Below are 56,448 nucleotides of genomic sequence, written 5' to 3'. Positions count from 1 at the left end.
CGATGAGGGGAATGGCCGGCGTGGCGGCAAGCGTGCGCAGCACCGTGCGGCGGGTCAATGACGTCATTGTATCCTCCCTGGATCGCCTTGCGACCTGATTGATTGTCGTCTTCTTGCCAAAACGATAGGAATTGCCGATGAGGTCCGTCAAACTCATTCTCTGATGGTTTTTGATTGGATTTGAATGCCCCTCTCTCAGAATGACAACGCTATGGACGAGGCTGCGGAGAGCCTGCCGCGCCGCCGACTCATGGCGCGGATGGACGATGTGGCGCGGCTCGCCGGCGTCTCGAGCGCGACCGTCGACAGGGTTTTGAATCAGCGCCCCGGCGTGCGCGCGGTCACGGTGCAGCGCGTCCTGAAGGCGGCCGGCGAGCTCGGCTACGTCATGGATGGCGCCCTGCCGGCCAGCGCGCTCAAGCCCTTGCGTCTCGCCTTCCTGATCCCCGCCGGCACGAACCGCTTCCTCGGCATGCTCGGGCGCTTGATCGGCAGCTCTCAGGACCAGCTCGCCTCGTTCAACATGCGGGCGCGCGTCGATTATATCGAGAGCTTCAAGCCCGAATTACTGGCCCAGCATCTGCGCCGCATCGGACGCGATGTCGACGGCATCGCCTTCATGGCGTTGGAGCACCCGACGGTGCGCGAAGCGGTCGACTGGCTGGCCGAGCGCGGCGTGCCGACGGTGACGCTGATCTCCGACATCGCCAAGACGCGGCGCGTCGCCTATGTCGGGCTCGACAACCGCTCGGCTGGCCGCTCGGCCGGCTACCTGATCGCCCGCTTCATCGGGGCCAAACCCGCCAAGGTCGCGATGATCGCCGGCAGCCTGAGCTACCGCGCCCATGAAGAGCGCGAGATGGGCTTCCTGCATCTGTTCGAGGAGCTCTTCCCGGCGATCGAGGTCGTCGGCCTGCGCGAGGGCCATGACGACGAGGCCAGAAATTATCGCCAGACCAAGACCCTCCTGGCGCAGCACCCCGATCTCGCGGGCATCTACAATATCGGCGGCGGCCCCGAAGGCATCGCCAGGGCGCTGAAGGAGGCCGGCCGGCAGCACGAGGTCGTCTTCGTCGGCCATGGCCTGACGGCGGAGACGCGGGCCCTGCTCATCGAGGGCGCGATGGATGCGGTCATCACCCAGAATCCGCAGACGGCGCTGATGGATTGCGTCGCGATCTTCGCCAATCTGCGCGCCGGGCGGCCGGCCCTGCACGGCACGGCAAGCCCACGCACCGAGATCATCCTGCGCGAGAACCTGCCGTGAGAGGCCGTGGCCTCAAGCCTTGAAGTGCATGCTGACCAGCACGGTGATCTCCGCCCCCGCGGGCAAGGACGCCGCGACACGCAAAAAATTGCCGAAATGGGCGACGCGCTGGAAGGTCACGGCGTTCTCCGCCTCCGGCAGGTCGAATTCCGAGCCCTCAGGAGCCCAATGCATGCCGTCGGCCGAGATCTCGATGCGCGCCTTGGGGAGTTTGCCCTTGGGTGGCTTCAGCGCTCGGACGAAGACGATCGCCTCCTTCGCCCAGCCGGCCTCATAGGGTTCGGTCGCGCTCTCGCCTGTCCAGATCTCGTTGCGGGCGACGATGGCGGTGAGGTTCTCGGGCAGCATCAGAAGTCTCCCGACAGGCAGACGGAATCGAGATAGGCGAAGGCGCGCTTGTCGGTGTCGGTCTCGGCGAAGAAGCCGATATTCAGCATGCACCAGAGATTCTTCATCGCCGGGATGCGGATGCAGTCATAGGTCGACATGTCGAAGACGCGGTCATTCACCTGGAAGCGCGTCGCCTGCATCGTCGCGAGGTCGAAGTCGAAGCGCAGATAGTGCCAGTTCACCTTGGTCGGGATCTCGTTGTAGCAAAGCCGCTGCTCGCCGCCGGGCAGGTCCTCCCAGTCGGTCGGCGCGAGATGGTAATGCGTCATCGTCTTGCCGGCCGTGCCGATCGGCTTGATCGGCGTCGTCTCGCGTTTGAACTGCCATTTCTGCAGGTGCACGCCGTTCTCGGCGTTGAGGAAGCGCAGATGCGGCATCACGCGGTTGCCGCCCGTACCATGCTGGTCGCCGACCTGGAGATCGTAGAGGAAGCCGAAGGAGCGGATGTCGGTCTCCGAGAGCTGGAGCTCGGTCGCCTCCGGCTTGAAGGTGAAATAGGTCTCAAGCCGGATCGGGCCGGCCTTGCGGAAGGTCAGGCGCTTGATCGCGACGTTCTGCGCACCTGTCTTCGGCCGCGTCGCGATCTTCAGCGCATAGGAGCCGTCGACCCCGCCATGCGAGCCGAAATCCCAGTTCGGCAAGGTCGAGAGCATGGCGTGGCTGTGCTGGGCATAGCCCGGCAGCATCGCGTCGAGCGAGTGCTCGTAATTGCCGACGAGCTGGGTCCAGCCACACATGCCGCGGTCGAAATCATCGAGGCAGATGATGCGCGGCAACGGATCGAAGCGGCTTAATTGCGGATCGGCCTCGCGGATGGCGCGGCGCATGTCGTCGAGCTGCGAATTGGGTGAGGTCATTGGTTTCTACCCCTTCACTGCGCCGGCCGTCAGGCCGGCGACGAGATGCTTCTGCATGAGGATGACGAAGGCGAGCACCGGCAGGAGCTGGACGGTCGAGGCGGCGAAGAGCACGCCCCATTCGACACCCTCGACCGCGCCGATCATCTCCGAGATCACCAAAGGCGCGGTCTTGGCCTTGGTGGTGGTGAAGATGAAGGCGAAGAGGAACTCGTTCCAGGCATAGACGATGACGAAGACCGCGACCGCGAGCATGCCCTGGGCCGCCATCGGCAGGATGACGCGCCAGACGATCTGCATCTGCGAAGCGCCGTCGATCATCGCCGCCTCGTCGAGCTCGCGCGGGATCTGGTCGATGAAGGTGCGCATCACGATGGTGCCGAGCGAGACGAAGAAGGTCGCGTAGAGCACGATCAGGATCAGATGCGTGTCGTTGAGCCCGAGCCAGTTCACCACCGGAAACAGCGGCAGCGTGATCACGATCGGCGGGATCAGGCGGATGAAGATCAGGAAGAAGGCGCTGGCCTGCAGGCCCTTCGAGGCATGGCGCGAATAGGCGAAGCCCGCGAGCAACGAGACCAGAACGGCGAGCACGGTTGCGCCGACCGTGACGATGAAGCTGTTCCAGAGCCCGAAGAAGAAGTCGCCCCAGCGGCTCCAGAGCAGTTCGTAATTCGCCAATGTCGGCGCGAAGCTGAAACGCGAGGTCAGCGAGAAGATATCGCGGTCCGATTTGAAGGAGGACATCGCGATCAGGGCGATCGGCAGGACCGACCAGGCGACGATGACGAGGACGCCCAGCAGCTTCAGGGCCGCGCGAAGGAGGGAGGGAGGTTTAGACATGCTTGCCGAACATCTCCCTGTAGAGCCGGCGCAGATAGAACAGCGCGAGCAGGAGCGAGGCGAGCACGAGCAGCCAGCCCGTGGCGGCAGCCGAGCCGAAGGCGTTGTAACGAAAGGCCTCGAGATAGAGATAGACCGCCAGCACCTCGGTGGTGCGCGCCGGCCCGCCACCGGTCATCAGCCAGACCTCGGAGAACAGCCGGAAGGCGAAGATGTAGCGGAACAAAGCCGCGATCAGCAGGGCCGGCATGAGGAGCGGCAAGGTGATGCGGCGAAACGCCGTCCAACTGCTGGCGCCGTCGATCGCGCCGGCCTCGTAGAGATCGCCGGGGATCGAGAGCCTGGCCGCGTAGATGATGATGAACGAGAAGGGCAGGTGCAGCCAGATCGAGAGCAGCGAGACCATGAACAAGCCGTGGCTCGGCTTCACCGCCCATTCGATCGGCGGCAAACCGAAGAACGAGAGCATCTGGCTCATCATCCCGACATCGGGCTCGAACAGATAGCGCCACATCACCACGGCCGAGACCTCGCTGACCGCATAGGGTGCGAGCACGATGGCGAGCAGGAAGGCGCGGCACGGCACGCCCGAGGCGAAGAACAGCGCCATCAGGAGGCCAAGCAGCAATTCGAGATGCACGACCACGGCGACGACGATCACCGTGTTGACGAGCGCGCGCCAGAAATAGGGGTCGCTCAGGACCTTCACGTAGTTGGCGAGGCCGACGAAGCTCGCCGCCTGGCCGAAGGAGGACTGGTTCAGGCTGAGCCAGAACACGTAGATCGCCGGCAGGAAGATGATGCCGCCGACCATCAGTTGGACGGGGCCGACCAGCGCGATGGCAGAAAGGGGCGTGCGTGCAGTCATCAGGCGATCCGGAAACGCTTGAGCGCGTCGCGATCGATCTCGATGCCGAGGCCCGGGCCCTGCGGCACGGCGAGCTTGCCATCGATAAGCTGAGAGCCCTCGCCGACCACGGGATGCGTGAAGGCATCGCGCAGCGGGTTCTCATAGACCATGCATTCGAAGGTGCGGAAGCTCTCGGCGGCCGCTGCGAGCTGGAGGCTGGCGGCGACGCAGATCGCGCCGGACCAGCCGACATGGGGGGCGTAAGCCGTGTTGAAGGCAGCGGCGAGTTCCGCGATGCGCCAGGTCTCGGTGATGCCGCCCGAGCGCGTCACATCGGGCTGGATCAGTCCCAGCGAACGGTCCTGCAGCATGATCAGCGCCTCGGAGGCGACATAGTCGCTTTCGCCCGCCGCGAGCCTGATCGGCAGATGCTGGGCGAGCCGACGATAGCCCTCGCGATCATGCGGCGCGATCGGTTCCTCGAAGAAACCATAGCCGAGATCGGCCAGCGCCCGGCCGACGACCAGCGCGTCATCGACGTCATAGGCCCAATTGGCGTCGACATAGAGGGCGATGTCGTCGCCCGCGAGCTTGCGGATGAACCGCGCCCTGGCGATCGCATCCTTCAGCGGGTGGCCAAGCTTGACCTTGATCTCACGGAAACCGGCTTTCAGCGCAGCAGCGACCTCCGCCTCGACCGTCGCGTCGTCGAGCCAGTTGATCGAAGAGGCATAGGCCGCGACCTGCATGCGCCCGATGCCACCGAGCAGCTTGTGGACCGGCAGGCCGGCCTGTTTGCCGGCGATGTCCCAGAGCGCGATGTCGATGCCCGCGATCGCCTCGACCAGTTGCCCGCCGGGGCGGCCGGAAAGCGCAGCACGCATCGCCTTCCAATGCGCGCGCCGATCGGCCGGGTCCTTGCCGATCAGGCGGGGGCCGAGCACCTCCTCGATCAATCGCGCATAGCCGGCCGCGCCGCGCCGCGCCAAGGCCTCGCCGAACCCCACCACGCCGTCGCTGGTCACGACCTCGACAACGACAAGCTCGATGGCGGGATAGTCGCCCTGCGAGGTGCGCTGCACCTTGGCAAGCGTGGCGCGCAAGGGATGCGCGATGATCTGCGTGATGCGGCTTGCCGTCATGGCGGCGCTGTCCTCCCCAGGACACTGAACTTATCTGAGGCATTAAACTTATCTGATAGGTTGATCAGTTGCAAAGATGAGCAGCATCTGTCAATCATCAATTCATGGAGACGATGATGAACGACGCCGCCCTTGCAGCCGCGATCGACAACGACCCGTTCGGCGGGTCCGATGTCGTACCGACGCGGCTCGGCGACGCGCTGATCGCGCGCATCACCCAGGCGATCCATGACGGGCGCTTGAAGCCGGGTGACGCGCTGCCCTCGGAATCGCGGATCGCGGCCTCCTTCGGCGTCAGCAAGCCGATCGCGCGCGAGGCCATCCGCCAGCTCGCAGCGATGGGCGTGGTTCATATCCAGCAGGGCAAGGTGACGCGCGTGCAGGCGCTGAATGCCGCCCCGCTCGACCGCTTCTTCCGTTTCGCCGTCAGCGGCAGCAAGACTGGGCTGATCGAAGCGGTCGAACTGCGCCGCATCCTCGAACCGCCGATGGCCGCCCATAGCGCCGAGCGCCGCAGCGACGCCGATCTCGGGCGCCTGCGAGAGATTCTGCAGCGCATGGAAGCCGCGCTCGGGAACGTGCCGCTCTGGATCGAGGCCGATCTCGATTTCCACGAGGCCATCGCCGCATCAGCGGGCAACCGCCTGCTCGATTTCCAGATCAGGGGCCTGCGCCCGGTGATCCGGCAGGTGATGGAGATCTTCAATTCGCGCGAGGCCCGCACCAAGGCCGATTGGCGCCAGACCTATGAGCGGCATGTCCGCGTCGTCGAGGCCATCGCCATCGGCGACAGCGCTGCGGCCCAGGCCGCCATGAACAAGCATTTCGAAGCGGCTGAAGCCGCCATCGCGGAAATCGCGGCATCCCGGGAGGAATATCATGACGGCAGGACAAGGGCTCGACCGTAGAGAACTGCTCGGTGGCATCGCGGGTCTGAGCTTCGCCGGGCTGCAGGCTGCGCCCGCCTTTGCGCAGGCAGGCCCGCTCAACGTCTTCGCCCACCGCGTCATGCAGACGGTCGCGACCGGCGCGCAGGGCGGCGACATCACCAGGGACTGGAGCCAGAAGACCGGCGCCGCGATCCAGTGGACGACCTTCGACACCGGTCCGCTGCAGGAGCGATTGTTCCGCGAGGCGAGCCTCGGCGAGACCTCCGTCGATGTCGGTTTCCTCTTGAACACCCAGGCGATCCCGCGCGCCGCCAATTTGTTCGAACCGCTCGACGACTATCTCAAGCGCGACCCGCTGGAGGATGCGGCCGACATCTTCCCGGGGCTGATGGAGGGGATGAAGGTCGGCGGAAAGCAGCTCGCCATCCCCTTCCGCCATGCCTCCTCAGGCCTGCACTACAATGAGGAGCTTCTGGCCGAGAAGGGCTTCAGCAAGCCGCCAGCGACGATCGAGGAGATGATCGAGATCGCGCGCGCCTGCACCTATCGCCGCAGCGACGGCACGGCCGTGACGGGCCTGTGCATGCCAGGCGTGACCTATCCCAATGTGATCGACATCGCGCGCGCCTGGGATGGCGATTTCATCACGGCCGACTTCAAATGCGTCGCCGACCAGCCGGCCATGCTGAACGCGATCAAGCTCCTCCGCGCACTCTTCGAAAGCGGGGCGTTTCCGCGCAATTTCGCGACGCTCTCGCCCGAGGACGTCAATGTCTGGATGCAGACCGGCCGCGCCGCGATGAGCCTGCAGAGCATGGGCCGCAACCGCATCTACAACGACCCGCAGAAGTCGAAATTCCCTGGCAAGATCAAGACGGTCGCGGTGCCGGCCTCGAAGACGCTCGCCGGGAAATACGAGGCCGCGCCGGCCAAGGTCGAGTTCTGGGGTCTCGTCATCCCCAGGAACGCCAGGCGCAAGGAGCTCTCCTGGAGCTTCATCAAGGCCATGGTCGCGAAGGAGGCGACGCTGAAGGCCGCGCTCAACGGCAACGGTCCGGTGCGGGCCTCGACCTATGCCGATGCGGGCTTTGCCGGCACCGTGCCCTATGCGGCCGAGGAACTGAAGGTGCTGAAGGTCGCGCGCGTGCCGATGCCCGCCTTCGACGAAGCCGCACGTGCCGGCGACCTGTTCAAGGAAGAAGCGGAAGCCGCCGTGCTTGGGCTGAAGACGCCGGAGGAGGCGATGGCCTCGCTGGTCAAGCGCGTGAAGCCGCTGCTGCCCAGCTGAGATCGAACACATCACAACGCGCGAGACAGCGCGAGCCAAACCCTTGGAGGAAAAGCCATGACCACATCCATCTCCCGCCGCGCATTCGGCCTGATCTCGGGCGGCGCCGCGGCGTCGCTCGCCTTGCCGGGCATCGCCCGCGCCCAGGCAAAAACCGTCACCGCACTCGGCCATCGCGTCCACCAGACATCCGCCACGACCGGGCCGGGCGGCGACGCAACCGAAGCCTGGCGCAAGCAATCGGGCGCAACCGTCAACTGGGTCACCTTCGGCGACGTCAACGCCATCCATGAGCGGCTGCTGCGCGAGGCGACACTGGGCGAGACCACGATCGACGTCGCCTATCTGCTCAACGGGCGGGCCGTGCCGCGCAATCTCAAGCTGTTCGAGCCGCTCGACGCCCTGCTGAAGGATTCAGCCATCGAGGCGCTGGACGATTTCGCGCCGGGCCTGATCGCGCCGATGAAGCTCGACGGCGCGCTGCATGGCATCCCCGTCCGCCACGCCACCAACGCGCTGATCTACAACGAGGCGATCCTGGAGGAGCGTGGCGTCAGCAAGCTGCCGACCAGTTTCGAGGAATTGGCCGAGCTTGCCCGCAAGCTGACCTTCAAGCGCGACGACGGCACGCAGGTGAACGGCCTCGCCTTCACCGCCGTCTTCGCTTCGAACTTCCTGACGCTCGCGCGCTGTCTCGGCGGCGACTACATGACCCCCGACGGCAAGCTCGTCGCCAATGAGCCCGGCATGGTCAAGGCGCTGACGCTGCTGGCCGAGTTCTACAAGGCCGGCGTGCTGCCGCGCAATTTCGCGACCGTGAACAATGAGGAGATCACGACCTGGATGCAGCAGGGCCGCGCCGCGATGACGATCAACCCCTTCGCCCGGCTGGTGACCTATAACGACCCGGCCAAGGGCAAATATGGCGGGCGCTTCAAATCACTGCTGCCGCCGATGGCCTCGGACCTCGCAGGCAAGGTCACTTACGCGCCGACGACCGAATTCTGGTCGCTGGTGATCCCGAAGAACGCCAAGCAGAAGCCGCTGGGCTGGGAGATGATCCGGGCGCTGTCGTCCAAGGCCGGGACCTTGGCCATGGCCCTGAACGGCAACGGCCCGACGCGGGTTTCGACCTATACCGACGAGAAGCTGAAAGCCGCCATGCCCTATGCCGCCGATGAGGCCGCCGCGCTCAAGGCCTCGCGCATCCATCTGCCCGCCTTCGACGAGCAGGCCCGCGCCCACGACATCTTCCTGGAGGAGACGCAGGCCGCCGTGCTCGGCATCAAGCCGCCGCAACAAGCGATGGATGATGCCGTGAAGCGCGTGAAGCCGCTGCTCGGCTGATGGGCGAGACCCTTTCAGGACGCGTCGCCCTCGTCACGGGCGGAGCGCGCGGGATCGGGCTGGCGATCGCGACAGCGCTGGCGGAAGCCGGCGCGCATGCGGTCCTGCATGATCGCGACTGGGAGGCGGCCCAGGCCGCGACAGCTGCGCTTCTTAGCAGCGGAGCCTCGGCTTCCAGCCTGATCGCCAATCTCGCCGAACCGCTGGCTCCCGCCGCGATGCTGGGGGAGCTCCAGGCGCAAGGATATGAGCCGGATATCCTCGTGCTCTGTGCCTCCGCGGAAATCCGCGAGGGCTGGGACGCTGTCAGCGATCAAGCCCTGCAGGCCCAGAGCGAGGTCAATCTGCACGCGACCGTGCGACTGATCCGCAGCTTCCTGCCCGGCATGGTCGCGCGCGGTTTCGGCAGGCTCATCGCGATCGGTTCGGTGCAGGAGGCGCGCGCCAATGCCGACTGCTTCTACTACGCCGCGACCAAGGCGGCGCAGACCAGCATGATCCTCACGCTGGCCCGCACGCTGCGCGCGCCGGACGTGACCTGCAACGTGATCCAGCCCGGCGCCATCCGGACGGAGCGCAATCGCGCGATCCTCACTGAGCCCGGTCGCGAGGCGCTCGCGCTGGAGCGCATCCCGCTCGGACGCATCGGTGCGCCGCAGGACTGCGCTGGCATCGCGCGGCTGCTGTGCTCGCCCGAGGGCGCCTATATCAACGGCGCCGAGATCGCCGTCGATGGCGGCATGCGATTATGACCCCGCTCAGGCCGGCAGCAATCGCCCTTCGGCAACGTCGCGAGCCTTGTCCCCGGCAGCACGTTCCGAGGGCGGACCGTAGCCGCCAGCGCCCGGCGTGATGATCTCGACGATCTGCCCCGCTTCCAGCGCGCCGTCACCCTTGACGAAGGGGCCAACGCCGTCGCTGAAGACAAAGGAGCCGCCCTGCCCGGACTCGCCGCCGGCGATGCCCCAGGGACGCGAGTTCAGGCGGGAATTGTCGATATTGAGGCGACAGGGAGCCTCGGCGCGGTAGACGCGACGCAGGCCCATGCCGCCGCGATGGCGGCCCTGGCCGCCAGAACCGTCGACCAGTTCGTAGCGCAGCAGGGTCAAGGGATACTCGACCTCCAGCGCCTCGACCGGGAGGTTCGAGGTGTTGGTCATGTGGACATGGACGCCGTCGAGGCCGTCCTTGGTCGCACGCGCGCCCGAGCCGCCGCCGATGGTCTCCAGATAGACCCAGAGCTGACCGGAGCCCGGCATCTCGCCTGCGAAGGTCGCCGACGCCGCCGTGCCGCAGCAGGCGGCGATCACACGCTCTGGCACAGCCTGCGCGAGCGCCCCATGGATCAGGTCGACGACGCGCTGGCAGGCCGCGATGCGCCCGTTCACCGCCGCTGGGTGGACGCAGTTCAGCACCGTGCCCTCCTTCGCCGTGACGGTTAGCGGCCGGGCGAGGCCGGCATTGGGCGGGATCGTCGGGTCGGCCACGGTTTTGACCGCGTAATAGACCGTCGAGAGCAGCGCGGTGTAGACCATGTTGAAGCCGGCGCGCGCCTGCGGCGGGGATTCGAAAGCGAGCTTCATCTCCTCACCCGCGACCGTAATCGCGACCGAGAACGTCATCGGCTCGTCGATTTCGGGATTGTCGAAATAATCCTCGAAAAGATAGACCCCGTCGGGGATCGACTTGATCCCGGCGCGCATCTTGCGCTCGGCATAATCCTGCAGCGCCTTGCCGGCAGAAAGCACGGTCGAGCGTCCGTATTTGTCGCAGAGCGCGCGCACGCGCTCGACGCCGAGGCGGTTCGCCGCCATCTGGGCGCGCAGATCCGAGAGGCGCTCGCGCGGCACCTGGCAGTTGAGCAGGATCAGTTCCTGCACGTCCTTCATCAAAACGCCGCCGTCATAAAGCCGGATCGGCGGAATGCGCAGGCCTTCCTGGTAGATATGGGCGTGGCCGCGATCGGCGAAATCGGCATGGTGGGCGGTATTGACGGCCCATGCGACCATCGTGCCGTCATGGAAGATCGGTTCCGCGAGGACGATATCGGGCAGATGAGTGCCGCCGCCCTCATAAGCGTCATTGCCGATGAAGACGTCGCCGGGCTTCATCTCGGCGACCGGATGGCGCTTCAGGATATGCGGGATGATGCCGATGAAGGAGCCGAGATGCATCGGGATGTGCTCGGCCTGGCAGAGCGTGTCGCCGGCAATGTCGAAGAGCGCGGTCGAGCAGTCGCGGCGCTCCTTGATGTTGGTGGAATAGCTCGCCTTGACGAGCGCCTCGCCCATCTCCTCGGTGATCGAGGCGAAGGAGGAGCCGATGACCTCGACGGTGATCGGATCGACGGTGACGGTGGCGTTGGCGTTCATCACGGCGTCTCCAGGATCAGGTTGAGGTAAGGCTCGACGGTCGCGATCATCCCCGGCAGCAGCACGGTGGTCGAATCCATCTGCTCGATGATCGCCGGCCCCGCGATGACATTGCCGGATTTCAGCTTGTCGCGATCATAGATCTTGCACGCCACGAAGCCGCCGGCCTCGGGGAACCAGACCTCGCGGCTGCCGATGATCGCATGGTCCGATTCCGGCCCCGCATCGACTTGCGGCCGGAACTGCGCCTTGGGCACGAAGCCGATCGCCTCGACGCGGTAGGTCACGAGCTGCACCGCCTCGCCTTCGGCGACGAAGCCGTAGAGCCGCTTATGCGCCTCGGCGAAACCATCGGCCAGGGCCGCGATGGTCGCGCTCGAGATCGGGCCTTCCGGCACGTCGATCGACAATTCGTAATTCTGGCCCTGATAGCGCAGATCCGCCGTGCGCCGGAGCTTGCGATCGTTGGGCGCAACCTTCTCCTCGGCAAACCAGTGCTCGCCCTGAGCGACCAGGCCGGCGAAGGCCTCCGTCATCGCACCGACCAGACCGTCGCCCAATCTGGCGAGGCGGGTGGTGGCGAAATTGGCGCGCAGATCGGTCAGCAGCAGGCCAAGCGCGCAGCCGATGCCGGGATTGCGCGGCACGACGATGCGCTTCATCTCCAATTCGCGCGCCAGCCGCGCCGCATGCAGCGGACCGGCGCCGCCAAAGGCGACGAGCGCGTAGTCGCGCGGATCATGCCCGCGCTGGACCGAGACGACGCGGATCGCCTTGGCCATGTTGGCGGTGACGACCGAGATGATGCCCTGGGCAGTCGCCATCACGTCGAGGCCAAGCTGGTCGGCGAGGCGGCCGATCGCCTGTTTCGAGAGATCCTGCCGGATCGGCATACGGCCGCCGAGCAGATGGGTCGGGTTCAGCGTCTGCAGCACGACATTGGCGTCGGTGACGGCGGGCTCGGTCGCACCGCGTCCATAGCAGACCGGGCCGGGATCGGCGCCGGCACTGCGCGGGCCGACCTTGAGCAGCCCGCCGGAATCGATCGCGGCGAGCGAGCCGCCGCCGGCCCCGACGGTGTGGATGTCGAGCATCGGCGCCTTGATCGGGTAGCCGTGGACGATCGCGTCGCTGGCGAACTTCGCCTCGCCGCCGCGCAGCAGCGCGACATCCGAGGAGGTGCCGCCCATGTCGAAGGTGATCAGGTTTTCGATGCCGGTCATCTGGCCGATCGCCTGCGCGGCGACGACGCCGGTGGACGGCCCCGACAGCACGGTGCGCACCGGCAGGCGGGCGGCCATGTCGAAGCCGATGACGCCGCCATTGGACTGCGTCAGATGCGGTGTCGTGGTGACGCCGAGCTCCATCAACCGGTCGGCAAGGCGGCGGATATAGCCCTGCATGACTGGGCCGAGATAGGCATTCACCACCGCCGTCGAGATGCGCTCATATTCGCGGAACTCGGGCGCGACCTCATGCGAGGCGCAGATGAAGGCCTCCGGAAATTCCTCGGCGACGATGCGCTTGGCGGCCTGCTCATGGGCGGGGTTGACGAAGCCGTAGAGGAAGCCGATCGCCACCGCCTTGACGCCGGCCGCTTTCAGCGCGCGGGCGGCCACCCGCACGCCCTCTTCATCGAGCGGAATCTCGACCGAACCGTCATGGCGTAGGCGTTCCGAAACACCGAAGCGCAGATCGCGGGTCACCAGAGGCGGCGCCTTGTCGACCTGGAGATCGTAGAGATCGGGGCGCTTCTGGCGGCCGATCTCGATCAGATCGCGGAAGCCCTCGGTGGTGATGAGACCGGTCTTGACGCCGCGATGCTGGATCAGGGCATTGGTGCCGACCGTGGTGCCATGGCCGAAATAGGCGACTTCGCTCGGCTTGGCGCCGACGCGTTCGGTGCCTTCCTGCGTGCCGCGCGCGATGGCGCGGGAGGGATCATCCGGCGTGGAGGGCACTTTCCAGACCGCCACCTCTCCGGTCGCGTCGTCGAAGAGACAGACGTCGGTAAAAGTTCCTCCGGAATCGATCCCGATCCGCCAAGCCATGCAAGCCACTCCCGCCTTCAGTTCGATGTCATCCGGCTCTGATCCAAAGAGTTAGAGCAAACCGGTTCCCACTTTTTCGCATCCTGCTCTGGTCGTGCCGGGCGGCATCGACCATGCCGCGCCGTGGCCGAAGCCGCCTTGATATCCGCAGACCATAGCGGCGTGATCGGCGCCGGCGGCAAGCGCCTCACCCAGACCCGCGCCATGCAGCAGGCGCAGGATGAAGGCGGCGATGAAGCCGTCTCCAGCGCCCAACGTATCGACGATGCGCGCCTCGCTGATACCGTGAGCGTGGAAGACGCCCTCCGACAAGGCCATCGAGCCGCGCGCGCCCCGGGTCACGGCCGCGATCCGCGCGCCCTGATCGATGCAGCGCTCAAGCAATGCGCGGCACTCCGCATCCGAGCCATTGGGAAAGGACAGGAAGGCGATGTCGAGCGCCGGCAGCGTCGCCGCCAGATTGGCGTCGGTCCAGCGCTCGGAGAAATCATAGGACAGCAGGCGGGCGGCGCTGCTTATCGTCTCAAGCTCGGTTTCCAGCTCGCTGTAAACGCTGGAATGGACGAGATCGAAGCCCTGGATATAGGCGAGGTCGGCAGCGCTGAAGCCGCCCCATTGCCCGCGCACGCCGCGCTCCGAGCGCAGGAAGCGGCGGTCATTGCCGTCATGGCCGATGAAGGCGCGTGCATTGCCGCCGGGCAGAATGCGGCACTGCGCGGTGTCGACGCCCTCCTGCCGCAAGGCGTCGATCAGCAGCATGCCGGCCTCGTCCGTGCCGATGCAGCCGAGATAGCCGGCCTGCGCGCCAAGCCTGCGGGCGAGCACGGCGACATTGACGGCGTTGCCGCCGGGAAACTGCAGGCTCCGATCGACATAGGTGTCGACCGTATTGTCGCCGAGGCCGAGCAGCCTGTGGGCCATCGCCGTGCTCCGCTCAGTAAGCCACTTTCCACATATAGCGGCGGGTCGTCAGCGGCTGGTTGTGCAGCACCGAGAGATGCACCGACAAGCGCTTCAGCGCCGATTGCAGGATATAGGGTGCCACGATCGGGCGGATTTCAGGCGCGATGCCTTTCATCGCGAAGTCGCGGGAATCATATTTCATCACGCGCTCGGCATAGGTATCGCAGAAGCTCGAGACGCGCTCCATCAGCGGGCGGCTCGGATCCTCGCCGGTGATCAGGATCAGCGGCGTCGAGCGGTCGACGATCTCGAAGGGGCCATGGAAGAACTCGGCCGCCTCGATCGGGTAGCTGTGCAGCCAGAGCATCTCCATCAGGATGCAGACGCCGAAGACATAGGCCGTGGTGAAGCCCGGCCCCGAGGCGACGTGATAGAAATTCCGGTCCTTGGCGTAGAGCGCCGCATCGGCCGCGGCGCGCGCCTCGTTCTGCTCGGCGGCGTCGGCAATCGCGCCCGGCAAGGCATCGAGCGAGGCGAGCAGCTTGTCGCCGAGCGGCCAGCCCTCCTTCTCCGTCATGATGCCGCCGACCAGAGCCTGCATCAGCATGAACATGGCGATGAAGGATTCGCTGGTGTCGCCGACGATGAAATGCTGCGGCACGGCCTGGGCCAGCGGCTTGTCGGCATATTGGCTGAAGGCCACGACCTGGCAGGGCTTGTCCTTCAGGAATTGGGCGGCGGCGACCGTCTCCGGCGTCGTGCCCGATTTCGAAGCGAGCAGCACCAAGGTGCGGCCATCGAGCCGGGGCGGGTCGATCGCCATGAACTCGGCCGGGAAATAGCGACGCACCTCGATGCCGGGCGAATAATGCTCGAGCCAGTATGTGATGCCGAGCATGGCGCGGTTGGCCGAGCCCGCAGCGACGAGATAAATCCGGTCGACGCCGGGGGCGAGCTTGCGGCCGAGCGCGAAAGCCTCGGGCACGGCAGCCTGCGTCTGAGCGAGGCCGTCCAGCACGCGGGGGCGGTCGTAAGAGATGGACATGAGAGCAAGCCACTTCCTGGCAGGCGAGAATTGGTATACACCAATCAGCTATACCAATCACTGTCAAGCATAGTCCAATCAATCAGGATATGTCGTCACCCGGGTTGGTCTGGCGCGTTTTTCGGCTTCCAGTGATGGGAACCGGGCGCTCAGCATCAGACCGAATATCGAATTCGGTCTGATGCTGTAGCTCTTTGATTTTGCATCGGCTTCTTCCGAAAACCGGATTCCACTTTTCGGGCCGATGCTCTATCCCAGTTCAACAGCGACGACGGGAATCCGAGAGACGCCAGCCATGCGCGAACCCGTGAAGCGGGCCAAGCCGATCTATGTCGAGGTGCAGGACTACCTGCTCGACCTCATCAACGGGCCCGATTACGGCCCGGGAGACCGGATTCCGTCCGAGCGCGTTCTGGCGGAGACGCTGCGCATCAACCGCATGACCGTGCGCAAGGCGATCGACAAGCTGGTCGAGCGCAATGTGCTGGAGCGCAACGGCACCAGCGGCACGCGCGTCCCCCTGGTCCAGGTCACGCGCCCGATCGAGGTCAGCTCCTCGCTCGGCATCACCCGGATCATCCGCAACTCCGGCGGCAGTCCCGGCAACAAGCTGCTGCATTTCGGCGAGGAGGCGGCGACCGAGAGCATCGCGCGCCGGCTCGATCTCGCTGTTGGCGCCGACCTCATCATGTTCCGCCGGCTGCGTACGGTGAATGACGAACCGTTCTGCATCGAGACAAGCTATCTGCCGGCACTGCGCTTCGCCGGGCTGGTCGCGGAGGATCTCGTCGCCGGGCAATCGCTCTACGCGCTGCTGAAGGCCCGCTACGGCGTCGAGGCCAGCGCCCGCGATCGCGAGATCGGCGTCGGCACCGCGACCGACATGGAAGCCCGCCTGCTCTCGCTCAAGCCCGGCTCGCCCACCCTGGTGCTGAGGCTGGTGGCGCGCGACGGCAGCGGCGCGCCGATCGAATACATGAAATCGGTGAACCACCCCCACCACGTCGTCTTCCGCAATTCCACGCCGACCCCGCAGGACTGACCATGCTGCCGCTGATGCCCCGCCCCCGCCGAGAAGCCGGCTCGTTTCCTCCGGCCGGGGAGAGCCTCTGATGGGCATCACCATCGAGACGATCGACCTAGACGCCACATTGCCTGGGAGCAGCGATGTCGTCGTCATCGGCGGTGGCATCATCGGCATCATGACGGCGATCTTCCTGGCCAAGGAGGGGGTTTCCGTCACCGTCTGCGAGAAGGGCGAGGTCGGCCATGAGCAGTCCGGGCGCAACTGGGGCTGGGTCCGGATCATGGGCCGCGACGCCAGCGAAATCCCGCTCGGGCTGGAGAGCATGCGGCTCTGGTCGGAGATGGACAAGCTGGTCGGCGGCGATACCGGCTTCACCCGCTCCGGCATCGTCTATGTCGCCGATACGCCCGGCAAACTCGCCGAGCACGAGGCCTGGCTCGACCATGCCAAGCAGTACCAGCTCGATTCACGCCTGCTGAGCTCGCGCGAGATCGAGAGCGTGCTGCCCGGCTGCAAGCGCGCTTTCGCAGGCGCCCTGTTCACGCCGAGCGATGCGCGCGCCGAGCCGCAAAAGGCGGTGCCGGCGATGGCGCGGGCACTGCGGCGGCTCGGAGGACAGGTTCTGACGCGCTGCGCCGTGCGCGGCATCGAAACCAAGGCCGGCCGGGTCAGCGCCGTGGTGACGGAGCGCGGTACGATCGCCTGCCAGCGCGTCGTGCTCGCCGGCGGCGCCTGGTCGCGGCTCTTCCTCGGCAATCTCGGCATCGATTTCCCGCAGCTCAAGGTGCTGGGTTCGGTCCTGCGCACCGAGCCTCTCGACGGCCCGCCGACCCATGCCGTCGGCGGCTCCGACTTCGCCTTCCGCAAGCGCCAGGACGGCGGCTACACTATCGCCCATCGCGGCGCGAGCGTGGCCGAGATCGTGCCCGACAGTTTCCGCCTGATGACCGATTTCCTGCCATCCCTCGTCAAGCAGCGGCACGAATTGAAGCTCAGGCTCAGCCAGCGCTTCCTTGAGGAGGCGAAGACGACACGGCGCTGGTCGCTCGACGAAACGACGCCCTTCGAGAAAACCCGCGTGCTCGATCCGGCGCCTTACGACTCGATCCTGAGCGAAGCGCAGGCCAATCTCGTCGCCGCCTTCCCAGCCTTCAAGGACATGAAGGTCGCACAGGCCTGGGGTGGTTTCGTCGATGCGATGCCCGACGCCGTGCCGGTGATCGGCGAAGTGCCGCGCCTGCCCGGCTTCTTCATCGCCAGCGGCTTCTCCGGCCATGGCTTCGGCATCGGCCCGGGAGCGGGCCGGCTGATCGCCGATCTCGTCGCGGGCAAAACCTCGATGATCGACGCCAAGCCGTTCCGGCTGGAGCGCTTCGCACGGCTGGAGCGGACGACACGGGCGAGTTGACCTCCCACGTCATGCTCGCCCTTGTGGCGCGCATCCACGTCTTGACCACGACCTGCGACCAGCGAAGGCGTGGATGGTCGGGACAAGCCCGACCATGACGAGGTTAGCGTACCGGCCCGAACGCCGCAGCCTCAGGAGAACGACGTCTCCTCCATCGAATAGGCCGAGAAGAAGTTCGTGCTGCCCGGATAGCTCTTGAAGCCGGTCACGCCCTTGACCATGCCATAGCCCTGCGAGCGCCAGGCAAGACCGACGAGGGGCGCCTGTTGGAGGGCGATCTTCGTCAGTTCGGCATAGATCGCCTTGCGCTTGGCCGGATCGAACTCCGAGCGGCCCTTGACGAAGAGGGCGTGGATTTCGGGCGTCGGCATCTGCCAGCTACGGGCCATATTGGCTGGCAGTTCGCCGTCGATCAGCGGCGCGAGGCCGTCGGGGTCGTTATTGTCTGCGGTTGTGCCCTGGATCATGAACTCATAGCGGCCCTTGCCGGCGGCATCGATGCGGCCAGCCCAGTCGGGCAGGTTGAGCTTCACCTCGATGCCGATCTCGCCGAGATGAGCCTGCACCACTTCGGCGGTCGATTTGTGCATCCCGTATTGCGCTGTCGAGAGCAGCGTACAGGAGAAGCCCTTGGGCATGCCCGCTTCGGCCAGCAGCTTCTTCGCCTTCTCGGGATCGTAATTCCAGAACTCGGAGAGCGCCTTGTCGAAATAGGGGCTCCCGGGCGATATCGGGATGCTTTCCAGCTTGCTGCCGCGACCGAAGAAGGCTGCCTGGACGATCTCCTCACGGCGTATGGCATGGGCAACCGCCTGGCGCAGGCGGACATCCTTGAACGGCCCGCTGCCGCCATTGAAGTTGATGCCCATGAAGGGGCCGTCGGCGGCGACGAGTGTCAGGCGCGGATCCTTCTCGATCACGCCCATATGCTGCCAGGGGACATATTCGATCAGGTCGATATCGCCGGCCTGCAGCGCCGCGACCCGTAGGTTCTCATCGGCGTAGGCCGTCAGCTTGACGCCGGCGAGCTTGGGCAGGCCGGGCTTGTAGTACTTGTCGAACTTGGCGACCTCGATCGAGACGCCGCGTTCCTGATCCTTGAGCGTGAACGGTCCGGCGCCAACGCCCAGACCGGCCCGACCCTCGATCGAGTCCTTGGCGATGATCGGCATATGCGGGCTCGCCAGCCAGATCGGCAGCGTCGCCGTCGGCTCCTTCATGACGATTTTGACCGTGCCGGCATCGGGCGTCTCGATCCGCTCGATGCCGCCGAACTCCGACTTCATGAAGGCGGTGGAAGTGGGCGCAGCGACCTGCTCGAGGGTCCATTTGACGTCTTCCGCCGTCACCGGCTTGCCGTTGTGGAAGGTCGCCTTGCGCAGCTTGAAGATCCAGCCGGCCGGGCCGTCCTGCGTCCAGGATTCCGCCAGTTCAGGCCTGACTTCGCCCTTGTCGTCGAAACCGGTCAGGCCACGGAAGATCAGGAGTTTGACCGTCAGCGCCGCCGTGCCGGTATGGACCCAGGGCTGCAGGCTCGGCGGGAAGCTCGACAGGCCGAAGCGCAGCACTCTCCCCGAGCCTTGCCCCGAGGCCTGCGCAAAGGCGGAGCCTCGAACCAGCGGCAGGCTTGCCCCGGCAGCAAGGAGGGCACGGCGCGAAATCATCGTCATCGGAAATCCCCTTTTTTTATCAGCCTGAAGCCAGCATGGATTGGTGTATACCAAACTGTCAATTGCGGCCCTCGACTGGCGCAGCGCGCCCTGCATCGGGCGTGCCATTGCATCGCGGCGATCGAACGGCGCCGACAGCCACAGGCAGCCTATTCTTCTCCGTCATGGATGCCATCACGAAATAATCATCCGAACCAAACACCCCGCGGAGAAAGCCGTTTCCGAGCGGTTCGGCTTCGCGCACCGCCGAACACGGGCCGCCACAGGCGAAAACGGTCTCATCAAACAGGGCTGGGCGCCGCCTGGTCTCGCGTTTGATCGTCTTGACAGCAGTGAAAGGCTTGAATGGTATACACCAAGTCGCTCCTCCCGAGCCGGCCAACCGATCGCCGGCCGCATGACGAAACCCGTCGAGCCCGGCGCACCATACCTGAAGGAGGCCTCCCGTGAGCGAGATCATCAAAGTCAAATCCGGCAGCAAATACGAGGATTTGAACAGCTATTCGCGGGTCGTCGTCGCCGGCGACATGATCTTCGTCTCCAACACCGCCGGCCGCAATTACAAGACCCGCGCCATCGCCAGCGATGCCAAGGGCCAGGCTGAGCAGGCCTTCAGCAATATCGAGGGTGCGCTCGCCGCCGTGGACGCCTCATTGAAGGATGTCGTCGCGATCAAGGTCTTCGTGCCGGATATCGCTGACATGGAGGCGGTCGGCGAGGTCGTCGGACGCAAGTTCAGGGGCATCGACCCCGCCAACACCACGACCTGCACGCCGCTCGGCCAGCCCGAGCTCAAGGTCGAGTTCGAGGTCACCGCCTATAAGCGCCGCAAGCCCGACGAGGCCGAAAAGCGCATCAGCGTCGACCTCTCCTGAGGTTTAACCCGATGCCTGACGTCGTCATCGTCGGAGGCGGGATCAGCGGCGCGGCGGCGGCCTATGATATCGCGCGCGCCGGCCATTCCGTGACGCTGTTCGAAGCGCGCAGCCTCGCGGCGATGGCCTCGGGCTGGACGCTTGGCGGCGTCAGGCAATCGGGCCGCGACCCCGCCGAATTGCCGCTGGCGAAGGCGGCGGTTGCACGCTGGGGCGGGCTCGACGAGGAGCTTGGAGCCGCTACCGGCTATCGCCGGCGCGGCAATCTGCGCCTGGCGCGGACGGAGGCCGAGGTCGAGGTGATCCGCGAGCTTGTCGTCCAGCAGCGCGGGCTTGGGCTCGAGATCGACTATCTGCCGGACAATGCCGCGATCCGTGCGATCGCGCCGGCGATTGCTCCGTCAGTCCTCGCCGCATCCTTCTGCCCGGGCGACGGCCATGCCGACCCGATTCCGGCGGTACGGGCCTTCGCCGCAGCGGCCGCGCGCCATGGCGCTGTGATCCGCGACGGCGTCGGCGTGCGGGCGCTGATCCGCTCCGGCGATGCGATCACCGGCGTCGAGACGCATGAGGGCGAGATCGTCTCGGCTGGACGCGTCATCCTGGCGACAGGCATCCATGCGCCCGAACTGCTGGCGCCGCTCGGACTCGACCTGCCCCTGCGGATCAGGCTGGTCTGCGTGCTGCAGAGCGTGCCGCTACCGCCCTTGTTCGAACAGGTTTTCGGCGTCGCCAATGCCGATGCAGCCGGCCGGCAGGAGATCGACGGGCGCCTGCGCGTCACCACCGGCATCGGCGACTGGCCACATGAGCCCGGCTCCTGGAGTCCCGACACTCTCGCGCCGCGCGCAGCCGACATCGCCACCTTGATCGATCGGGTGACACAGGTTCTGCCGGCGATGGCGGACGCCGGCGTCTCGCGAATCTGGGGTGGGCTGATCGATCTCACGCCAGACGCACTCCCGGCGATCGACGCCCATACCGGGATCGACGGGCTGGTCGTCGCGGCCGGCTTTTCCGGACATGGCTTCGGCATCGGCCCGATCACCGGTGAAATCCTCGCCGATCTTGCGCTGATGCGGCAGCCGCGCTTCGATCTCAGCCCCTTCAAGCTAGGCCGCTTCGCGGACTCCACCACCCCAGACTCTGTGCTGACCCTGCACGGTTAGAGGACTTGTCGATGCTTGCCCCCGCCGAACGCGTGATCCTGATCTCCGGCGCCAATCGCGGCATCGGCCGCGCCGTCGCGCAGGCGCTCTACGAGCAAGGCTATGCCTTGAGCCTGGGTGGACGCGACCTTGCCTCTCTCAAGGCGATGAGCGCCGGCTGGGACGAAACCCGCATCCATATCGCGCGCTATGACGCGCAGGATTGGGCGACGCATCGGGCCTGGACGGATGCGGCGATTGCGCGCTTCGGCCGGATCGACGGGCTCGTCAACAATGCCGGCATGCACAGCGCCATCACCTTGCGCGCGCCCGACGAGGCCGTGCTCGACGCGATCTGGGCCGTGAACTGCAAGGGGCCGCTCAGCCTGATCCATTGCGCACTGCCGCATCTGGAGGCGAGCGGGGCCGGGCGCATCGTCAACATCGCCTCGATGTCGGGCAAGCGCGTGCGCAACGACGCCGTCGCCTACAACATGACCAAGCATGCGATGGTGGCGCTGACCCATGCGGCGCGCCGGATCTCCTGGGACAAGGGCGTGCGGGCGACAGCTTTGTGCCCCTCCTTCGTGCCCACAGACATGACAGCCGCGAGCAATGCGATGAACCGCCAGGAGATGACGCAGCCGGACGACCTCGCGCGATTGGTTGCTACTGTCCTCTCTCTGCCTAACAATGCGTCAGTCGCGGAGCTGCTGGTGAATTGCCGGCTGGAGGACACGCTCTGACGGATTTGGCCTGACAATTGCGGACGGAGCCCGGCGCGACTGCCGGGCTCATCGAGACTTCAAAAAAGGCAGGGGAACAACGATGAAAAAAACCGGATTGACGATCGCCGCCGCGCTTGCGGGGGCCCTGTTGGGCTCGCCCGCACTGGCTCAGAAGACGGTGCTGACCGTCGGCATGCAAAGCACCGACGCAGGCGTGCTCGATCCGCATCTGAACTCCGGCACGCCCGGCAAGGCGATGCTGCAATGGATGTTCAACGGCCTGGTCCGGATCAAGCCCGGTGAGCTCTCGCCGGAATTCATGGAGCCTGACCTGGCCGAGAGCTGGACCTCCTCGACCGACAGCAAGGAATGGACCTTCAAGCTGCGCCAGGGCGTGCAGTGCCATCACGGCTATGGCGAGTTCACCTCGGAGGACGCCGTCTATTCGCTGGCCCGCGCCGCCAGCAAGGAAACCTCGGCCTTCTCCTCCGACTACGCCGCCTTCGACAAGGTCGAGGCGCCGGACAAATACACCGTCAAGATCACGCTGAAGCAGGCCATTCCGAGCCTGCTCGGCATCGTCATGAATTACCATGGCGGCAACATGGTCTGTAAGAAGGCCGCCGAGGAGCTGGGCAAGGAAGGCTTCGCCAAGAAGCCTGTCGGCACCGGCCCGTTCATGTTCCAGGAATATGTGCCGCAGCAATACGCCAAGCTCGTCGCCAACCCGAACTATTTCCGCGGCAAGCCGAAGCTGACCGAGATTCTCTACCGCTTCATCCCGTCCGATTCCTCGCGCGATCTCGCCTTCCAGTCCGGCGAGATCGACATGATGCTCGGCCGGCAGGAGCAGGCCTGGGTCGACCGCATGAACGCGCTGCCCGGTGTCAAGGTCGTCGCCATGGGCCCGGCCGAGATGTCGATGCTGCATCTCAATATGAGCCAGCCGCCGCTCGACAACCTCAAGGTCCGCCAAGCCATCGCCTATGCGGTCGACCGCAACGCGATCTGGCAGTTCCGCGGCAAGAACATCTCGCGCCCGGCCGTTTCGGTGGTGCCGTCGGGCTATCTCGGCACCGACGAGAAGGCGCCGCTCTACCCCTTCGATCTCGCCAAGTCGAAGGCCCTGCTGGCCGAGGCCGGTTTCCCGAACGGCGTCACGATCAAGGCGATCAACACGACGCTGCCCTCGATGCTGAGCTTCACCGAGGCGACGCAGGCGCTGTTGAAGCGGGCCGGCATCACGCTGGAGATCCAGCCGGTGGAGCACGCGACCTTCCACCAGCAGATCCGGCAGGACCTGTCGCAGGTGGTGCATTTCCAGGCGGCGCGCTTCCCCATCGCGGATGTCTATCTCTCGCAGTTCTTCCATTCGCGCGCGATCGTGAAGACGCCGACGGCGGTGACGAACTTCTCGCACTGCAAGGTCGCTGATGCCGAGATCGATGCGGCCCGCTCGGAAACCGACAAGGCCAAGCAGCTCGCGCTCTGGAAGACGGCGCAGGAGAAGATCATCAAGGAGGTCTGCGCGATCCCGGTCAACGAGATGATGCAGCTCTGGGCCTATAAGGACAGCCTCGACCTCGGCTACGACCTCAAGGCCTCGCTCAATCTCGGCCCGCCGGTGCTCGAGACGACGCGCTTCACCAAGTGATCCCTTGAGGAGCGGCCGTTCGGCCGCTCCTTTTCTCCTGCTGACAGCGGCATCATGGGCGCCTTTCTCGTCAAACGGCTCGGCTTTGCGGTCGTCACGCTCTGGGCCGTGCTTTCCCTCGTCTTCGTCGTGGTGCGGATCGTGCCCGGCGACCCGGCGCAGGTCATCCTCGGCGACCAGGCCGACGCCACCGCGATCGCGGCGATGCGCACCCGGCTCGGCCTCGATGCACCTCTCATCGAGCAATACTGGACCTTCCTCAGCGGTGCGATCCGGGGCGACTGGGGCGTCTCGCTCGTCACCGGCCGGCCGGTGATCCAGGAAATCCTCGCTGTCCTGCCCTGGACGCTGGAGCTGACCGTGGTCTCGATGCTGATCGGCGTCGCCATCGGCGTGCCGCTTGGCGTCTGGGCCGCGATCAACCGCAACCGCATGCCCGATTATGTGACGCGCATCGCCTCGCTCCTGGGCTTGTCCTTCCCACCCTTCGTCTCGGCCATCATCCTGCTGATCCTGTTTGCGATCATGCTGCGCTGGTTCCCGGTGATCAGCGCCCGCTCCGGCTCGGCATCCGCCTGGTTCCAGTCGATGGCGCTGCCCGCGCTCAATCTCGGATTGATCATGGCGGCCTACATCACCCGCGTCGCGCGCTCGGCCATGCTCGAGGTGATGCAGGAGGATTATGTCCGCAGCGCCCGGGCCAAGGGCGTCCCCTGGCGCGTCGTCGTCTGGCGGCATGCGCTCAGCAACGCGCTGATCCCGGTCATCACCATCGTCGGCCTGTATCTCGGCATCCTGATCGGCAATTCGGTGTTGACCGAGATCGTCTTCAACCGGCCGGGCCTGGGCAAGCTCATCGTCGGCGCGCTGAACCAGCGCGACTACACCATGCTGCAGGGCATGATGGTGATCTACACGCTGATCGTCGTGCTGGTGAACATCGCCACCGACCTGACCTATGCGCTGGTGGACCCAAGGGTGAAGCTGTCATGAAAGTGAAGCTATCATGAGCACCTCCGTCCACGACGCCGGTCAGGCCGCCCCTCCGCGGCTGCGCTGGCTCGCCGCCACCATCGGTGCTTTCAACGCCAACAAGACCTCCTGGGTCGGCCTCGTCATCGTCGTCGCGGTGATCCTGGCCGCGGTGCTCGCGCCCATCATCGCTCCGCACGACCCGCTGGAGCAAAACATCCTGTCGCGGCTGCAGCCGCCGCATGAGAACTACTATCTCGGCACCGATTATTTCGGCCGCGACATCCTTTCGCGGCTGCTCTACGGCGCGCGGATCTCGCTCGTCATCGGCGTTGCCTCGACCGTGATCGCGCTGGTTCTGGGGTCGCTGATCGGCATCCTGGCCGGCTGGTATGGCGGGAAGTTCGATGTCGTCGTGATGCAGACGATGGATATCCTGCTCGCCTTCCCCTCGCTCATCCTCGGCCTGATCCTGGTCGCCATGCTCGGCCCCTCGATGGAGAATATCACCATCGCGATCGCGCTGACCTCGATCCCCTCCTTCGCCCGTATCGCGCGCGCCCCGACGATCACGGTCAAGGAACGCGACTTCATCGAGGCCGGCCGGGCGCTGGCCTTCTCCGATGCACGCATCATGGCGCGCCATATCCTGCCCAACATCTTCCCCGAGATCCTGGTGATGGGCTCACTCTGGCTCGCCAGCGCGATCCGCACCGAGGCCTCGCTCGCCTTCATCGGGCTTGGCGTCAAGCCGCCGATCGCGACCTGGGGCGGCATGATCCGCGAGGGCTTCGAGAATATCCTCGACAGCTACTGGCTGGTGCTGGCGCCAAGCCTCGCCATCCTGATCATCGTCTTCGCCCTCAACATCCTCGGCGACGGTCTGCGCGACGCCATCGACCCCAAGCTGAAGGGCGAACGATGAGCGGCCCCGTTCTCTCCGTCCAGAATCTGCAAACGGCCTTCCGCGTCGGCGGGCAATGGCGCTGGGCGATCGAAGATCTGAGCTTCGATGTCGCGCCCGGGGAAACCGTCGCGATCGTCGGCGAATCCGGCTCGGGCAAGTCGGTGACTGCGCTCTCGATCATGCGGCTGGTGTCGGAGACCAGCGGCCGCATCCAGGGCAGGATCGCTCTCGACGGCCGCGATCTGCTGGCGCTCTCCGAGGATGAGATGCGCAAGGTCCGCGGCAACGACATCGCGATGATCTTCCAGGAACCGATGACCAGCCTGAATCCCGTGCTGACCGTCGGCTACCAGATCTGCGAGGCGCTGCGCTATCATCGCGGGCTCGACAAGGCTGCAGCCGAGGCCGAGGCGCTGCGCATGCTGGAGAAGGTGCGCATCCCGTCGGCGAAAACGCGCTTCGGCAACTATCCGCACCAGCTGTCCGGCGGCATGCGCCAGCGCGTGATGATTGCGACCGCGCTCGCCTGCAAGCCGAAGCTCCTGATCGCCGACGAGCCGACGACCGCGCTCGACGTCACGATCCAGGCGCAGATCCTCGAACTGATCAAGACGCTGCAGGACGAGGAGGGCATGTCGGTCCTCTTCATCACCCATGACATGGGCGTCGTCGCCGAGATCGCCGACCGCGTCGTGGTGATGTGGAAGGGGCGCAAGCTCGAGGATGCGCCCGCTCCCCAGGTCTTCAACACGCCGGTGCATGGCTACACCAAGGCGCTGCTCGCCGCCGTGCCCAGGCTCGGCGACATGGAAGGGCATGGCAGGCCGCTGCGCTTCCCCCATATCGACCCCGATAATGGCGAGGTCCGCGGCAAGCCGGTCGAGGCGGCAGATACCGTCAAGGCCGAAGAGACGCCGCTGCTGGAGGTCTCCGGCCTGACGACGCGCTTCGGAATTCGTGGCGGCCTGCTCGGGCGTTTGCGCGGCCGGGTCCATGCGGTCGAGAACGTCTCCTTCACGCTGCAGCGCGGCGAGACGCTGGCGCTGGTCGGCGAATCCGGCTGCGGCAAATCGACGACCGGGCGCTCGATCCTGCGCTTGATCGAGCCCACAGCCGGCACGGTGCGCTTTGAGGGCCGCGACGTGACCGGTTTCGGCAAGGCCGACCTGCTCAATGTCCGCCGCGACATGCAGATGATCTTCCAGGATCCCTTCGCCAGCCTGAACCCGCGCAAGAGCGTGGGTGCGGCCATCGCCGAGCCGATCGTCGTCCATGGTCTCGCCAGGGGCGCGGAGGCCAGGGAGCGCGTGGCGGAATTGATGCGCCGCGTCGGTCTCTCGCCCGCCATGGGCACGCGCTTCCCGCATGAATTCTCGGGCGGGCAGCGCCAGCGCCTCGCCATCGCGCGGGCGCTCGCGCTCTCGCCCAAGCTGGTCGTGGCGGATGAGGCGGTCTCGGCGCTCGACGTCTCCGTCAAGGCGCAGGTGCTCAACCTGATGCTCGACCTGCAGGCCGAGTTCGGCCTCGCCTATCTCTTCATCTCGCATGACATGGCGGTGGTCGAACGGGTGAGCCATCGCGTCGCGGTGATGTATCTCGGCGAGATCGTCGAACTCGGCACGCGCGAGGCCGTCTTCGCCAACCCGCGCCATCCCTATACGCGCAAGCTGCTCTCGGCGGTGCCGGTGCCTGATCCGGCGCGGCGATCCCTGCGCCGTGAACTCGCGATCGACGAGATTCCGAGCCCGATCCGCACGCTCGACTGGCATGCGCCGGCGCAGGCGCTGGTCGAGGTCGCGCCCGGCCATTTCGTCAGGCAGGCGGTGTAGAACCCTCTGGGGCGACGGCGGCTCAGCCCGTCCGCGTCCGGCCGGGAGCCGCCTGCGACGCGATCGAGCGCTCCGCTTCATCCTCGGCGAAATGTTCGCCGATCACCGCCGCGCCGTCCTCGATCGCCTTGCGGATCAGCCTGACCGCCTTTTCGGTATCGCGCCGGGCCAGCGCCTCCAGCAGCAGGTCGTGGTTGTGCGGCTCGCCCAGCCGGGTGGAATCCACCGGGAAGAGATAGTTCAGGCTCGGGCCGATCTTGAGCCAGAGCGATTCGATCACCGCATAGAGCGCCGGCATCGCCGCGCGCTCATAGAGCATCAAGCGGAATTCCTTGTTCTCATGCAGCGCCTCGCGCGCCGCGTTGCGCGCCCTGGCATCCTTGAAGCGCTCGTTGATCGCGCGCAGGACGATGAGATCCTGCTCGGTCAGCAATGGCGTCGCCCTCTCGACCGCGAGGCTCTCGACCACCATGCGGATGTCGATGATCTCGCGATAGCCCTCGAGCGAAAGAGCCGGCACGGTGAAGGACTGCGCCGGCGCCATCTCCAGCGCGCCGCTGGCGACGAGCTTCAGCAGCGCCTCGCGGACCGGGGTAGGGCTGGTGCCGAGCCGTGCGGCGAGATCGCGCGCGACCAGCCTTTCGCCGGGCTTCAGGCTGCCTTCCATCAGCGCCTGCTTGAGCGTTCTTTCGACATGCCCGGTCAGGCCGCCCTTGGGCGCGATCGGCAATTGGTCAAGGCTCACGAAGCGGCTCCGTCGGCGGAAGCGCGGAAGATGTCGCGGCGCTTCGTGATTGGCAATGGCTGGCTGCAACGCCCGATCGCGCAGCGCGGAGCCTCCGTCACGGCCTGCCAGAACACGGCAAATCTGCCCATCAAACATTCTCCCGCCTGCCGCAAATTCAGACGCAATATCTCTTGCAGCCAATGTTACAGAATATATTCTGCAGCGCGACGGAATTCTGGCGCGGCCGACAAGGCCGCCATAAACAAGGGGATTGCCATGCGACGGATCCTATCTGGAGTGCTGGGCCTGAGCCTGCTGGCGGCAACCGCCGCATCGCCCGTCCTCGCTGCCCCCAACGAGCTCGTGATCGGGCGCGCGGCTTCCGCCGCAACGCTCGACCCCGGCTTCCTGCGCGAGGCGGGCACGCTGGTCGACAATGTCTTCGACACGCTGATCCTGCGCGACACGGAGATGAAGCTGATCCCGGGGCTTGCCCTGTCCTGGGCCGCGATCGACGACACGACCTGGGAGTTCAAGCTCCGGCCGGGCGTGAAATTCCACAATGGCGAGGCCTTCGACGCGACCGCCGTCAAATTCACCTTCGACCGCGTGATCGACCCCGACGCCAAGTCACCGACGATTTCCTATGTCCGTTCCGTGGTCGGCGTCGACGTGGTGGATTCGCTGACCGTGCGCGTGCGCACCAACGGCCCCGACCCGCTGCTGCCGACGCGGATGAGCCGCTACCCCGCCTATATCGTGCCACCGAAATACATCGCCGAGGTCGGCAAGGACGTCTTCGCCCGCAAGCCGATCGGCACCGGCCCCTACAAGGTCAGCGAATTCGTCCAGGACGACCGCGTCGTCATGGTCGCCAATCCCGATTACTGGCGCGGCAAGCCGACGATCGGGCGCGTCGTCTGGAAGCCGATCCCGGAGGCGACAGCGCGCATCGCGGCGCTGGTCTCCGGCGAGGTGCAGTTGATCGAAGGCGTGCCGGCCGAACTCGTCAGCCTCGTCAAAGCAAGCCCCGAGCTCAATCTCGAGCAGGTCCGCAATGGTGGATTGACGATCTATCTCGGCCTGAAATCGTCCGAGAAGCCGCTCTCCGACGTCAAGGTCCGGCGCGCGCTCTCGCTGGCGATCGACCGCAAGACCATCGTCACGGAGATCCTCAAGGGTCTCGGCACCGCGACCGGCAGCCAGACCAGCCCGGCCGATTTCGGTTACAAGGCGATCGAGCCGCCGGCCTTCGATCCGGCCAAGGCCAAGGCGCTGCTGGCGGAAGCCGGCTATCCCAACGGTTTCTCGATCAAGATGCAGGTGCCGCGCCGCTACATCTCCTCGGCCGAAGTCGGCCAGGCGATCGCGCAGCAATTCGCCGCCATCGGCGTCAAGGCCGAGCTCGAAGTGCCGGAATGGTCGGTCTATGCGCAGCAGGTTCCGGCCGGCAAGCAGGCGCCGATCTACATGCTGGCCTGGGGCTCGACCCAGACGCTCGACGCCGACGCCGCGCTCTTCGCCATCCTGCGCACGGGTGAGCCCTATTCGACCGTCTCGATGCCGGCGCTCGATACGCTGCTCGACCAGAGCCGCAAGATCGTCGACGCCGACAAGCGCAAGGCCGTGCTGCTGGAGATCCAGGACAAGATGGTCGAGGATGTGCCGCTGCTGACGCTCTATCAGGAAGACTCGCTCTATGCGGCGCGCAAGGACCTCGTCTTCAAGGGACGCCCCGATGCCCGCCTGCCCTTGTTCGACCTGAAGTTCGGTCCGTGACACCGGAGCTGAGGCGCTCTTTTGCCGGCATCGATGGCTGGGTCGGCGCAATACTCTTGATCGCCGTCCTGCTGCTGGCCGTGCTTGGCCCGCAGCTCTGGGCGCTCGACCCGATCAAGGGCGTGCTGACCGCGACCTTCAAGCCGCCCGGAACCATCGTCTCCGGGCAATGGCACCCGCTCGGCACCGACCAGCTCGGCCGCGACCTGCTCGTACGGATAATGGCCGGAACCCAGCTTTCCCTCGGCATCGTCGTGATCGCAGGGCTGATCTCGGCGCTGATCGGCACCGGCCTCGGGCTGCTGGCGGGCTATGCCGGCGGCTGGATCGACATCGTCATCATGCGGCTCGTCGACATCCAGCTCTCGATCCCCTTCATCCTGCTGGTGCTGCTGGTGATCGCGGTGCTGGGCCCCAGCATCGCCAATGTGGTGATCGTGCTCGGCGTCACCGGCTGGGCGATTTTTGCCCGCGTGGCGCGTGCCCGCACGCTGGAGGTGCGCGAGCTCGACTATGTCGAGGCGGCGCGCGCGCTCGGCGCCTCGCGTCTTCGCATCGTGCTGCGCTATATCCTGCCCAATATCATCACGCCGCAGATCGTGCTGCTGACGCTCGATCTTCCCCGTCTGATCGTGCTCGAAGCCTCGATCGGCTTCCTCGGCCTGGGCGTGCAGCCGCCCGTGCCGACGCTCGGCAACCTGATCGGCGAAGGGCGCTCCTATCTCCTGGTTGCCGACTGGCTGGTGATCTATCCCGGCCTCGTCATCGCAGCGCTGGTGATCGGCTTCAACTTCCTCGGCGACGGCCTGATCCGCCTGACGCAAGTGCGGGTCGACTGAGCCATGCTGCGCTTCCTCGGCAACCGCCTGCTGCAATCGCTCGTCGTCCTCCTCGGCGTCTCCGCAATCGTGTTCTTCTGCCTGTTCCTGGCAGGCGACCCGGCCGCGCTGATGATGTCGCCCGACGCCAGCCGCGCCGAGATCGACACCTTCCGCAAGGCGATGGGCTTCGACGACCCCGTCCTGGCCCAGTATCTGCGCTATCTCGGCAAGGCGCTGACCGGCGATTTCGGCCTGTCGCTGCGCTTCCAGCGACCGGTGCTGGAGCTGGTGCTCGAGCGCCTGCCGGCGACCGCCTTGCTCGCGGTGGCGGCGCTGGCCTGGAGCACGACGCTCGGCTTCGTCTTCGGCGTGGTCGCCGCGATCAAGCCCGGCGGCCTCGTCGACTTCCTGGTGCGCACCGTGGCGCTGGCCGGCCAGGCCGTGCCGGTGTTCTGGCTCGGCCTCGTGCTGATCCTGTTCTTTGCGATGAAATGGCGGCTGCTGCCGACCGGCGGCTATGGCGAGGCGCGCCATCTCATCCTGCCGGCGCTGACGCTCGGCGCCTATTACACCAGCGCGGTGACGCGCCTCGTGCGTGCGAGCCTGATCGACGTGATGGGCGAGGACTATATCCGCACCGCCCGCGCCAAGGGCCTTTCGCCCGGCCGCGTCATCATCGGCCATGCGCTGCGCAACGCGCTGATCCCGGTGCTCACGGTGCAGGCGATGTATTTCGCCGCCCTGCTCGGCGGCGCGCTCGTCACCGAGATCATCTTCGCCTGGCCCGGCATCGGCCGGCTGGCAGTGCAGGCGATCCAAAACCGCGATTTCCCGCTGGTGCAGGCGGTGGTGCTGCTGGCCTCGACCGTGTTCGTGCTGGCGAACCTCATGGTCGATATCGCCTATGTGCTGCTGAACCCGAGGATCAGGCTGTGACCGGGCCGGAGACGATCGCGCGCCTCCGCGGCAGCACGCTCGAGCTGCTGGCGGAATGGACGCCGATCCGCTCCTTCGCCGGCAACGAGGCCGGGTTGAAGGTGATGGCGCAGACCCTCGTCGCCCATCTGCGCGACGATCTCGGTGCGACCATCATCGCAGACGGCCTGAAGCTCGATCCGCCGGTCGTCCATGCCCGGATCGAACGCGGCGCGCCCGTCACCATCCTGCTCTACAATATGTATGACGTGATGCCGGCCACGCCCGAGGGCTGGAGCGTCGATCCCTTCATCGGCGGCGTGATCGAAGGCCCCAAAGGCCCGCGCTATGTCGCGCGCGGGGCGGAGAACAACAAAGGGCCGATGGCGGCGATGCTGGTCGCGCTCGGCCATCTCATCGCGACTTCCGGCCTCGATGCCAATATCGAGATCCTGCTCGAAGGCCAGGAAGAGACCGGCAGCGCTGCGCTCAGGCGTTACCTGACCGCTCAGGACACGCCGGTGCGCCGGGCTTCGACGGCGCTCTTTCCGTCCTTCTGCGAATATGGCGGCGGGCCGCCGCGGATCTATTTCGGCTTCAAGGGCCTGGCGCAGGGCAGGATTGCAGTTGAGAGCGGCGCATGGGGCGGGCCGGTGAAGCCTTGCCACGCCTCGAATTCGCCCTGGATCGCCAACCCGATCTGGGAGCTCGCCGAGGCGCTCGCCGGCCTCGGCGGCGGCTCGCGGGGAGCCGTCGCCATCCCCGCCCCACTCGCGCCCGTGCTCGACGAACTCGCGGCCGCCTTCGATCCGCAGGCCGAACTCGCCTTCCGCGCCACCAGCCGCTTCTCCCGCGACGGCACGCCGCGCGAATTGCTGCAGCATGTGCTGACAGCGGCCCATCTCAATCTGGCGGAGATCTCGTCGTCTCCGCTGGGCGGGCGCAGCGTCATCCCGACGGGCGCGAGCGCGCGCTTCGACATGCGCCTGCCGGCCGGGCTCGATCCGGCTGACGAGATCGCCCGCCTCGTCCGGGATTGTGCACCGGCCTTGCTTTCGCTCGACGACGCCTATCCCGGCTGCTGGTTCGATCCCGCCGCGCTCGGCTTCGCCGAACTCGCTTGGAGCTACCGGGCGCTCGACGCAAACCCGCAATCCTGGCCCTGGGCCATCGGCGCAGCGCCAGCCTATGCCTTCACCGGGGTCAGCGACGCCTTCATCATCGGCGGGCTCGGCCATGGCGGCCATGCCCATGGCCCCGACGAATTCGTCGAGCTTTCCGGCATCGACCGCTTCATCCAGTCGCTGCTGCTCTGGCTGCCGGCGATCGCGGCCAAGGGCCGATCATGAACCACACCATCACCATCCGGAGTATCTCGCGATGACACCCGACGATTTCCCGCGCGTCGAACTCGGCTTTTTCCCGACGCCGATCGACGAATTGCCGAACCTCTCGACTGAAGCCGGCATCACGCTCCGAATGAAGCGCGACGACTATTCCGGCTTCGGCGGCGGTGGCAACAAGGTGCGCAAGCTTGAGTTCCTGCTCGCCGACGCGCTGGCCAAGAAGGCCGGCGTGCTGATCACCACCGGCGGACACCAGTCCAACCATGCCCGCATGGTCGCAGCCGCAGCGCGGCGCTTCGGCATGGAAGCCGTGCTGGTGCTGCGCGGCAACCCGCCGACCGAGTATCAAGGCAATCTCCTGCTCGACCGCCTCTTGGGTGCGACGCTCGAATTCCTCGAGCCGACAGCCTATTTCACCCAGGTCGATCCGCGCATGGCCGCCCATGCGCAAGCGGCGGAAGCCGCCGGCAAGACTGCCTATGTCATCCCGCTCGGCGGGGCGAACCCGCTCGGCGCGCTCGGCTATGTCCGCGCCGTCGAGGAGATGTCGCGCCAGCTCGACGCAGCCGGGCGCCAGCCGCCCGACATCGTCGCAGCGCCCGCCGGCTCCGGCGGCACGCTGGCGGGCCTCTATGTCGGCATCCGCCGGTACTGGCCCAAGACCCGGATCGTCGGCATCAGCGTCAGCCGCGACGCCGCCTGGTTCCAGGAACGCATCGCCGGCATGGCCAATGATTGCGCCGCGCTGCTCGGCTGGCCGCAGGATTTCAAGCCGGCCGATATCTGGATCGAGGACGGCTTTGTCGGCTCTGCCTATGGCGTGCCGAGCCCGGGCGGCATCGCCACGATCAACCGCGTCGCCCAGAGCGACGGCGTGCTGCTCGACCCGGTCTATACCGGCAAGGCGATGGACGGCGTGCTCGCGCTGGCGGCAAGCGGCAAGATCCCCGCCGGCAGCGATGTGCTCTTCGTGCATTGCGGCGGCAGCCCGGCGCTCTACCCCTTCGCCAAGGTGCTGACCGAGGCGCCGGAAGCCTTGCCAGCATGAGTCTTGCCGACACGAGTCCTGCCGGCATGAGCCTGCCCGGGCTCGATCGTGCGGCGGTGATCGCGGCCGGCGGCGCGGATTTCGGCCTCGCGCTGGCCGATGTCCGCGACGCCTTCGCGCTGCTGCGCGCGGGCGAGGCCGAGATGCCGGCCGAGACCTCGGTTGCGCTCGGCGCGCCGGATCTGCCCGGCCGGGCCTATGCCCTGCCCGCCTCGCTCGGCGGCCGCTTTCAGGCCGCAGGCGTGAAATGGACGGCGCATCGGCCGGCACCCGGCGACGGGCAGCCGATGATCACCTCCTCCACCATCGTCAATGATCGCCGGAGCGGGCTGCCGCTCGGCATCGTCGAGAGCGCGCTGCTGACCGCGATGCGCACCGCCGCGGTCTCGGCGCTGGCGCTGGAGAGCTTGATGCCGGTGCCGCTGCGCAGCGCTGCGGTGCTCGGCGCCGGCTTCCATGCCCGCACGCATCTGGAGATGCTGGCGGCGCTGCATCCGGGGCTGGAGCGCGTCCTGATCTGGAATCGCACCCGTTCCAAAGCCGAGGCGCTGGCGGCGCGGAGCTGGCCCTTCCCCGTCGCGGTAGCCGCGAGCCCGGAGGAGGCTGCGCGCTGCGACGCCGTCCTGACTTGCACCAATGCCAAGGAGCCTATCCTCGACGCTGCCGCGCTGAGACCCGGCCGGCTGGTCGTCCAGGTCGGCTATCACGAGGTTTCCTTCGAGGTGATCGACAAGGCCGACCATGTCGTGGTCGATCTCTGGGGCGAGTTCCGGCTGAAGAGCGCCAAGAGCCTGTTCCAGATGCATCGCGCCGGCCGCTTCCCCGAGGAGCGCGTCGCCGCCGATCTCGGGACAGTGCTTGCCGGCGGCTTTACGCCGACGCCCGGCAGCCTCGTCTATCTCTCGAGCTTTGGGCTCAACATCTTCGACATCGCGCTCGCCGCCCGCGTCATTGCCACGGCGGGGGCTTCGAATTCAGCGCCAACCACGCATCAGGACAGGAGCGACTGGCCATGGCTGTGACGATCGACGCCAAGGCCATCCAGGCACGGCTCGGCGAAGCCGGGCTCGTCCTCGTCGATGTGCGCGGCATCGAAGTCTGGCACGAGGCCAGCCTGCCCGGTGCCATCCATCTCAACGTCTACGACTACTTCATCCCGCAAAGCGACGAGGCCGGCATCGCCTCGCTTGCTGCGGCCACCGAGGCGGCGTTCGAGAGCTTGAAGCTGTTCGAGGCGAAGACCGTCGTCTTCTTCGAGGAGGACACCGGCATGATCTCGCCGCGCGGCCTCTGGTTCCATGAATTCCTTGGACTCGAAGGCGGTTTGATCCTCGATGGCGGCATCAAGGCCTGGCGCGCGGCTGGCCTCACAATCGAGCCCGGCAAGGGTCCGGCTGCGATCATCGCCCCGGCAGAAGAAGGCGCCGCGCCGAGCCGCCCGTTCCGGCGCGAGCTGATCGCCTCGATCGATGAAACCGGCCAGGCTGCAATGCTGCTCGATGTGCGCCGGCGCAGCGAGTTCACCGGCGAATTCGTCCATCCCTGCTGCGCTCGCGCCGGCCGCATCCCCGGCTGCAGTCACATCTTCTGGGAGGACCTGATCGAGGGTGGGGCCTATCGTACACCCGCCGAGGTCGCCGCACTCGCCCTCAAGGCGGGTTTGCGCAAGGATCAGCCGATCGTGACCTATTGCCATCGCGGCGCGCGGGCGGCGACCGCGCTCTACGCGCTCAGGCAAGCGGGCTTCGAGGATGTCCGCGTCTTCGTCGGATCCTGGCACGAATGGGCCGGGCGCAACGACTTGCCGATAGCGAGCGGCGCATAAAGCCGTGCCTCGGTTTCAAAGCGTGGGAAGCGAGGGCTGCAGCGATCTCGGCGTCCGCGAAACCGGCAGCAGGAATGCGCCCGAAACCGCATGACATGCGGAAGGCTCGCAAACCATGCCCAGCTCTGGGGGGCTTTGCGTTTTACTGGTCCGGGGCCCACACCTCATCCCTGCCCTTCTCCTTACAGGAGAAGGGTTCCCCGCGCCTTTCGCCACAACCCTTGCTCCCGTCATTTCCAAGGCTCTAGGATCAGCCGACATCGCGGCGGCGCTCTATTCGCGACCATTCCATCTGCTCAAACGGAAGGTTCCAAGCATGAGGCGTCGTACATTTCTTGGCGCCGCGGCCGGTGCCGCCGTCTCCGCGCTCGCGAAGCCCAGCCTTGCACAGCCGGCGAAGGTGCTGAAATTCGTGCCTGAGTCGGATGTTGCGATTGTCGACCCGGTCTGGACGACCGCGACGGTGACGCGCAACCACGGCTATCTCGTCTTCGATACGCTCTACGGGCAGACCAGCGACTATAATATCGAGCCGCAGATGGTGGCCGGCCATACGATCGAGGATGACGGCAAGCTGTGGCGGCTGACTTTGCGCGAGGGCTTGCGTTTCCACGACGGCGAGCCGGTGCGCGCGCAGGATGTCGTGCCGAGCGTGCGCCGCTTCGCCGCCCGCGACGCCTTCGGTCGCGCCTTGATGGATGCGACTGACGAGCTGTCGGCTGAATCGGACCGCGTCGTGAAATTCCGCCTGAAACGGCCTTTCCCGTTGCTGCCGGCTGCGCTCGGCAAGACCGGAACCTCCATGCCGTGCATCATGCCGGAACGCTTCGCGGTCACCGATCCCAATAAGCAGGTGACGGAGATGGTCGGCAGCGGCCCGTTCCGCTTCAAGGCCGACGAGCGGGTTTCCGGCGCGCTGACGGTCTATGAGAAGTTCAGCGGCTACGTCCCACGGCCGGGCGGCTCCGCCAGCTTTACCGCAGGTCCCAAGCACGTCTTCTTCGACCGCGTCGAATGGCGCATCATGCCCGACCCTTCGACGGCGGCTAATGCACTCAGCGCCGGCGAAATCGATTGGTGGCAGAACCCGACACCGGACCTGCTGGGTGTGCTGAAGCGCAAGGCTGGGGTCAAGATCGAAGGGCTCGATCCGGCTGGCGGCATCGGCTGCCTGCGCTTCAACTGCCTGCATCCGCCTTTCGACAATCCCGCCATCCGGCGGGCCCTGCTCGGCGCCATCGACCAGGTCGAATACATGACTGCGGTCGCCGGCGACGAACGCTCGATGTGGAAGGACCATGTCGGCGTCTTCAGCCCCGACACGCCGCTGGCGACGACGGCCGGAACCGAGGTCCTGGTCGGCAAGCGGGATTTCGAGAAGGTCAAACGCGAACTCGCGGCGGCCGGCTACAAGGGCGAGCGCGTGGTGATGCTCGATCCGACCGATTATCCCTCGACCCATGCGCTGGCGATGGTGGCGGCCGATGCGCTGCAGAAATGCGGCATGAACGTGGATCTGGTCTCGAGCGACTGGGGCACCGTGGTCCAGCGCCGCGCCAGCCGGCAGCCCACCGACAAGGGCGGCTGGAATATCTTCTTCACCTATCTGAACGGCACCAACAATTTCGATCCGGCGAGCCAGCTCGGCATCCGCGGCAATGGCGACCAGGCCTGGTTCGGCTGGCCGAAATCGCAGCGCCTGGAAGAGCTGCGCGCCGAGTGGTTCGTCGCCAAGGATCTTGCGGCCCAGAAGGCAATCTGCGCCGAGATCCAGAAACAGTTCTTCACCGACGTGCCCTATATCCCGCTCGGCGCCTATTACGAGAAGACGGCCTATCGCGGGCTGACCGGCATGCGCAACGGTTTCGCCCAGTTCTACGACGTGAAGCCGGCGTGAGGCAGCTCCCTATGCGTATCGCTGTCCTGCAATTCGCCCATGAGACCGTCACCTTCCTCCCCAACGACACGACGCGGGAGGATTTCATCTATCCGGGCTCCCCAGTGAGCGGCGAGGCGCTGCTCGCCACCGATCCGAAGGGCTATATGGGCGGCTTCGTACAGGTCGCGCGCGAATATGCCGATGTCGAGCTGATCGGCATCACCTCCCCGCTCTGGCCGCGCACCGGCACGGGATCGGGTTGGATCACCCGGGATGCCTACGAGCATTTCCTCGGCATCATGATCGCGGAACTGAAGGCGCAGCAGAGCCTCGACGGCGTCTATCTGGCGCTTCACGGAGCATTGGCGGTGCGCGGCGTGCCGCGCCCCGAAGCCGATATCGCGCGGCGCGTCCGCGAGGTGGTCGGCAGGCAAGTCTTCATCTCCGCGACCTTCGATCCCCATGGCAATGAGGACGAGGCGTTTCTGCAGCAGGCCGACATGGCCTTCACCGTCAAATACTTCCCCCATTACGACATGCACCTGCAGGGCGAGCGCGCGGCGCGCATGCTGGTCAGGGCGATCCGCGGCAGCTTCAAACCGTTGCATCGCACGGTCCGGATTCCGATCATCGCGCCGACCGTCGTGATGTGGACCGGCGCCTCGCCCTGGTCCGACCTCATCCAGCGGGCGCTGATCTGGGAGGCGCGGGAGCCCGATGTCTTCGTCAATGTGTTCTTCGGCTTTCCCTGGTCGGACGTGCCCGATGCCGGGATGGGGCTCCAGGTCCTGACCAATAACGACCCGGCCCTTGCCGACCGCGTCATCCGCGACATGGCGGAATGGACCTGGCGGCGGCGCGAGGCGCTGCTCAATACCGTCAAGATCCACACGATGAAGCAGGGCGTCGCACTGGCTCGCGAGGCCGTGACATCAGGCAAAGCCCCCGTCGTGCTCGCCGATTATAGCGACCGCTCGGGCTACGCGACCTGGCTGCTGCAGGCGATCATCACTGACAGGCTCGAACGGACCCTGATCGCCACGATCGCCTCGCCCGACATCATTCGTTCGATGCTGGCGGCCGGCGCCAAGCCGGGCGATGCGTTCGACGCGGAGATCGGCGGCCTGTTCGATGAATCGGCCGGCGAGCCCGTCCGCATCTCCGGGACGATACGCTATCTCAGCCATGCCACGACGGCACGAGGCACTGGCAATGAATGGATCTGCGTCGGTTTCGGCAAGGGCAATGTCGTGGTGCTGAGCCCCTATCTCGTCCAGATCATGGAGCCGTCGGAGCTCTGGCAGCTCGGCTTCAAGCCTGATGAATTCGATGTGATCGCGATCAAGTCGCGCGTGCATTTCCGCCGGGGCTTCGACGACAGCGGTTTTGCCCCGACGCTCCTTCTGGTCGAACCACCGCAACCGTTCATGGGCACGGTGCATCTCCAGGCGCTGCCCTACGAACATCTTACGCTGATGGACTATTATCCCTACGGCAACCCAAGCTTTCCGCCGGCGGATTGGGGCTAGTCCGAAAAGTGGGACCCGGCTTTCAGAGCAAACCGATGCATAATCAAAGCTCCAGAGCGTGATAACCTTGCCGTCATTGCGAGCGCAGCGAAGCAACCCAGGGGACGTAGAGCGAGACCTCCTGGATTGCTTCGCTGCGCTCGCAATGACGGTAGTCGTCACGCAACTGGTCAAGGGGTCGACACCTCATCCCTGCCCTTCTCCTTACAGGAGAATGGTTCCCCACGCCTTTCGCCACAGCCGCGACGCCTCTTCACCTTCTCCCGGATGGGGGAAGGTGGCCCGGAGGGCCGGATGAGGGTGTGCCCTCTCAATAGAAGGCGCTGCGGCGCAGTTGCGCCCCAACAATCAGCCGCACACCCTCATCCCTGCCCTTCTCCCATCCGGGAGAAGGGTTCCCCGCGCCTAGTTGAAATCATCAGAGTCCAGCTGTCTGGTCCCCGCACATCGACCGGCATAAAGAACATTTTTCTCCGGCATGTCGAAATTTGGAAGCGCGCCCTTGCGCGTGCCGCCATGGACTTCAGCTGCATCGAAATCGTAAAACCCCACAGCTGTTCTTTTTTAAGAACGATCTGGAGTCGCTCTCATGCCGATATCGTTCGCTCGTATCAGCACTGCCTTTCGGTCTTTGGCCGTGGTCGCCGCGCTGGGGCTTGCCGGCCCGTCGCTTGCGGCCGGGCAGATCACGGTCGGCGTCGGCGACAACATCCTCGGCCTCGACCCGACCGATCTCAATGACTCGGTCTCGCTCTCGGCCAGCCGGCTTTTCTTCCAGGGGCTCTATGGCTTCGACCGCGAGCTGAAGCTTGTTCCGGTGCTGGCCGAGAGCAGCGAGGTCAACAGCGACTCGACCCAGTACACCGTCCACCTGCGGCGCGACGTCAAATTCCACGACGGCACATCCTTCGATGCCGCCGCGGTCAAGCTGAACTACGACCGGCTGCGCGACCCGGCCAACCATCTCAAGCGCCAGAGCCTGCTGGAAGCCGTCGACAAGGTCGAGGTCGTCGATGAATTCACCATCCGTCTCGTCCTGAAGGCGCCATCGGGCGTGCTGCTCAACTATCTCGCCCATACCGGGGCTTCCATCCTGAGCCCCAAGGCCATCGCGCAATACGGGGCCGAGCTATCGCGCCATCCGGTCGGCACCGGTCCCTTTGTCTTCACCAGCTGGACGCCCGACACGCTCAAGGCCGCGCGCAACCCGCAATACTGGCGTCAGGGCCTGCCGCGCCTCGACGGCGTCACGATCCGCAGCGTGCCCGAAAGCGGCGCAAGGCTGGCCCTGCTGCGTTCGGGCGAAGCGCAGTTCGTGTTTCCGCTGCCGCCCGAGACGGTGCAGCTCATCGAGCGCGACGAGCGCCTCGCCATCGACAAGACGCCGTCGATCGTGATCCAGTATGTCGCTCTCAACACCCGCAAGAAGCCGTTCGACGATCCGCGCGTCAGGCAGGCCCTGAACTACGCGATCGACAAGACGGCTTTCATCAAGGTCGTCTATAACGGCTTCGGCATCCCCATGGATGCGCCGGTGGCGCCGGGAATCGCCTTCTACAGCAAGCAGGGTGTCTGGCCTTATGATCCCGCCAAGGCCAGGCAATTGCTGGCGGAAGCGGGCTATCCGAACGGATTCGAGACCGAGATCTGGAATTTCAGCAACACGCTGAACAACCGGGCCTCGCAGTTCCTGCAGCAGCAGCTCGCCGTCGTCGGCGTGAAGGTCGCGGTCAATCCGCTCGAGGCCGGCGTCGCGACCACGCGGCTCTGGGGCGCCAAGACCCCGGAGGAAGCCGAGGTGCGCATGTTCTTCGGCAGCTGGGCGCCTTCGACCGGTGACGCCGACTGGGCGCTGCGGCCGCTGCTGTCGAGCCGCAGCTATCCGCCGGCGCTCTATAATCTGGCCTATTTCAAGAACGACGCGGTCGATGCAGCGCTTCTGAAGGGGCTGTCCACCGCCGATCCCGCGGAGCGCAAGACCGCCTATGACGCAGCCCAGAAAGTGGTCTGGCAAGAGGCGCCTTGGATCTTCCTCTCGGTCAACACGCTGGTGGCCGGTCGCGACAAGCGCCTGACAGGTCTCACCCAGCAGCCCGATACGGCGCTGACCTATGAGGAAGCAGACCTGAAATAGGTGCTGCTCCCCATGGCCGAGCCGGAACTGCTCGACGTTCAGGATCTCTCTGTCAGCTTTCCCGACGACAGAGGCCGCACAACCGTGGTTCGCAGCCTTGGGCTGACGGTCAGGCCGGGCGAGACCGTGGCGCTGGTGGGTGAGTCAGGCTCCGGCAAGTCCGTCGCCTCGCTGGCGATCACCCGGCTTCTCGACTATGGGCCCGGCCGGATCGATACGGGCCGCATCCTCTATCGCGATAATGACGGCAAGGTCCGCGACCTCGCGCAGGAAGATGCGGAGACGATGCGGGGGCTGCGCGGCCCCGAGATCGCCATGGTGTTCCAGCAGCCGATGAGTTCGCTCAACCCGGTCATGCGGATCGGCGACCAGATCGCCGAGGCCATCGTGCAGCACCGCCAGCTCGACTGGACGGCGGCTCTCGCCGAGGCGCAGCGCCTGCTCGAGCGTGTCCGCATCCCCGATGCAAACCGGCAGTTGCGCTCCTATCCGTTCGAGATTTCGGGCGGCATGCGGCAGCGCGCGATGATCGCCATCGCGCTGGCGAGCCAGCCGCGGCTTCTCATCGCGGACGAGCCGACGACGGCTCTCGACGTGACGGTTCAGGCGCAGGTGCTGCGCCTGCTGCGCGAACTCCAGCGCGACCTCGGCACCGGCCTGCTCTTCATCACCCATGACATGGGCGTCGTCGCCGAACTCGCCGACCGCGTCGTGGTGATGCGTGCCGGCGAACGTCTCGAAGAGGGCGAGGTCGGCGCGCTCTTCGCCACGCCTTCCCACCCCTATACGCGCAGCCTGCTCGCCGCCGTGCCGGTGCTCGGCAGCCTCAATGACGAGGCCCTGCCGGTGCCGTTCCCGGAACCGCCTGCGCCGACCGGGCCGCAGGATACCGTGGCAGCCGCAGCGCCGGTGCTGGAGGTGCGCGATCTCGTCACGCGCTTCGACATCAGGGGCATGTTGGGCCGCGTCCGGGCCCGGGTCCACGCCGTCGAGCAGGTGAGCCTCGAGATCCGCCCCGGCGAGACGCTCGCGCTGGTCGGCGAGAGCGGCTGCGGCAAGAGCACGCTCGGGCGCAGCATCGTGCGTCTCGAAGAGCCGTCCTCGGGGCGCATCCTGTTCCGGGGCCAGGATGTTCTCGCCGCGGCCGCCAACAGCGCTGCAGACAGCGCGATGCGGCGCGGCATCCAATATGTCTTCCAGGATCCGTTCAGCGCGCTCGATCCGCGTCTCACGGTCGGCTTCTCCGTGGCGGAGCCGATACGCACTCATGGCCTCCTCGAGGGCACGGCCGTCATCCGCCGGGTCGAGGAGCTGCTCGAACTCGTCGGCCTCCCGCGCGCCTTCGTCTCGCGCTATCCTCACGAGCTCTCCGGCGGCCAGTGCCAGCGCGTCGGGATCGCGCGTGCGCTGGCCTCGGAGCCGCGATTGATCATCGCCGACGAGGCGGTCGCGGCGCTCGACGTGTCGATCCGCGCGCAGATCGTCAACCTGTTGATGGATTTGCAGCGAAAGCTCGGCCTCGCCTGCCTGTTCATCTCCCACGACATGGCGGTGGTCGAGCGGATAAGCCACCGTGTCGCGGTGATGTATCTCGGGCAGATCGTCGAAATCGGACCACGTCAGGCGGTGCTCGCCTCGCCACAGCACGCCTATACGCGTCGCTTGCTCAACGCCGTGCCGGTTCCCGATCCCTCGCGTCATCGCGAGGAGGTCGCGATCGACGACAGCGAAGTGCCAAGCCCGCTGCGGGCATTGGACGACGTGCCGGAGGTGGCCCCGCTGGTTCAGGTCGGGCCCGAGCATTATGTCGCCCGGCACCGCGTGGGAGGTCTCTATTGAGGACAATGCGATGCGCGCTGTGCTGAACGCCCAGCTGAACGTCCTTGCGAAGAGTGAGAGCCGATGCCCGTCTTCTTCCTGAAGCGGCTCATCGGCGCGGTGCCGGTGCTGTTTGCCGTGTCGCTGTTCGTATTCGGCTTCGTCAGGCTGCTGCCGGGCGATCCGGCGCGGCTGGTGGCCGGCGCGGATGCGACGGAACAGGAGGTGGCATCCGCGCGCGAAGCGCTCGGGCTCGACCGGCCGATCTGGCAGCAGTACCTGCGTTACGCCGGAGCGACCCTTCACGGCGATTTCGGCATCTCGAGCCGCACGCATGAGCCGGTGATCGCGGTTATCGGGGCGCGCTTCCTGCCGACCCTGTGGCTCACTCTGGCAGCGATGGGGTGGGCAACCCTGACGGGAGGCCTGCTCGGCGTCTGGGCCGGGGTCAAACGCGGGCGATGGCAGGACCAGGCGGCCATGCTGGTGGCGATCGGCGGCCTGTCCTTTCCCGGCTTTTGGCTCGGGCTGCTGCTGATCGATCTGTTTTCAGTGCACCTCGGCTGGCTGCCGACCGGTGGCTATGACGGATGGCGTTCGCTGCTCATGCCCTCCTTCACGCTCGGCGTCGGAGTGGCTGCGGTGCTTGCCCGCTTCACGCGCTCGGCCTTCGTCGATGTCGCCGGCGAAGATTTTGTCCGCACGGCGCGCAGCAAGGGCCTGACCGAACGCCGCGTGATCTGGCGCCACGCGGCGCGCAACGCCTTGATCCCGGTCGTGACCCTGACGGGGCTGGAATTCGGGACGCTGCTGGGCGGCGCGATCGTGGTCGAGACGGTGTTCGCCTGGCCGGGCCTGGGCCGTCTGCTCGTCGACAGCATCTCCTTCCGCGACTACCCCGTGATCCAGGCGCTGATCCTGCTCCTGTCCGCCGAGTTCGTGCTGATAAACCTCGTGGTCGACCTCCTCTACGGCGTGCTGAACCCTGCGATCCGGTTGCGATCATGACAGCGCCCGCCATCCGCTCGCCTGCTCGGGAATTCTGGCGGCGTTTTCGCCGCAGGCACACAGCGCTTCTGGCCGCCGCCATCATTGCTCTCATCGTCTTTGCAGCGGCGTTCGCGCCGTATATCGCGCCTTACGATCCGGCGACCGCCGACTACGATGCGCTCCTGCAAGCCCCGACCTGGGCCCATCTTGCCGGAACCGACTCCTATGGCCGCGACATCCTCAGCCGGATCATCTGGGGAGGCCGTGTCTCACTGGCGGTGGGCTTGATCTCGGCCTTTGCCGGCGGCTTCATCGGCACGATCATGGGGCTTGTCAGCGGTTGGAGCGGCGGCTGGGTCGACGCTTTGCTGATGCGGCTATGCGACGTGCTGTTCGCCTTTCCCGGTCTCCTGCTGGCCATCGCCGTGGTGGCGCTGCTGGGGCCAGGAGTGGGGAATGTCATCTGGGCGGTGGCCGTGTTCAGCGTGCCGGTTTTCGCCCGGCTCGTCCGCGGCAGCACCTTGGTGCTGAAGCAGACCCAGTATGTTCAGGCGGCCCGCAGCATCGGCGTGTCCAGGTTCAGGCTGATCCTTCACCATATCCTGCCCGGAGCCCTGCCGGCCGTGATCGTCTATATGAGCCTGCGCATCGGCTCGGCGATCCTCGTCGGTGCGGCGCTGTCCTTCATTGGGCTGGGGGCGCAACCGCCAAGCTCCGAATGGGGCGCCATGCTGGCGGATGGGCGCAGCTACCTCGGTGTCGCCGATCACCTGACCCTGTTTCCGGGCCTCGCCATTTTCGTCGTCGTCCTCTGCTTCAACATCCTCGGCGACGGCCTGCGCGATGCCCTGAACCAGAAGCTGCAATGAGGGTCGATCGTCTGGTCGACGATTTGGTACGGCTGAGGGCGGCCCTTACCGTTTAGGCTTCGCCAGAGTCCAAACGCCTCGCAGCTGCCGGGGGGCTATTCCCGAACTGCGAGGCGAGGAGGTCCCCTATCCCGGTTTTCATACCGCGGGGGAAAGCGGCCGTCAGGCCGCCTTCTTGGCCGCGTCGAACGGGATCTCGACATCGACGGCGAGCGTCGAATATTGCGCACCGCGCTCCATCTTCACGGTGACCTTGTCGTGATCGATCTGCATGTGCATCGAGATGGCGCGCAGGATTTCGTCCCGCAGCTTGGACACCAGGTCGGAATCACCAACCGCCGCGCGCTCATGGGCGAGGAGAACCTTCAATCGCTCGCGGGCGGCCGGGGCCGACTGGGTGCGGGAGAACAGGCGACGCAAATTCATGCCGCTTTCCTTCCGAAGATCTTGCCGAAGAAGCCGCGCTTTTCGCCCGGAATCATGATCGGCAGGTTTTCACCCTTGAGCCGGCGCGCCGCCTCGAAATAGGCGATCGACGGCGCGCTGCGATCATCGGCCAGGGTGACGGGAGAGCCGAGATTGGATGCGCGCAGCACATCCATGCTTTCCGGGATGATGCCGAGCAGCGGGATCGACAGGATTTCGAGGACGTCGTCCACCTTCAGCATGTCGCCACGTTCGGCGCGGGCCGAGTCGTAGCGGGTGAGCAGGAGATGCTTCTCCATATGCTCGCCGTTCTCGGCCTTGAGCGTCTTGGAATCGAGCAGGCCGATGATGCGGTCGGAATCGCGCACCGAGGAGACCTCCGGATTGGTCACGACGATGGCCACGTCGGCATGGCGCATGGCCAGCGTCGCGCCGCGCTCGATACCGGCCGGGCTGTCGCAGATGACCCAATCGAAGACGCTCTTCAGGGCATTGACGACCTTCTCGACGCCCTCAGGCGTGAGATTGTCCTTGTCGCGCGTCTGGGAGGCCGGCAGCAGGTAAAGCGTCTCGACCCGCTTGTCGCGGATGAGCGCCTGCGTCAGCTTGGCTTCGCCCTGGATCACGTTGACGAGGTCATAGACCACCCTTCTTTCGGCGCCCATGACGAGATCGAGATTGCGCAGGCCGACATCGAAATCCACGACCACGACCTTGTCGCCGCTCTTTGCAAGAGCAGCCCCCAGCGCCGCGGAGGACGTCGTTTTGCCAACGCCGCCTTTGCCGGATGTGACCACGATGACTTTGCCCATAGACCTCTCCTGTTTGTAGTGACGCGACGTGAGCGATTCTAAAAGTTGAGAGCATTGCTCATGCGAAAAGCCGGTACCCACTTTCGCGCAATGCTCTAGGCGAGCGATCCGACCTTGAACGTTTCGCCTTCGAGCCAGATCTGGACGGCCTTGCCGCGCGTTTCGGGTTCCATGTCCTCGGCCGTCTTGTAGAAGCCGTCGATGGCGAGGAGTTCCGCTTCGAGCTTGCTGCAGAAGATGCGCGCGGACGCGTTGCCCATCGTGCCGGCCAGCGCTCGTCCCCGGAGCGTGCCGTAGATATGGATCGAACCTCCCGCGACGACTTCCGCGCCGGATGCGACCGATCCGATGACGGTGACGTCGCCCTCGGGAAAGAACAGCGACTGACCCGAGCGTACGGGCTGGGTCACGATGATCGAAGGCGTGGTCTTGATTGGCAGCGGGTCGGAGCGAATGATGCTCTCGGACACGACGGCTTCCTTGATTGGCTCAGCGACCGGCGCTTCGATGTCCGATGTCGAGCGCCCGCCTGATATCGCGGGCGGCAGATCCGCGCCGAGCAATGAGGTGCGCGCGCCTTCAATGCCCATGATTCGCACGTTGCGAGCGCATAGCTCGCTGACAAGATCGCGGAGCTGCGAACGGTCGAGCTCGATGCCTTCGATATCGAGCACCACCGGCCGCCTCAGGAAGAACCCGGCGGACAGCGCAGCCAGCTCATCGAGCCGCACCAGCCAGTCCTCGAGGGGCAGCTCGGGGGTCAGCGTGAGCGCAAGGTAGGAGCGCCCCTTGAGGCGGATCGGCCTGGGTTTCGTTAACACGGCGGTCATCTTGGTAAATTTTCGGTAGCCCCGGTGTATCGGGCGAATGGTTAACAGATGGTAAATCGCCGGGGCGCGCCGACGGTAATGAGCCGCCTTTGACAGCGGATGAGGCGTGGCAAGGGGCGCAAGTTTTCAACCAGTCGGGCAGCAAAACCCGCTGACATTGAAGGCATCCGCGGGGCGCCGAAAACGCTCATTGCCAGGGCCTGAAATCGTTCGCGGCAGCGTTTGACCGCGCGGCCCATGCTAGGCATCGCGGCCCAACGGGATCGGCAATGCGAAGGCGAATGCGACCACATCCGCGTGGCTTGCTGTCGATCGCGAGATCGCGGAACCGGCGGTCATGCCGCAGCGAGCGCGAACGGCCCGGATATGTTTCGGTTACCGGAAGACTTGGGTCAGATGAAGACTTGGGTCGGATGAAGGCTTGGGTCAGATGAAGACTTGGGTCCGATCATGCGATCGGCGGTCGAGGCCTGCCGTGGAATTTATCAGAGGGCTTACGGGCGCCGAAGAGTTCAAGCTCCTGACCAGAACTTCATCGTCATCCGCTTCGATCGATGTCACGGGCTAAAGCGACAATGCCGCTTCGCACCATTGATAGCAGGGTGCGGCGTCCTCCGCCGCACCCTGCCTTTCTCGCGTCACGCCTTGAACCCTAGTAGCCCTCAGCCCTTCTTTGGCGGGGAGGCGGGCCAGCTTTTGATCAGGGTGTCGTAATCGATCGTCTCACCTTTCGGCTTCTCGTTGGCGAGCTTGCGCTGGGGCGCCAGCGTGCCGGCCTTCTCCGCCTTGGCGAACCATTCCTCGGCTGTGGTGCGCGGGTTCAGCTTGGGGCCGCAATCGCCCTGCACGCCCGAGCGCTCGAGCCGCTCCATCACCGAATCCTGAGCGGCGGCGAGGGCGTCCATCGCCGCCTGCGGCGTCTTTGCCCCCGAGGAGGCGTCGCCGATATTCTGCCACCAGAGCTGGGCGAGGCGCGGATAGTCCGGCACGTTGTTGCCGGTCGGGGTCCACTGCACGCGCGCCGGCGAGCGGTAGAACTCGACCAAGCCACCGAGTGCGGGCGCGCGCTCGGTGAAGCTCTTGTCCCAGATATCGGTCTCGCGGATGAAGGTGAGGCCGACATGGCTCTTCTTCAGGCTGACCGTCTTGGAGACGATGAACTGCAGATAGAGCCAGGCCGCCTTGCGGCGCTCGACCGGGGTCGAGTTCAGCAGGGTCGCCGAGCCGGCGTCCTGGTAGCCGAGCTTCATCCCGTCCTTCCAGTAGGCACCCTTGGGCGAGGGCGCCATCCGCCATTTCGGCTTGCCGTCCGAGCTCATCACCGGCAGGCCGGGCTTGACCATGTCGGCGGTGAAAGCCGTGTACCAGAAGATCTGCTGGGCGATCGTGCCCTGCGCCGGCACCGGCCCGGACTCGCCGAAGGTCATGCCTTGCGCCTGCGGCGGGGCGTATTTCTTCAGCCAGTCGACATATTTGACGATCGAGTAGACCGCCGCGGGGCCGTTCGTGTCGCCGCCGCGTTCGACCGCCGAGCCGACCGGGCGGCAGCCTTCCATGCGGATGCCCCATTCATCAACCGGCAGGCCGTTCGGGATGCCCTTGTCGCCATTGCCGGCCATGGAGAGCCAAGCGTCGGTGAAGCGCCAGCCGAGCGAGGGATCCTTCTTGCCATAGTCCATATGGCCGAAGATCTTGGTGCCGTCGATTTCCTTGACATCGTTGGTGAAGAACTCGGCGATGTCCTCATAGGCAGACCAGTTCACGGGAACGCCGAGGTCGTAGCCGTATTTGGCCTTGAACTTTTCCTTCAGGTCGGCGCGCTGAAACCAGTCATAGCGGAACCAGTAGAGGTTCGCGAACTGCTGGACCGGCAGCTGGTAGAGCTTGCCGTCCGGTCCGGTGCCGAAGGACTTGCCGATGAAGTCGTCGATGTCGAGGCCGGGATTGGTGACGTCCTTGCCCGGCCCGGCCATCCAGTCGGTCAGGTTGGTCGCCTGCTTGTAGCGGAAATGCGTGCCGATCAGATCGGAATCGTTGATCCAGCCATCATAGATGTTCTTGCCGGACTGCATCTGCGTCTGAATCTTCTCGACCACGTCGCCTTCCTGGATCAGGTCGTGCGTCAGCTTGATGCCGGTGATCTCGCTGAAGGCCTTGGCCAGCACCTTGGCCTCGTATTCATGGGTGGTGATCGTCTCCGAGACGATGTTGATCTCCATGCCGGCGAAGGGTTTCGCCGCGTTGATGAACCATTCCATCTCCTTGAGCTGGGCGGCCTTGTCCAGGGTCGAGGGCTGGAACTCGCTGTCGATCCATTTGCGCGCCTCCTCGGGGCCGGCCATGGCGGGTCCGGCGGCAAGCGTCAGCGCAAACAGGCTGGCGCCGGCCATGCGGCGAAGATTCGTCCTGAGCGTCGTCATCGTTATCCTCCGGTGCTTTTATGCGTTGCCGTCCCTTTTCGGGTTCGGTCGTTTCTTGTTGTTGGGCCCATCCTCACACCCAGCGGAACACCGCCGCGGCATAGAGGAGCGCAAGGCCGGAAGCCCACCCCAGGCCCGGACCGACGAGGCCGAGCCAGGCGAGGTGAATGAAGGCGCTGCCAAGCAGCGAGATGAAGAGCCTGTCGCCACGGGTGGTGGCGATGCGCAGCGCGCCGACGCGCTCGGTCTCGGGGCGCCAGATCGCCAGCAGCGTCAGCAGGACGAGAAGCGAGGCGATACCGGCGAAGAACAGGCCGGTCTGCCAGGTCCAGGCCATCCAGGCGAGATCCATCACACCCTCCCCAGGGCGAAGCCCTTGGCGATGTAGTTGCGCACGAACCAGATCACGAGCGCGCCGGGGATCAGCGTCAACACGCCGGCCGCCGCGAGCACGCCCCAGTCCATGCCGGCGGCCGAGACGGTGCGCGTCATGGTGGCCGCGATCGGCTTGGCGCTGACGCTGGTCAGGGTGCGCGCCAGCAGGAGCTCGACCCAGGAGAACATGAAGCAGAAGAAGGCCGCGACGCCGACGCCAGAGGCGATCAGCGGCAGGAAGATCTTCACGAAGAAGCGCGGGAAGGAATAGCCGTCGATCGCCGCCGTTTCGTCAATCTCGCGCGGCACGCCGGACATGAAGCCCTCGAGGATCCAGACCGCGAGCGGCACGTTGAACAGGCAATGCGCCAGCGCCACGGCCCAGGGCGTGTCGAACAAGCCGATCGCCGAATAGAGGTTGAAGAAGGGCAGCGCGAACACCGCCGGTGGCGCCATCCGGTTCGAGAGCAGCCAGAAGAACAGATGCTTGTCACCGAGGAAACGGTAGCGCGAGAAGGCGTAAGCCGCCGGCAGGGCGAAGGAAATCGAGAGCAGCGTGTTCAGCGCCACGTATTTCAGCGAGTTGAGATAGCCGTTGTACCAGCTCGGGTCAGTGAAGATCTTGCGGTAATTGTCGAAGGTGAAGACCTGCGGCCAGAGCGTCAGCGCGTTGGTGATCTCGGTGTTGGTCTTGAAGCTCATGTTGACGAGCCAGTAGATCGGCAGCATCAGCCCGACGAGGTAGAGAACGAGAATGAGGCGGCCGCCGCGCATCAGGCTCTCCCCCCGTTCGCGTCGGCGTTGGCGTCGGCCGCGGTCATGACCGTGTAGAAAACCCAGCACACGGCCAGGATGATCAGGTTGTAGACGATCGAGAGCGCCGCAGCCTTGCCGAGGTCGAACTGCCCGAGCGCGAGCTTGACCAGTTCGATCGACAGGAAGGTGGTGGAATTGCCCGGGCCGCCGCCGGTGACGACGAAGGGCTCGGTATAGATCATGAAGGAATCCATGAAGCGCAGCAGAACGGCGATGAGCAGGACGCGGCTCATCTTCGGTAACTGGATGGTGCGGAACACGGCCCAGCGCGAGGCGCCGTCGATGCGGGCGGCCTGGTAGTAGGCGTCGGGGATCGACTTGAGGCCGGCATAGCAGAGCAGCGCCACCAGCGAGGTCCAGTGCCACACATCCATGATGATGATGGTGAACCATGCCGCGAGCGGGTCGGAAACATAGTTGTAGCGGATGCCGAGTCCGTTCACGGCCGCGCCGAACAGGCCGATGTCGCCGCGGGCGAAGATCTGCCAGATCGTGCCGACCACGTTCCACGGGATCAGCAGCGGCAGCGCCATCAGCACCAGCGTCACCGAGACCTGCCAGCCCTCGCGCGGCATCGACAGCGCCACGACGAAGCCGAGCGGAATCTGGATGGCCAGGATGATTCCCGAGAAGGCGAGGTTGCGCCAGAGCGAGTCGTAGAAGCGCGAGCCGAGGTCGCTCTTGGGATCGAGCAATTCGGAAAACCAGCCGACGCCGTTCCAGAAGAACTGGTTGTTGCCGAAGGAATCCTGCATCGAATAATTGACCACGGTCATCAGCGGGATCACGGCCGAGAAGGCCACGATCAGCAGCACCGGCAGCACCAGGAACCAGGCCTTCTGGTTGACGGGCTTGCGCATGCTCAGACACCCTCCGTGGCCGGCGAGGCGGCATGCAGGGGGTCGCCCTTCACGAGATGCCCGTCGCAATAGATGTGGATCTGTTTCGAATCGAGGGCGAGCGAGGCCGCGTCGCCGTCGAAACTCGCCTCCTCCGGCACTGTCGCCGCCATCGCCAGGCCGTCGAGCTCGACGCGGGCGATGCGAACGCGGCCGATATCGTCGATCCGGCGGATCCGCACCGGCAAACCCTCGCCGCGCGGACGCAGGAGCGCATATTCCGGCCGGATGCCGAGCTCGATCCGGCCGGCGGCGAGCGCGGGGTAGGCCCGCACCAGCGGGATCGTCTGGCCGGCGACGCTGGCGAACGCGCCCGAAACCGCGCAGGGCAGAACATTCATGCCCGGCGAGCCGATGAAATGGCCGACGAAGGTGTGGGCCGGATGCTGGAACAATTCCTCCGGCGTGCCGGTCTGGACCACGCCGCCCTCATGCATGACCACGACCGTGTCGGCGAAGGTCAGCGCCTCGGTCTGGTCATGGGTGACGTAGATCATGGTCAGATCGAGCTTGCGATGCAGTTCCTTCAGCATCGAGCGCAGCTGCCATTTCAGATGCGGGTCGATCACCGTCAGCGGCTCATCGAACAGGATCGCCGCCACATCGGGGCGCACCAGCCCGCGCCCGAGTGAGATTTTCTGCTTGGCGTCGGCGCCGAGATGGCTCGCCTTGCGATCAAGCACCCCGGTCAGGTCGAGCAGGCCGGCGATCTCGGCGACGCGGGCCTCTATCAGCTTGCGCTCGACGCCGCGATTCTTCAGCGGAAAGGCCAGGTTCTCGCGCACCGTCATGGTGTCGTAGACGACCGGGAACTGGAAGACCTGGGCGATGTTGCGCGCCTCGGTCGGCAGCCGCGTGATGTCGACGCCGTCGAACAGGATGCGCCCGCGCGTCGGCACGACGAGGCCCGAAATGATGTTGAGCAGGGTGGTCTTGCCGCAGCCGGACGGACCGAGCAAGGCATAGGCCCCGCCCTGGCGCCAGACATGGTCGACTTCGGTCAGGGCATAGTCCTGCGGACCCTGTGGATTGGGCTTGTAGGCATGGGCGAGCTTGTCGAGCGTGATCTGGGCCATGGCGCTCTCACGCGGCCTTCGCGACAGCGCTGGCGGCAAGCGCCCCGCTCTCGTCGAACAGGAAGATGCGGCGCGGATCGAGCCAGGCCGTCACGGCCGAGCCCGGCTCCAGCCGGCGCACGCCCGGGACCAGCGCGACGAGACGATGCGCGCCAAGATCGAGATGGACATAGCTTTCCGAGCCGGTGATCTCGGAAACCGAAACGGTGGCGGAGAGCGCGATAGCCGGAGCCGGCAAAGGATCGAGCGCCAGATGATGGGCGCGGAAACCGATGCTGTAGCGCCCGTCGGGCACGGCGGCGAAGGCGCCGGCGGCCGGCACGCTCGCTCCGGTGGCAAGCGTGACCTCGCCGCCCTGCTTGCGCCCGGACAGGACGTTCAGCGGCGGATCGGAGAAGACCTGCGCCGTCACCAGGTCATGCGGCTGGCGATAGACCTGCGCGGTCGGGCCGAACTGCGTCACCTTGCCCTGGAACAGGGTCGCGGTCGCGCCGCCGAGCAGAAGCGCCTCGCTCGGCTCGGTGGTGGCGTAGACGAAGATCGCGCCAGATTCGGCGAAGATGCGCGGCAGTTCCTCGCGCAGTTCCTCGCGCAGCTTGTAGTCGAGATTGGCGAGCGGCTCGTCGAGCAGGACCAACTCGGCCCGCTTCACCAAGGCGCGCGCGATCGCGGTGCGCTGCTGCTGGCCGCCCGAGAGTTCCAGCGGCTTGCGCTGCAGATAGGGCTCGAGCCTGAGCAGGCCAGCGGCGGCCCTGACCCGTGCCGCGATCTCGTCGGCCCCGAGCCGGGCGACCCGTAGAGGCGAGGCGATGTTCTCGTAGACGCTCAGCGAGGGGTAGTTGATGAACTGCTGGTAGACCATGGCGACATCGCGCTTCTGCACCGGCAGCCCGGTGACGTCGCGCCCGCCGACGAGGACGCGGCCGGTCGTCGGCGCGTCGAGCCCGGCCATCAGCCGCATCAGGGAGGTCTTGCCCGCGAGCGTCGCGCCGAGCAGGACGTTGAGCGAGCCCTTCGGCAGCGTCAGCGAGATGCCGCTGAGCAGATCCTGCCCGCCACGCGCCAGTCCGACATTGTCCAGCACCAAGCTCATCAGCGCGGCTCCGCTTGCAGGGACATGGCCGGCGCTCTGGCGGCTTGCGCCGCCATGTGTTCGGCGAGTGCCCGTTCCTGCTCGGCCGAAAAGCGCAGGCCAAGCTTGCTGCGTCGGAACAGCACATCCTGGGACGAGAGCGCCCATTCCTGCGTCATCAGCCAGGAGACCTCACGCTCGGTCAAGTCGGCGCCGAAGACGCGGCCGAGATCGGCCATCGCGCTGGCGCCTTCGAGCAGCGCTTCGGCGCGCGTACCGTAAGCCCGGGCGAGCCGCCGCGCCAGTTTGCTCGGGAGCCAGGGGCGCGCGGCGGCGATCTTCTCGACCAGCGCTTCGAAGCCCTCAACCGGGAAGTCGCCACCTGGCAGCGAGGCATTCGCCGTCCAGGGCGGCGCCCGCAGCGCCGCCACGGCTGCGGAAAGCTTTTCGACCGCGGCCTCGGCGAGACGGCGCGAGGTGGTGATCTTGCCACCGAAGACCGAGAGCAGCGGCGCCTGCTCCTCGGGCGCATCGAGCGTCAAGACATAGTCGCGGGTCGCTTCCTGCGCCTTGGAGGCTCCGTCGTCATAGAGCGGGCGCACCCCTGAATAGGTCCAGACCACCTGCTCGGGTGTGATCGAGACGCGAAAATAGTCGTTCGCCGCCGCGCAGAGATAGGCGATCTCGTCTGGGCTGGCCGCAACCTCGGCCGGATCGCCCTCATAATCCTTGTCGGTGGTGCCGATCAAAGTCAGATCGCCCTCATAAGGGATGGCGAAGATGATCCGGCCGTCTGCGTTCTGGAAGATATAGCAACGCTCGTGCTCGAACAGGCGCGGCACGACGATATGGCTGCCCTGCACCAGCCTGACGGCGGCCGGGCGGGTGCTGGACACGACGTCGTTCAGCACATCGGCAACCCAGGGACCGGCGGCATTGACGAGCGCGCGCGCCCGGGTCGTCACCTCGGCACCATCGGGACCGTGCGAGGCGATCAGCCAATGCCCAGCCTCGCGGCGCGCAGCGACGACTTTTGTGCGCGGGAGGATGGTCGCACCATGGTCGGCCGCATCGCGCGCGTTGAGCACGACCAGGCGCGAATCCTCGACCCAGCAATCGGAATATTCGAAGGCGCGGGTGAAGCGCGGCTTCAGCGCGCGGCCCGCGGCGTCGCGGCTGAGGTCGAGCGAACGGGCGGCCGGCAGCAGGCGGCGGCCGCCGAGATGATCATAGAGGAAGAGGCCGAGCCGGAGCAGCCAGGCGGGGCGCAAGCCCGCATGATGTGGCAGCACGAACCGCAATGGCCAGACGATATGGGGCGCTGCCCGCCACATCACCTCGCGCTCCGCCAGCGCCTCGCGCACCAGCCGGAACTCGTAATGTTCGAGATAGCGCAGTCCGCCATGGATCAGCTTGGTCGAGGCCGAGGAGGTGGCGCCGGCGAGATCGCCCTGCTCGAACAGCACGACGGAAGCGCCGCGCCCGGCCGCATCGCGCGCGATGCTGCAGCCATTCACCCCGCCGCCGATGATGGCGATGTCGAAGACCGGACCCGTCACGCATTTCCTCCAGGCAGGCGGCTTCAGCGCCTTTCCTGAATCGAAGGCTAGTCAGTGTTTTTGTTGCGAGCAATGGCAAAACGAAAGTGAAAGTGAAAATTCAGCCTTCGGTTTCGGTCGGCGCATCTGGCCCGGCGGTCTCGACCACGGAAATCCCGGCGCCACGGCACAGTTCGCGCAGAGGGGCGGAGGTCAGGCGGTCTGTGACGAAGACGTCGATATCGCGCAGATGGCCGATGCGGATCGGGGCGGAGCGCTCGAGCTTGAGGCTGTCGGCGACGAGCAGGCATTGACGGGCGTTTTCGATGATCGCCTGCGAGACGCGGACCTCGCGATAGTCGAAATCGAGCAGGGCCCCGTCCGGGTCTATCGCCGAGGTGCCGATCACGGCGTAGTCGACCTTGAACTGGCGGATCAGATCGACCGCGGCCGCGCCGACGACACCGCCATCGGAGCGCCGCACCGGCCCGCCCGCGACGATGACCTCGATGCGAGGATGCGGATAGAGCAAGGTCGCGACATGCAGGTTGTTGGTGATGACGAGCAGGCCGCGATGGTCGGCGAGCGCGCGAGCGACCTCCTCCGTGGTGGTGCCGATATTGATGAAGAGCGAGGCGTCGTTGGGGATCAATGCCGCAGCGGCGCGGCCGATCGCGATCTTCTCGTCACGGGCGATGAACCGCCGGGCCTCATAGGCGAGGTTCTCGACGCTGGAGGCGACAACCGCGCCGCCATGAACACGCGACATGATGCGCTGCTCGCAGAGCTGGTTGAGATCCTTGCGGATGGTCTGAGCGCTGACTTCGTAGCGCGCCGCCAATTCCTCGACAGCGACGCGCCCCTGGCTGCGCGCCAGCGTCACGATTTCGCGCTGACGTGGCGTGATGGTCTCCATGGCGGGCTCCGGTTGGCGAGCGGCAGGCTGGCGGCAAGGAGGGTCGGCGTCAATGCTGCACGGCTCCCTCAGGGGAGGTGACGTCTGCGGCATCGCGCCGAGGCGTTACGGGATCTGGCGCGGAT

At 65.9% G+C, this 56,448-nt stretch carries 51 protein-coding genes (1 of these 51 cut by a window edge); 27 read left to right on the top strand and 24 right to left on the bottom strand.

Annotation, left to right across the window (positions count from 1 at the left end; all coding sequences use genetic code 11):
- On the bottom strand, positions 1-67 hold the beginning of the coding sequence (locus tag BHK69_RS06645) for a TRAP transporter substrate-binding protein (RefSeq protein WP_069689411.1). The gene continues 965 nt to the left of window position 1, outside the view; only the first 67 of its 1,032 coding nucleotides appear in the window; its start codon is at positions 65-67; the stop codon falls past the left edge of the window.
- 144 nt (positions 68-211) lie between these two features.
- Here BHK69_RS06645 and BHK69_RS06640 point away from each other — a divergent pair, with 144 nt between their 5' ends.
- Positions 212-1,267, top strand: a complete 1,056-nt coding sequence (locus BHK69_RS06640) for a LacI family DNA-binding transcriptional regulator (protein WP_069689410.1) — start codon at positions 212-214, stop codon at positions 1,265-1,267.
- Positions 1,268-1,279: 12 nt separating this feature from the next.
- Here the strand turns inward: BHK69_RS06640 and BHK69_RS06635 are convergent, their stop codons facing one another.
- The 5 genes from BHK69_RS06635 to BHK69_RS06615 are packed head-to-tail and all read right to left on the bottom strand — an operon-like array spanning position 1,280 to position 5,349.
- Positions 1,280-1,615 carry a hypothetical protein gene (locus BHK69_RS06635; protein ID WP_069689409.1) on the bottom strand — a complete coding sequence of 112 codons (336 nt, stop codon included), beginning with the start codon at positions 1,613-1,615 and terminating at the stop codon, positions 1,280-1,282.
- The gene (locus BHK69_RS06630) at positions 1,615-2,514 is read right to left on the bottom strand and encodes a DUF6772 family protein (RefSeq protein WP_342029746.1); all 900 of its coding nucleotides are present in this window, start codon (positions 2,512-2,514) and stop codon (positions 1,615-1,617) included. The genes BHK69_RS06635 and BHK69_RS06630 overlap by 1 nt, the downstream gene beginning before the upstream one ends.
- Positions 2,515-2,520: 6 nt before the next feature.
- Positions 2,521-3,357: a carbohydrate ABC transporter permease gene (locus BHK69_RS06625; protein ID WP_069689408.1), complete on the bottom strand. Its 837-nt coding sequence runs from the start codon at positions 3,355-3,357 to the stop codon at positions 2,521-2,523.
- The gene (locus BHK69_RS06620) at positions 3,350-4,225 is read right to left on the bottom strand and encodes a carbohydrate ABC transporter permease (RefSeq protein WP_069689407.1); all 876 of its coding nucleotides are present in this window, start codon (positions 4,223-4,225) and stop codon (positions 3,350-3,352) included. Before BHK69_RS06620 ends, BHK69_RS06625 begins: the two co-directional genes overlap by 8 nt.
- Positions 4,225-5,349 carry a mandelate racemase/muconate lactonizing enzyme family protein gene (locus BHK69_RS06615; protein ID WP_069689406.1) on the bottom strand — a complete coding sequence of 375 codons (1,125 nt, stop codon included), beginning with the start codon at positions 5,347-5,349 and terminating at the stop codon, positions 4,225-4,227. Before BHK69_RS06615 ends, BHK69_RS06620 begins: the two co-directional genes overlap by 1 nt.
- 116 nt (positions 5,350-5,465) lie before the next feature.
- On the opposite strand from BHK69_RS06615, the gene BHK69_RS06610 reads away from it, so the two are divergent.
- Genes BHK69_RS06610 through BHK69_RS06595 form a run of 4 tightly spaced genes read left to right on the top strand, consistent with a single transcriptional unit; the run spans position 5,466 to position 9,626 of the window.
- On the top strand, positions 5,466-6,257 hold the full coding sequence (locus BHK69_RS06610) for a FadR/GntR family transcriptional regulator (RefSeq protein ID WP_069693427.1): 792 nt from the start codon (positions 5,466-5,468) through the stop codon (positions 6,255-6,257).
- Positions 6,229-7,527, top strand: a complete 1,299-nt coding sequence (locus BHK69_RS06605) for an ABC transporter substrate-binding protein (RefSeq protein ID WP_069689405.1) — start codon at positions 6,229-6,231, stop codon at positions 7,525-7,527. Before BHK69_RS06610 ends, BHK69_RS06605 begins: the two co-directional genes overlap by 29 nt.
- 57 nt (positions 7,528-7,584) lie before the next feature.
- On the top strand, positions 7,585-8,874 hold the full coding sequence (locus BHK69_RS06600; RefSeq protein ID WP_069689404.1) for an ABC transporter substrate-binding protein: 1,290 nt from the start codon (positions 7,585-7,587) through the stop codon (positions 8,872-8,874).
- Positions 8,874-9,626, top strand: a complete 753-nt coding sequence (locus BHK69_RS06595; protein ID WP_069689403.1) for an SDR family NAD(P)-dependent oxidoreductase — start codon at positions 8,874-8,876, stop codon at positions 9,624-9,626. Before BHK69_RS06600 ends, BHK69_RS06595 begins: the two co-directional genes overlap by 1 nt.
- A gap of 6 nt (positions 9,627-9,632) precedes the next feature.
- On the opposite strand, the gene BHK69_RS06590 is transcribed toward BHK69_RS06595, so the two are convergent.
- From BHK69_RS06590 to BHK69_RS06575, 4 genes are read right to left on the bottom strand one after another with little or no spacing between them, the layout of a single operon-like run.
- The gene (locus BHK69_RS06590) at positions 9,633-11,246 is read right to left on the bottom strand and encodes a hydantoinase B/oxoprolinase family protein (protein WP_069689402.1); all 1,614 of its coding nucleotides are present in this window, start codon (positions 11,244-11,246) and stop codon (positions 9,633-9,635) included.
- Positions 11,246-13,297: a hydantoinase/oxoprolinase family protein gene (locus tag BHK69_RS06585; RefSeq protein ID WP_069689401.1), complete on the bottom strand. Its 2,052-nt coding sequence runs from the start codon at positions 13,295-13,297 to the stop codon at positions 11,246-11,248. The genes BHK69_RS06590 and BHK69_RS06585 overlap by 1 nt, the downstream gene beginning before the upstream one ends.
- A 51-nt stretch (positions 13,298-13,348) precedes the next feature.
- On the bottom strand, positions 13,349-14,218 hold the full coding sequence (locus BHK69_RS06580) for a PfkB family carbohydrate kinase (protein ID WP_069689400.1): 870 nt from the start codon (positions 14,216-14,218) through the stop codon (positions 13,349-13,351).
- A 13-nt stretch (positions 14,219-14,231) separates the two neighbouring features.
- Entirely contained in the window at positions 14,232-15,245 is a 1,014-nt protein-coding gene (locus tag BHK69_RS06575) for an SIS domain-containing protein (protein WP_069689399.1), read from the bottom strand.
- Between the two features lie 295 nt (positions 15,246-15,540).
- Here BHK69_RS06575 and BHK69_RS06570 point away from each other — a divergent pair, with 295 nt between their 5' ends.
- Positions 15,541-16,287 carry a GntR family transcriptional regulator gene (locus BHK69_RS06570; protein WP_069689398.1) on the top strand — a complete coding sequence of 249 codons (747 nt, stop codon included), beginning with the start codon at positions 15,541-15,543 and terminating at the stop codon, positions 16,285-16,287.
- Between the two features lie 67 nt (positions 16,288-16,354).
- The gene (locus BHK69_RS06565) at positions 16,355-17,680 is read left to right on the top strand and encodes an NAD(P)/FAD-dependent oxidoreductase (protein ID WP_425285560.1); all 1,326 of its coding nucleotides are present in this window, start codon (positions 16,355-16,357) and stop codon (positions 17,678-17,680) included.
- A 131-nt stretch (positions 17,681-17,811) separates the two neighbouring features.
- On the opposite strand, the gene BHK69_RS06560 is transcribed toward BHK69_RS06565, so the two are convergent.
- Positions 17,812-19,350 (bottom strand): ABC transporter substrate-binding protein, encoded by a 1,539-nt coding sequence (locus BHK69_RS06560; protein WP_069689396.1) that lies wholly within the window; start codon positions 19,348-19,350, stop codon positions 17,812-17,814.
- Positions 19,351-19,796: 446 nt separating this feature from the next.
- Here BHK69_RS06560 and BHK69_RS06550 point away from each other — a divergent pair, with 446 nt between their 5' ends.
- From BHK69_RS06550 to BHK69_RS06520, 7 genes are all read left to right on the top strand, one after another.
- Positions 19,797-20,225 carry a RidA family protein gene (locus BHK69_RS06550; RefSeq protein ID WP_069689394.1) on the top strand — a complete coding sequence of 143 codons (429 nt, stop codon included), beginning with the start codon at positions 19,797-19,799 and terminating at the stop codon, positions 20,223-20,225.
- 11 nt (positions 20,226-20,236) lie between these two features.
- Positions 20,237-21,394, top strand: coding sequence for an NAD(P)/FAD-dependent oxidoreductase (locus BHK69_RS06545; protein WP_069689393.1), 1,158 nt, complete (start codon positions 20,237-20,239; stop codon positions 21,392-21,394).
- A gap of 11 nt (positions 21,395-21,405) precedes the next feature.
- Complete coding sequence (locus BHK69_RS06540; RefSeq protein ID WP_069689392.1) at positions 21,406-22,119, top strand: SDR family NAD(P)-dependent oxidoreductase; 714 nt, start codon at positions 21,406-21,408, stop codon at positions 22,117-22,119.
- Positions 22,120-22,201: 82 nt separating this feature from the next.
- Positions 22,202-23,755, top strand: coding sequence for an ABC transporter substrate-binding protein (locus BHK69_RS06535; protein ID WP_069689391.1), 1,554 nt, complete (start codon positions 22,202-22,204; stop codon positions 23,753-23,755).
- A 54-nt stretch (positions 23,756-23,809) separates the two neighbouring features.
- Positions 23,810-24,748, top strand: coding sequence for an ABC transporter permease (locus BHK69_RS06530; RefSeq protein ID WP_069689390.1), 939 nt, complete (start codon positions 23,810-23,812; stop codon positions 24,746-24,748).
- A gap of 13 nt (positions 24,749-24,761) precedes the next feature.
- Positions 24,762-25,652, top strand: coding sequence for an ABC transporter permease (locus BHK69_RS06525; protein ID WP_069689389.1), 891 nt, complete (start codon positions 24,762-24,764; stop codon positions 25,650-25,652).
- Complete coding sequence (locus BHK69_RS06520; RefSeq protein WP_069689388.1) at positions 25,649-27,463, top strand: ABC transporter ATP-binding protein; 1,815 nt, start codon at positions 25,649-25,651, stop codon at positions 27,461-27,463. The genes BHK69_RS06525 and BHK69_RS06520 overlap by 4 nt, the downstream gene beginning before the upstream one ends.
- A gap of 22 nt (positions 27,464-27,485) precedes the next feature.
- Here the strand turns inward: BHK69_RS06520 and BHK69_RS06515 are convergent, their stop codons facing one another.
- On the bottom strand, positions 27,486-28,208 hold the full coding sequence (locus BHK69_RS06515; RefSeq protein WP_069689387.1) for an FCD domain-containing protein: 723 nt from the start codon (positions 28,206-28,208) through the stop codon (positions 27,486-27,488).
- The gene (locus BHK69_RS33385; protein ID WP_280142026.1) at positions 28,205-28,339 is read right to left on the bottom strand and encodes a hypothetical protein; all 135 of its coding nucleotides are present in this window, start codon (positions 28,337-28,339) and stop codon (positions 28,205-28,207) included. The genes BHK69_RS06515 and BHK69_RS33385 overlap by 4 nt, the downstream gene beginning before the upstream one ends.
- 127 nt (positions 28,340-28,466) lie before the next feature.
- Here BHK69_RS33385 and BHK69_RS06510 point away from each other — a divergent pair, with 127 nt between their 5' ends.
- The 13 genes from BHK69_RS06510 (at position 28,467) to BHK69_RS06450 (ending at position 45,143) form a co-directional block, all read left to right on the top strand.
- The gene (locus BHK69_RS06510) at positions 28,467-29,969 is read left to right on the top strand and encodes an ABC transporter substrate-binding protein (protein ID WP_069693426.1); all 1,503 of its coding nucleotides are present in this window, start codon (positions 28,467-28,469) and stop codon (positions 29,967-29,969) included.
- Complete coding sequence (locus BHK69_RS06505; protein ID WP_069689386.1) at positions 29,966-30,808, top strand: ABC transporter permease; 843 nt, start codon at positions 29,966-29,968, stop codon at positions 30,806-30,808. The genes BHK69_RS06510 and BHK69_RS06505 overlap by 4 nt, the downstream gene beginning before the upstream one ends.
- Before the next feature lie 3 nt (positions 30,809-30,811).
- A complete protein-coding gene (locus BHK69_RS06500) occupies positions 30,812-31,726 on the top strand; it encodes an ABC transporter permease (protein ID WP_069689385.1) in 915 nt (304 codons plus the stop codon).
- On the top strand, positions 31,723-33,054 hold the full coding sequence (locus BHK69_RS06495) for a M20/M25/M40 family metallo-hydrolase (RefSeq protein ID WP_199579051.1): 1,332 nt from the start codon (positions 31,723-31,725) through the stop codon (positions 33,052-33,054). Before BHK69_RS06500 ends, BHK69_RS06495 begins: the two co-directional genes overlap by 4 nt.
- Positions 33,055-33,085: 31 nt before the next feature.
- The gene (locus tag BHK69_RS06490; protein ID WP_069689384.1) at positions 33,086-34,099 is read left to right on the top strand and encodes a 1-aminocyclopropane-1-carboxylate deaminase/D-cysteine desulfhydrase; all 1,014 of its coding nucleotides are present in this window, start codon (positions 33,086-33,088) and stop codon (positions 34,097-34,099) included.
- Positions 34,096-35,121 carry an ornithine cyclodeaminase family protein gene (locus tag BHK69_RS06485; protein ID WP_199579047.1) on the top strand — a complete coding sequence of 342 codons (1,026 nt, stop codon included), beginning with the start codon at positions 34,096-34,098 and terminating at the stop codon, positions 35,119-35,121. The genes BHK69_RS06490 and BHK69_RS06485 overlap by 4 nt, the downstream gene beginning before the upstream one ends.
- Complete coding sequence (locus BHK69_RS06480; protein ID WP_069689382.1) at positions 35,112-35,924, top strand: sulfurtransferase; 813 nt, start codon at positions 35,112-35,114, stop codon at positions 35,922-35,924. Before BHK69_RS06485 ends, BHK69_RS06480 begins: the two co-directional genes overlap by 10 nt.
- 316 nt (positions 35,925-36,240) lie before the next feature.
- Positions 36,241-37,821 carry an ABC transporter substrate-binding protein gene (locus BHK69_RS06475; RefSeq protein ID WP_069689381.1) on the top strand — a complete coding sequence of 527 codons (1,581 nt, stop codon included), beginning with the start codon at positions 36,241-36,243 and terminating at the stop codon, positions 37,819-37,821.
- An 11-nt stretch (positions 37,822-37,832) separates the two neighbouring features.
- Positions 37,833-39,332: a M81 family metallopeptidase gene (locus BHK69_RS06470; protein WP_069689380.1), complete on the top strand. Its 1,500-nt coding sequence runs from the start codon at positions 37,833-37,835 to the stop codon at positions 39,330-39,332.
- Positions 39,333-39,921: 589 nt separating this feature from the next.
- Positions 39,922-41,466 (top strand): glutathione ABC transporter substrate-binding protein, encoded by a 1,545-nt coding sequence (locus BHK69_RS06465; RefSeq protein WP_069689379.1) that lies wholly within the window; start codon positions 39,922-39,924, stop codon positions 41,464-41,466.
- A 12-nt stretch (positions 41,467-41,478) separates the two neighbouring features.
- Entirely contained in the window at positions 41,479-43,305 is a 1,827-nt protein-coding gene (locus BHK69_RS06460; protein WP_069689378.1) for an ABC transporter ATP-binding protein, read from the top strand.
- 63 nt (positions 43,306-43,368) lie between these two features.
- Complete coding sequence (locus BHK69_RS06455; RefSeq protein ID WP_069689377.1) at positions 43,369-44,292, top strand: ABC transporter permease subunit; 924 nt, start codon at positions 43,369-43,371, stop codon at positions 44,290-44,292.
- A complete protein-coding gene (locus tag BHK69_RS06450; RefSeq protein ID WP_069689376.1) occupies positions 44,289-45,143 on the top strand; it encodes an ABC transporter permease in 855 nt (284 codons plus the stop codon). Before BHK69_RS06455 ends, BHK69_RS06450 begins: the two co-directional genes overlap by 4 nt.
- A 162-nt stretch (positions 45,144-45,305) precedes the next feature.
- On the opposite strand, the gene minE is transcribed toward BHK69_RS06450, so the two are convergent.
- The 11 genes from minE to BHK69_RS06395 all read right to left on the bottom strand — a co-directional run bounded on the left by minE (position 45,306) and on the right by BHK69_RS06395 (position 56,323).
- Positions 45,306-45,569: a cell division topological specificity factor MinE gene (gene minE / locus BHK69_RS06445; RefSeq protein ID WP_069689375.1), complete on the bottom strand. Its 264-nt coding sequence runs from the start codon at positions 45,567-45,569 to the stop codon at positions 45,306-45,308.
- Positions 45,566-46,381 (bottom strand): septum site-determining protein MinD, encoded by an 816-nt coding sequence (gene minD / locus BHK69_RS06440; RefSeq protein WP_069689374.1) that lies wholly within the window; start codon positions 46,379-46,381, stop codon positions 45,566-45,568. Before minD ends, minE begins: the two co-directional genes overlap by 4 nt.
- Before the next feature lie 95 nt (positions 46,382-46,476).
- Complete coding sequence (gene minC, locus BHK69_RS06435; RefSeq protein WP_069689373.1) at positions 46,477-47,211, bottom strand: septum site-determining protein MinC; 735 nt, start codon at positions 47,209-47,211, stop codon at positions 46,477-46,479.
- 662 nt (positions 47,212-47,873) lie between these two features.
- Positions 47,874-49,631 carry an ABC transporter substrate-binding protein gene (locus BHK69_RS06430; RefSeq protein WP_069689372.1) on the bottom strand — a complete coding sequence of 586 codons (1,758 nt, stop codon included), beginning with the start codon at positions 49,629-49,631 and terminating at the stop codon, positions 47,874-47,876.
- A 73-nt stretch (positions 49,632-49,704) separates the two neighbouring features.
- A complete protein-coding gene (locus BHK69_RS06425) occupies positions 49,705-49,983 on the bottom strand; it encodes a DUF2160 domain-containing protein (protein ID WP_069689371.1) in 279 nt (92 codons plus the stop codon).
- Complete coding sequence (locus tag BHK69_RS06420; RefSeq protein ID WP_066614785.1) at positions 49,983-50,780, bottom strand: carbohydrate ABC transporter permease; 798 nt, start codon at positions 50,778-50,780, stop codon at positions 49,983-49,985. Before BHK69_RS06420 ends, BHK69_RS06425 begins: the two co-directional genes overlap by 1 nt.
- Positions 50,780-51,682, bottom strand: a complete 903-nt coding sequence (locus BHK69_RS06415; protein WP_069689370.1) for a carbohydrate ABC transporter permease — start codon at positions 51,680-51,682, stop codon at positions 50,780-50,782. Before BHK69_RS06415 ends, BHK69_RS06420 begins: the two co-directional genes overlap by 1 nt.
- Before the next feature lie 2 nt (positions 51,683-51,684).
- Complete coding sequence (locus tag BHK69_RS06410) at positions 51,685-52,797, bottom strand: ABC transporter ATP-binding protein (RefSeq protein WP_069689369.1); 1,113 nt, start codon at positions 52,795-52,797, stop codon at positions 51,685-51,687.
- Positions 52,798-52,804: 7 nt separating this feature from the next.
- On the bottom strand, positions 52,805-53,890 hold the full coding sequence (locus BHK69_RS06405; protein WP_069689368.1) for an ABC transporter ATP-binding protein: 1,086 nt from the start codon (positions 53,888-53,890) through the stop codon (positions 52,805-52,807).
- Entirely contained in the window at positions 53,890-55,428 is a 1,539-nt protein-coding gene (gene glpD, locus BHK69_RS06400) for a glycerol-3-phosphate dehydrogenase (RefSeq protein WP_069689367.1), read from the bottom strand. The genes BHK69_RS06405 and glpD overlap by 1 nt, the downstream gene beginning before the upstream one ends.
- A gap of 100 nt (positions 55,429-55,528) precedes the next feature.
- A complete protein-coding gene (locus BHK69_RS06395) occupies positions 55,529-56,323 on the bottom strand; it encodes a DeoR/GlpR family DNA-binding transcription regulator (protein WP_069689366.1) in 795 nt (264 codons plus the stop codon).
- Positions 56,324-56,448: the final 125 nt, after the last annotated feature.

Source organism: Bosea vaviloviae, from assembly GCF_001741865.1.
GTDB lineage: Bacteria > Pseudomonadota > Alphaproteobacteria > Rhizobiales > Beijerinckiaceae > Allobosea > Allobosea vaviloviae.
This window is presented reverse-complemented; position numbering and strand designations above follow the sequence as displayed.

What these genes read in the sequence shown, in the direction of transcription:
- BHK69_RS06640 (WP_069689410.1), top strand. Translation starts at nt 212, where the DNA reads ATGGACGAGGCTGCGGAGAGCCTGCCGCGCCGCCGACTCATGGCGCGG.
- BHK69_RS06635 (WP_069689409.1), bottom strand. Translation starts at nt 1,615, where the DNA reads ATGCTGCCCGAGAACCTCACCGCCATCGTCGCCCGCAACGAGATCTGG.
- BHK69_RS06630 (WP_342029746.1), bottom strand. Translation starts at nt 2,514, where the DNA reads ATGACCTCACCCAATTCGCAGCTCGACGACATGCGCCGCGCCATCCGC.
- BHK69_RS06625 (WP_069689408.1), bottom strand. Translation starts at nt 3,357, where the DNA reads ATGTCTAAACCTCCCTCCCTCCTTCGCGCGGCCCTGAAGCTGCTGGGC.
- BHK69_RS06620 (WP_069689407.1), bottom strand. Translation starts at nt 4,225, where the DNA reads ATGACTGCACGCACGCCCCTTTCTGCCATCGCGCTGGTCGGCCCCGTC.
- BHK69_RS06615 (WP_069689406.1), bottom strand. Translation starts at nt 5,349, where the DNA reads ATGACGGCAAGCCGCATCACGCAGATCATCGCGCATCCCTTGCGCGCC.
- BHK69_RS06610 (WP_069693427.1), top strand. Translation starts at nt 5,466, where the DNA reads ATGAACGACGCCGCCCTTGCAGCCGCGATCGACAACGACCCGTTCGGC.
- BHK69_RS06605 (WP_069689405.1), top strand. Translation starts at nt 6,229, where the DNA reads ATGACGGCAGGACAAGGGCTCGACCGTAGAGAACTGCTCGGTGGCATC.
- BHK69_RS06600 (WP_069689404.1), top strand. Translation starts at nt 7,585, where the DNA reads ATGACCACATCCATCTCCCGCCGCGCATTCGGCCTGATCTCGGGCGGC.
- BHK69_RS06595 (WP_069689403.1), top strand. Translation starts at nt 8,874, where the DNA reads ATGGGCGAGACCCTTTCAGGACGCGTCGCCCTCGTCACGGGCGGAGCG.
- BHK69_RS06590 (WP_069689402.1), bottom strand. Translation starts at nt 11,246, where the DNA reads ATGAACGCCAACGCCACCGTCACCGTCGATCCGATCACCGTCGAGGTC.
- BHK69_RS06585 (WP_069689401.1), bottom strand. Translation starts at nt 13,297, where the DNA reads ATGGCTTGGCGGATCGGGATCGATTCCGGAGGAACTTTTACCGACGTC.
- BHK69_RS06580 (WP_069689400.1), bottom strand. Translation starts at nt 14,218, where the DNA reads ATGGCCCACAGGCTGCTCGGCCTCGGCGACAATACGGTCGACACCTAT.
- BHK69_RS06575 (WP_069689399.1), bottom strand. Translation starts at nt 15,245, where the DNA reads ATGTCCATCTCTTACGACCGCCCCCGCGTGCTGGACGGCCTCGCTCAG.
- BHK69_RS06570 (WP_069689398.1), top strand. Translation starts at nt 15,541, where the DNA reads ATGCGCGAACCCGTGAAGCGGGCCAAGCCGATCTATGTCGAGGTGCAG.
- BHK69_RS06560 (WP_069689396.1), bottom strand. Translation starts at nt 19,350, where the DNA reads ATGACGATGATTTCGCGCCGTGCCCTCCTTGCTGCCGGGGCAAGCCTG.
- BHK69_RS06545 (WP_069689393.1), top strand. Translation starts at nt 20,237, where the DNA reads ATGCCTGACGTCGTCATCGTCGGAGGCGGGATCAGCGGCGCGGCGGCG.
- BHK69_RS06540 (WP_069689392.1), top strand. Translation starts at nt 21,406, where the DNA reads ATGCTTGCCCCCGCCGAACGCGTGATCCTGATCTCCGGCGCCAATCGC.
- BHK69_RS06535 (WP_069689391.1), top strand. Translation starts at nt 22,202, where the DNA reads ATGAAAAAAACCGGATTGACGATCGCCGCCGCGCTTGCGGGGGCCCTG.
- BHK69_RS06530 (WP_069689390.1), top strand. Translation starts at nt 23,810, where the DNA reads ATGGGCGCCTTTCTCGTCAAACGGCTCGGCTTTGCGGTCGTCACGCTC.
- BHK69_RS06525 (WP_069689389.1), top strand. Translation starts at nt 24,762, where the DNA reads ATGAGCACCTCCGTCCACGACGCCGGTCAGGCCGCCCCTCCGCGGCTG.
- BHK69_RS06520 (WP_069689388.1), top strand. Translation starts at nt 25,649, where the DNA reads ATGAGCGGCCCCGTTCTCTCCGTCCAGAATCTGCAAACGGCCTTCCGC.
- BHK69_RS33385 (WP_280142026.1), bottom strand. Translation starts at nt 28,339, where the DNA reads ATGGGCAGATTTGCCGTGTTCTGGCAGGCCGTGACGGAGGCTCCGCGC.
- BHK69_RS06510 (WP_069693426.1), top strand. Translation starts at nt 28,467, where the DNA reads ATGCGACGGATCCTATCTGGAGTGCTGGGCCTGAGCCTGCTGGCGGCA.
- BHK69_RS06500 (WP_069689385.1), top strand. Translation starts at nt 30,812, where the DNA reads ATGCTGCGCTTCCTCGGCAACCGCCTGCTGCAATCGCTCGTCGTCCTC.
- BHK69_RS06490 (WP_069689384.1), top strand. Translation starts at nt 33,086, where the DNA reads ATGACACCCGACGATTTCCCGCGCGTCGAACTCGGCTTTTTCCCGACG.
- BHK69_RS06485 (WP_199579047.1), top strand. Translation starts at nt 34,096, where the DNA reads ATGAGTCTTGCCGACACGAGTCCTGCCGGCATGAGCCTGCCCGGGCTC.
- BHK69_RS06480 (WP_069689382.1), top strand. Translation starts at nt 35,112, where the DNA reads ATGGCTGTGACGATCGACGCCAAGGCCATCCAGGCACGGCTCGGCGAA.
- BHK69_RS06475 (WP_069689381.1), top strand. Translation starts at nt 36,241, where the DNA reads ATGAGGCGTCGTACATTTCTTGGCGCCGCGGCCGGTGCCGCCGTCTCC.
- BHK69_RS06470 (WP_069689380.1), top strand. Translation starts at nt 37,833, where the DNA reads ATGCGTATCGCTGTCCTGCAATTCGCCCATGAGACCGTCACCTTCCTC.
- BHK69_RS06465 (WP_069689379.1), top strand. Translation starts at nt 39,922, where the DNA reads ATGCCGATATCGTTCGCTCGTATCAGCACTGCCTTTCGGTCTTTGGCC.
- BHK69_RS06460 (WP_069689378.1), top strand. Translation starts at nt 41,479, where the DNA reads ATGGCCGAGCCGGAACTGCTCGACGTTCAGGATCTCTCTGTCAGCTTT.
- BHK69_RS06455 (WP_069689377.1), top strand. Translation starts at nt 43,369, where the DNA reads ATGCCCGTCTTCTTCCTGAAGCGGCTCATCGGCGCGGTGCCGGTGCTG.
- BHK69_RS06450 (WP_069689376.1), top strand. Translation starts at nt 44,289, where the DNA reads ATGACAGCGCCCGCCATCCGCTCGCCTGCTCGGGAATTCTGGCGGCGT.
- minE (WP_069689375.1), bottom strand. Translation starts at nt 45,569, where the DNA reads ATGAATTTGCGTCGCCTGTTCTCCCGCACCCAGTCGGCCCCGGCCGCC.
- minD (WP_069689374.1), bottom strand. Translation starts at nt 46,381, where the DNA reads ATGGGCAAAGTCATCGTGGTCACATCCGGCAAAGGCGGCGTTGGCAAA.
- minC (WP_069689373.1), bottom strand. Translation starts at nt 47,211, where the DNA reads ATGACCGCCGTGTTAACGAAACCCAGGCCGATCCGCCTCAAGGGGCGC.
- BHK69_RS06430 (WP_069689372.1), bottom strand. Translation starts at nt 49,631, where the DNA reads ATGACGACGCTCAGGACGAATCTTCGCCGCATGGCCGGCGCCAGCCTG.
- BHK69_RS06425 (WP_069689371.1), bottom strand. Translation starts at nt 49,983, where the DNA reads ATGGATCTCGCCTGGATGGCCTGGACCTGGCAGACCGGCCTGTTCTTC.
- BHK69_RS06420 (WP_066614785.1), bottom strand. Translation starts at nt 50,780, where the DNA reads ATGCGCGGCGGCCGCCTCATTCTCGTTCTCTACCTCGTCGGGCTGATG.
- BHK69_RS06415 (WP_069689370.1), bottom strand. Translation starts at nt 51,682, where the DNA reads ATGCGCAAGCCCGTCAACCAGAAGGCCTGGTTCCTGGTGCTGCCGGTG.
- BHK69_RS06410 (WP_069689369.1), bottom strand. Translation starts at nt 52,797, where the DNA reads ATGGCCCAGATCACGCTCGACAAGCTCGCCCATGCCTACAAGCCCAAT.
- BHK69_RS06405 (WP_069689368.1), bottom strand. Translation starts at nt 53,890, where the DNA reads ATGAGCTTGGTGCTGGACAATGTCGGACTGGCGCGTGGCGGGCAGGAT.
- BHK69_RS06395 (WP_069689366.1), bottom strand. Translation starts at nt 56,323, where the DNA reads ATGGAGACCATCACGCCACGTCAGCGCGAAATCGTGACGCTGGCGCGC.